Source organism: Pelagibius sp., from assembly GCF_965249265.1.
Taxonomy (GTDB): Bacteria; Pseudomonadota; Alphaproteobacteria; order Kiloniellales; family Kiloniellaceae; genus Pelagibius.
Genome location: NZ_OZ252224.1, coordinates 4,687,750 through 4,744,388 on the forward strand (window position 1 = coordinate 4,687,750; position 56,639 = coordinate 4,744,388).

The following is a 56,639-nucleotide window of genomic DNA, read 5'->3' on the forward strand; positions in this document are numbered from 1 at the left end:
TCCAAAAAACACGATTCATCCGAACCGGACTTGAGCTTCATCAAGGACCGCCGCCCAGCGCCAGGCCTAAGCTGACCCTGGGTAAATCCGACAGTGTCGATTGGCGAAGGTGATGATCATGACTGCATTCAAGGACGGCGAGCTGCCGAAGCTGGTAAAGACTCTCTTGCGTCCGGCGCCGAAGCTGCCCCTCGCGGTCTTGCTGACCCGGGCGGTGCGGCGCATTGCCGTTCGGCGCAGCGATCTGATCGAACGCCTCGGCCCCACCGCCCGGGTGCCGATTGCGGTCATGCCGAGCGACCTGCCGTTTTCGTTCCGCGTGAGCCTGGACGGTGCAAACGCCCGGGTCGACGTCGTGACGGCCGGGGAGGCGGAAAAGGCGGCGGCCAGGATACGGGCCCCCTTGTTGATCCTGCTGGGGCTGCTGGACGGAACCTATGACGGCGATGCCTTGTTCTTTTCCCGGGACCTGGTCATCGAAGGCGATACGGAACACGTCCTTGCACTGCGCAACACCCTTGAACAGGCGGATCTGACCCCGGCGGAATTCGCCGGTCTCGTCGGTCCTGCGGCGGATCTTGTCAACCGGGCCGCAGCGGAGCTTCTGTCGGGCGCGCGCCGGCTTGTACAGGCGCCGGCGCCGCAAAAACTGCCCGTCTAGCCCTTCAGCCCAGTCTCCCGAACCGATACCGCGATGGAATCCATGCCCGCCAGAAGAAAGCGCCTCGAACTCGTTTGCCCTGCTGGAACACCGGCCGCTCTGCGCACCGCCGTCGATGCCGGCGCCGACACGGTCTACTGCGGCCTCAACAACGAGACCAATGCCCGCAACTTTCCGGGTTTGAACTTTTCCGAAAACGAATTGGCAACAGCCGTCCGCTATGCCCACGGCAAGGGGGCGAAGCTGCTGCTCGCCGTCAATACCTTCGCCCGTGCCGGCGCGACCGCCATCTGGACCCGCGCGGTGGACGTGGCACAGGCCTGCGGCGCCGATGCCGTCATCGCCGCCGACCTGGCGGTTCTCGACTACGCCGCCAAACGCTATCCGGATCTGCGGCTGCACCTCTCGGTCCAGGCGGCGGCCAATACGCCGGAGGCGATCGGCTACTATCAGAAAACCTTCGGGGTCCGCCGGGTGGTGCTGCCGCGCGTTCTCTCGGTCGAAGAGATCGCCCGACTCAATCAGGAGGTGGCGGTTGAAACCGAGGCCTTCGTCTTCGGCGGGCTCTGCGTCATGACCGAAGGGCGCTGCGCCCTGTCTTCCTATGCAACGGGAAAATCGCCGAACCTGACCGGCGTGTGTTCGCCACCGGATCATGTCGTCTACGAAAAAGCCCCGGACCGGAGTCTCCTGGCGCGGCTGGGCGGGTTCACCATCGACCGTTTCGATGAAGGAGAGCCAGCGGGTTACCCGACGCTCTGCAAAGGTCAGTTCTGCGCCAAGGGAAAGGCCGGCTACCTGTTCGAGGACCCGGTCAGCCTCAATGCCGCGGCCCTTCTGCCCGGGCTCCAGGAAGCCGGGGTCACCGCCGTGAAGATCGAAGGACGGCAGCGCGGCAAGGCCTACATCGGCAGCGTGGTCAGGGCCTTTCGCAAGGCGGTCGAGGATCTGGCCGACGACGGCAAGGCGAACGACCTGTCCGAGGCGCTGACCGCCCTAACCGAGGGCGGCCGGCAAACCACCGGCGCCTACCGCAAAACCTGGCGTTAGAGACCCAGCACCAAAGGACACAACCGATGGCCAAGATCGAACTGGCGCTTGGACCCTGTTTCTTCAACTGGTCCGCCGAGAGGTTTACCGACTTCTATGCCCGCATTGCCGACGAGGCCGCCGTCGACCGCGTCTATCTCGGCGAAGTGGTTTGCGGCAAACGTATGCCGTTTTTGAACAAGGTCTGGCCCGAAGCCGTGGACCGGCTCACCAGGGCCGGCAAGACAGTGGTCCTCTCGACCCTCGCCCTGCCCGCGAAGGGGCCGGAAAGGCGGGCCGTCATGGAACTCGCCGAACAGGATCTGCCGATTGAAATCAACGATCTCTCGGCCCTGCCCGCGCGCGCCGGGCGGCCTTTTGTGGCCGGGCCCTTCCTGAACGTCTACAACGAATCAAGCCTCGCACATCTCGCCGAACAGGGCGCAACCGACTGGTGCCCACCCGTCGAACTGCCGCTCTCCTCGATCGAAGCAGCCGCAGCCGCCAACCCCGGCGTAACGGTCGAACTCTTCGCCTTCGGACGCCTGCCTCTGGCTCTTTCGGGGCGCTGCTACCACGCACGCGCGCACGGCCTGAGCAAGGACTCCTGTCAGTTCGTCTGTGACCGGGACCCCGACGGCATGGAGGTGGAAACGCTGGAGGGAGAGCGTTTCCTGGCCGTCAACGGCATCCAGACCCTGTCGAGCGGCTGCCAGTTGGCAAGCTTGACCGCCGCCGATCTTGCGCAATCGGGAATCGGCCGGCTGCGCCTCTCTCCTCACACGCTCGATATGGTCGAGGTTACCGGTCACTACCGGGCGCTGCTGGACGGGGAGTGCTCCGTTGAAGAGACCGCCGCCCGCTTGCACGCAATGCCGCTGCCGGGGGCAGCCTGCAACGGCTATCTGGCAGGGGACGCGGGATGGCGCGCGGTTGCGCAGTGACCCCGCCCAGAGCAGATCCGAGTTTGACGGAATCGCGTGAGCGATTCGTCAAACTCGGCGGGGTCTGCTCTGTTTTTTAGGTATAGAGCGGATCAGTCGGTGAGGCTGGAGAAGAAGTCCAGCTGCCACTCCATTTCCTCGGTCGTCAGCGGATAATCGCTGCCGTCGCGGGCGCGCAAGGCCTTGTTCGGTGGAATGCCGCCCAGGTTGGTCTGCAGTTGCAGCGCCAGGCGCATGCCACAGTCGCCACGCCAGGCGAGAGCGGTGATGCCCTTTGCCGAGTGACCGTTCAGAATTCGGTCGACAAAGTCGACGCCCACCTTGGCCCGCAGCGCCAGACCGTGACGCACGAAATCGCGCTTGCCGGCCAGGATTGCATCACCGAGCACCTCGTTGGTCAGCTCATTCGCCTTGAACAGGCGGGCCGCTTCCGCCTCCGGCGATTCGGATGGTTCTTCTTCCTCCGCCGTTTCGGCGACCCGGCGCTGAACTTCCTGGGCCACCGCCTCGGCGGTCTCCTTGTCCAGGTCTTCGCGGTTCTTCAGACGCTCCAGCAAGGCCGCGGCCACGAAGGACGCCAGCTTGCGCACCGCCTTGGCCGGTAAGATCGGACGATCGACCAGCGGCGGCTGCCAGGCCGTCTCCTGCACGGAGCCGTCGATCAGCGCATCCAGCGTTTCCTCGCGAATCTGCGCCGAGGGATTGGCAAGCAACTCGGCGATGGCTTTGCGGTCGTCGCGCTGCACGATGGCATCGGACACCACCTCGCCGAGCTGGTCGCGCCGCGAGATCGCACAGAGCCGGGCGCGGGCGCTGCTGCCCGCAATAATGTCGAGCAGGTCCTCGTCGGTCAGCAGCGGCGAGAATTCGAGTATCGGACAGGCGACAACGTCCTCGGCATCGCGGGCCAGTTGTCCGATCACCTGCGGCGGCGCGTTGGCCACCGACTTCAGCGTCTCGGCGAGGATCTGGCGCACCTTGACGGCCTGATCCTTCGCCAGAACCTCTAGGGTTTGCTCAACAAAGCGCTGGGCCTTTTCCTGCGTTCCTTTGTCTTCCTGCTTTGTCAGCTCCGCCACCTTCGACGCCAATTCGGCGCGCACCTTTTCGTCGGCATCATTGGCGAGCATGAGGTCGGCCTGGCGCGGCGTATGCTCATTGGCGGCAATGCGCCGACGCACCTCGGACGAGGAATCTTGCGAGAGGTAGTAGAGCAGTTCCGGACGCAGGTCGCTGCGCGAGGCCAGCTTGGCGCGGTCCCGGTCGGAACCGGTCTCCGCCAGTTCCTTGCTCTCGGTGTAGGACAGCTCCGCCGGCAGCTTTTTCTTGAGAAGGCCGAAGACCATCACTGCCCTGCCTTGCGGCGGTCGAACGCCGGTGCGAAGTTGAGACTGTGCTTGCCCGCCCGCTTGGCGCCGTACATCGCTTCGTCAGCGCGCCGCATCAGGGACTCCAGGCTTTCGCCTTTTTTCATTTCATGCAGGGCGATGCCCAGGGAAATGCCGAGCGGATGATCGGCATCGCCTGAATAGATCCGCAAACGTTCCGCCAGTTCCAGCAGCAGCTTCGCCTTGCGCTCCGCCGCGGCATGATCCATGTCCGCCAGGAAAAGTGCGAATTCGTCTCCGCCCAGGCGTGCGGCCAGGTCGCCCGCGCGCGTCTGCTCCTTCAGCAAGGCGGCAACGTCCAGCAGCGCCTCGTCGCCGCGCTGATGACCATGGCGGTCGTTCACCTGCTTGAAGTTGTCGAGATCGACATAGAAGAGCGCACCGGTATCGGAAGCGCGGGAGCCGCCCTCGGCGGCAAAGCGCTTCTCCAGCTTGGCGGTGAAGCTGCGGCGGTTGTCCAGACCGGTCAGCGGATCGGTCATGGAGAGAACCTCCATCTCCGTCTGCCGCGCCAACTGTTCGATCGCCATGCCGACCTGACCGGAGATGTTGTCCAGCAGCGAGCGGTCGCCGGCGCTCCAGCCCTGCACGCCGCCGTCGCGCCAGACGCAAAGCAGCCCGTTGGCCTTTTCGCGGAAGTAGGTTGCCCGCACCAGGATCGTCGCACCGCGGCGCTGCAACTCCGCCGTCGGCTTCTCGGAAGACAAAAGCTCGGCAAGGGCCGCCAGGTCGTTGCCATCGGCAGCCCGGCCGGAGAGCGCCAGGGCCGCACCGAGTTCGCCCTCGACGAAGCCGTGTATGGAGGTCCCGGTCAAGTCCAGCGCCGGCATCAACGCCTCAGCAGTGGCGCCGAGCATGCGCGCCGGCTCCAACTCGCGGCGAACCATGTTCACGATGTAAGAGAAGAGGCGCTCGCGGTTCTGCGACTCTGCAAGCTCGGCCTCGTGGCGGCGCAGTTGGGTGATGTCGCGGCAGACGCCTCGCGCGCCCATCCAGACGCCACCCTCGCCGGTCAACGGCTGGGCGGTCGACAGCAGGCAGAGACTCTCACCGCCGGCGCCGCGCACCCAAAGCTCGGCAGCCTCCACCGGTTCGCGCGCGGCAAAGGGGCTGCGCGCGCCGGAGTCTTTGTCGAGGACATCTTCGTCGAGCAGCAGCTCGGCAGCCGGACGCCCCACCAGCTCGCTGGCCGTATAGCCCAGCGCACCTTGCGGGGAGACAAAGGCGAACAGCCCTTCGCCATCGGTTTCCCAGGCAAAGTCGTTCGAAATCTCGACAAGGTCCTTGTAGCGCTGCCGCGATTCGATGAGTGCGGAACGCAGGCTGCGCTCCAGGGTGACGTCGCGCCCCAGCAGCAGGGCCGCCGCCCCTTCGCTCCAGGGCAGCACGGTAACGTCAAAGGCGCGTTCGATGGTCTTTTCCGCTTCGCGCGTCGTCACGACCAGCGGATTCACCTGGGCGGCGGTTCCCATGATGGCGGCACGAACCGCCTCGCGCAGTTCTTCGTGACCCGGCGACTTCATCAGATCGGCGATCGGCTGGGCCTGATCGTTGGCATGCAGAACAATGCCGTTGTGACCGCTCAGAAGAACCGCACCGGGATACTGTTCCAGCACGCCGCCGCTGGCCAACAGGGAGTGCGGCGAGTCCCCGTCGCCGAAGATCCCGCCGTCCTTGTTGTTCACTTCTTCATCGCTTGCCGGGCTCGGTGCCACGGGCGAGCGTGCCATGGGACCTCTCTTCAGGGACGGGTTGGACGTTTGTGCGGGCCCAAAATGCGCTCTCCGCCGTTAAGATGCGCTTAAATGCCAGAGGCCCCGGCCGTGTCAATTTGCAGGCATTGTCAGAGACTTAACCCCCCGCTAACCATGGCCGGGGAGGCATCCCCGCGGATCGGCGGGAATTGACACGGCCGCAAGCCTAACGCATGTTCCGGTCCGCGCGATGCATCCGTAACCGCCCCACTTTCGGGGTGCCAGATCAAGCTGCCAGAATCAGGCCCAGAATCACGCTAGGACTCCATGCAAACTGAAGACTTAAAGGGCATCATCGAGAATGCCTGGGAAGCCCGTGACACCGTCAACACCGGCACCACCGGCGAAATCCGCGATGCGGTGAAAGAGGCGCTCGACGGCCTCGATTCCGGAACCTACCGGGTTGCCGCAAAGACCGCCGAGGGCTGGCAGGTCAACCAGTGGCTGAAGAAGGCGGTCCTTCTCTCCTTCCGACTGAACGACATGGCGATGATTCCCGGCGGCGCCGGTCAGTCGACCCACTGGTGGGACAAGGTGCCCTCCAAGTTCGAAGGCTGGGGCGAGAACCGTTTTCGCGATGCCGGGTTCCGCGCGGTGCCGAATTGCACCGTGCGCCACTCCGCCTACATCGCCCCCGGGGTCGTGCTGATGCCGAGCTTCGTCAATCTCGGCGCCTACGTCGACAGCGGCACCATGGTCGACACCTGGGCCACCGTCGGCTCCTGCGCCCAGATCGGCAAGAACGTCCATCTTTCCGGCGGCGCCGGTATCGGCGGCGTGCTGGAGCCGCTGCAGGCCGGTCCGGTGATCATCGAAGACAACTGCTTCGTCGGCGCGCGCTCCGAAGTGGTCGAAGGTGTCGTCGTCGAAGAAGGCTCGGTGCTTTCCATGGGCGTCTATATCGGCGCCTCGACCAAGATCATCGACCGCCACAGCGGCGAGGTCTACATGGGCCGGGTGCCGGCCTATTCCGTGGTTGTGCCGGGAAGCCTGCCGGGCAAGCCTCTGCCCGACGGCAGCCCGGGCCCCAGCCTCTACTGCGCGGTGATCATCAAGCAGGTCGACGAGCGCACCCGCGCCAAGACCTCGATCAACGACCTGCTGCGCGACTGATTGTCCGTCATGGCACCGGCCAAGATCGACACCCTGGAACTGGCGCAAGCGCTGATCCGCTGCCCCAGCATCACGCCGGATGAAGCCGGCAGCCTGGATGTGCTGCAGGACGTCCTGAGCGATCTCGGTTTCCGCTGCCATCGCCTGCCCTTCGCAGAAGACGACAGCCCGCGGGTGGACAACCTCTATGCCCGGCTGGGCGACAGCGGCCCCAACCTCTGCTTTGCCGGCCACACCGACGTGGTCCCGGTCGGCAACCCAAAGGACTGGAGCGTCGACCCCTTTGCGGCGGAGGTGCGCGACGGCCGGCTCTACGGCCGCGGCGCCGTCGACATGAAGGGATCGATCGCCGCCTTCGTCGCGGCTATGGGCGGCTTCCTGGCCGAAGGCGGGAAGCCCAAGGGCTCTTTGTCATTGCTGATCACCTGCGATGAAGAGGGCGTCGCTATCAACGGTACCCGCAAGGTGCTGCGCTGGCTCGGCGAACAGGGCGAAGCCCTCGATGCCTGCGTGGTGGGGGAGCCGACCAGCAACGACCGCCTGGGCGACATGGTGAAGATCGGCCGCCGCGGCAGCCTGAACGCGGTGCTGACGGTCTCCGGCACCCAGGGCCATACCGCCTATCCGCAACTGGCCGACAACCCGGTCCATCACCTGTCGCGCATGCTGGCCGCTCTGGTCGCCGAACCTCTGGACCAGGGCAACGCGCACTTCCCGCCCTCCAGCCTGCAGATCACCACTGTCGACGTCGGCAATGCGACGACCAACGTGATCCCGGCCAAGGCCGAAGCCCGCTTCAACGTGCGCTTCAACGACCTCCACGATAGCGCCGGGGTGGAAGCCTGGCTGCGCCAGCGCCTCGACGGCGCCATCGACCGCTCCAGCGGCGCCGCCTACGACTTGGCGATCCGGGTTTCAGGCGAGTCCTTCCTCTGCCCGCCCGGCCCCTGGAGCGACCTGGTCTCCGCCGCCGTAAAGGACGTGACCGGCGAGGCGCCGGAACTCGGCACCACCGGCGGCACTTCCGACGCGCGCTTCATCAAGGACCACTGCACCATCGCCGAACTGGGCCTGCTGAACGCGACGGCCCACAAGGTGGATGAGCAGGTCAGTCTGGAAGACCTCGCCGCCCTCACCGCCATCTACCGCAGCCTGCTGGATCGCCACGCGGCTCCTTGATGTGCAGCGGAGAACCTCTCCGCCACCTCCCTTAGTAGGTCTGGAAGCCAGATTTAATATGCCATAGGTTGCAATTCCACTTGTTGCAGCTAACTCAAACCGCATGGGGGCACTATGGCTTTCTGGGCTACAGAAACTGGGCAAGAGATCATTGTCTTGGTTGTCGATAAGCTCTTTATTGGCGCAATCCTCTTCTTGTTCTGGCACCTCTACAAAAAGAAGACAGAATCTGAGCAAAGAGCTCAGCAAAGAAGGGACGCTTTGGAAGAAAAGATTGCCGACTTAAAAACGGAAAAGCATAAGACGGAAATCAACGAGAGAATTGTCTTCCTTGAGCAACAATTGGAGAGATTCTATTGGCCAATTTCGCTCTGCATGAAGAATGACGACGCCGTTTGGGACCGGGTTCCCTCGCTATACGACGGTGACAGTCTTCTGCCCACCAAAGCTGGACAAGTCGTTGAAGAACAATTCCTGATACCCAATCATGAAAAAGCCGTTGGCATAGTCGAGAGCAACTTTCATCTCATCAGTGAAAACGAAGAGCTAACACAAAAGCTGGTGGCCTATATTCGACATGTCGCCGTCTTCAAGTCTTTGAGGGTATCAGGCAGCGATCTGAATCCTATTGATGTGGACGAACCGTTCCCTGAGGGCATGGCTGAACTCATCGAACAGGAGATCAAGCGCAAGGCCGCAAAGCTGGAAGAACTCAGAACTGAGCGATGGGAACTCAGCGCCCCTCCGGAACCTGGCTGAAAGCTTCGTCGGGATAGCCGACCTCGGTCAGGTAGAGACCGGCGGCAGCGGCGGTCGGGCCCGCGGCCCGGCGATCGCGCGCCTCCAACGCTGCTTTCAGATCGTCTGCGGTCCATTTGCCTTCGCCCACCAGCTTCAGACTGCCGGCGAAGTTGCGAATCTGGTGGTGCAGGAAGGAGGGGGCCTCGGCGCGGATCTCGATCAGGGTACCGGAAGGTCCCCTGTCAAAGGCCTCGACCGTCAGCCGGTCGAGCGTCTTCACCGGCGACTTGGCCTGGCATTCACTGGCCCTGAAAGATGTGAAGTCGTGGTGTCCGACGAGCACCTGGGCCGCCTGGTGCATCACCGCCGCGTCCAGCGGCTGCGGCACGAACCAGGCGCGCCCGGCGTCCAACGCCGGCGCCGCGCGGCGGTTGACGATGCGATAAAGATAGGCGCGCCGGATCGCCGAGAAGCGCGCATGAAAGTCGTTGGGCACCGCCCGCGCCGCGACCACCACCACCGGCGCCGGCTTCAGATGGAAGTTCACCGCCGCCATTACGGTATCGGCGGTGGTGTCCTTCGCCAGGTCGAAATGCGCCGACTGCGCCAGGGCGTGAACCCCGGCATCGGTACGCCCGGCGCCTTCGACCAGCACCGTCTCGCCGCAGAAGCCGTAGACCGCCTCTTCCAGGGCCGCCTGTATCGAGGGGCCGTTGTCCTGACGCTGCCAGCCGACAAAGCCGCCGCCGTCGTATTCGATGATGATCTGGTAACGGGTCACGGGGTGCGGATCGCTCGCGATAACTCAGTGGGTCAGCGGCAGCCGGCTGCCGGTGGGAAGCGGGAACCCACGCAGAAAAGCCTCCGCGGTCATCCCTCCGCGCCCGGCGCGCTGCAGTTGCCAGAGCCGCAGGGAGCCGGCGCCGCAGGCAATCGTCGGCCCCTGGTCGAGAACCTCGCCCGGCGACCCGCCGTAAGGCAACGGCTCGGCCGCCAGCACCTTGATGCGTTCCTGCTTACCGCCCTTCACGGCCTCGAAGAAAGCGCCGGGCCAGGGAGTGAAGGCCCTGACACGACGGTCCAGCTCCGCAGCGGCCAAGGTCCAGTCCAGATGCCCCTCGGCCTTTTGCACCTTGTCGGCATAGGTGACGCCGAAATCGGGCTGTGCCTGGGGCAGAAGGCGGCTGTTGCCACAGTCTTCCAGGGCGTGGACGATCATTCGGCCGCCCAGCTCGGCCAGCGCATCGTGAAGCTGCTGCGCATTGGTTTCCGGATAGATCGGCAGGCTTTCCTGAAGCAGCATGGCGCCGGTGTCCAGGCCCGCATCCATCTGCATGATGGTGATGCCGGTCTCGCGGTCGCCGGCCAGGATGGCCCGCTGGATGGGTGCCGCCCCGCGCCAGCGCGGCAGCAGGGAGGCATGGATGTTCAAGCAGCCGAGGCGCGGCGCTTCCAAAATCTCGGGCGGCAGGATCAGTCCATAGGCCGCCACCACCGCCACATCCAGCTTCAGCGCCGCGAAGTCCTGCTGCGCCTCGGCGGTCTTCAGACTGGTCGGGGTCCGGACCGGCCAGCCCCGGGACTCGGCCAGCGCCTGGACCGGCGAGAGACGGTCTTTCTGGCCACGGCCGGCAGGCCGGGGCGGCTGGCTGTAGACGGCGACAATGTCATGGCCGGCATCCGCCAGCGCCTGCAGGGCAGGCACGGCAAAGTCCGGTGTCCCCATAAAGGCGAGACGCAGGGGATAGGCGGAGTTGTCGGTGGTCGAGGCGCCGTTGGAGGAGGCCATGGGCGCCAGGCTCACGCGGTCGCGTAGCTCGCGAGCGGCTTGTCGGCTTTTTTGGCTTTCAGCAGCTTGCGCAGGATCATATTGCGCTTCAGGGCGGTCATATGATCGACGAAGAGGATGCCGTCGAGGTGATCCATCTCGTGCTGGATGCAGGTGGCGAGCAGCCCGTCTGCATCCATCTCACGAATTTCATTCTCGCGGTCCAGATAGCGCAGCTTGATGGCCGCCGGGCGGACGACATCGCCATAGTGCTCCGGCAACGAGAGGCAGCCCTCTTCATAGGTCGCATCGTCGTCGGAAACCCAGATCAGTTCCGGATTGGCCATGCAGAGCGGCGCGCGGGGCTGATCCTCCGCCGCCACATCGACCACGATGACCCGCTTCAGAACCCCGACCTGCGGCGCCGCCAGGCCGATGCCGGGGGCGTTGTACATGGTTTCCAGCATGTCATCCATCAGGCGGCGGATATCGGCATCCACGGTCTCGACGGGCGTGCAAACCTTCTTTAGGCGCGGGTCGGGTGCGGTGATGATGGGAAGCAGAGCCATATCGGGGCCGTTGTTCACTTTTCTTGCAGTTGCCGGGCTTTGCAGCGCTGAGACAGAACCGGCGTCCGGCCCTTGTCGACACTCACCTGACAGTTGCGCACCGGACTGACGGTCTTCCGGAGCTTGCAGAACCGATTTCTATCAGAATACAGCGCCTGGGGCTAAGCAATACCCTATCAAGCACTAGGTATTGCCTGGACCGGCCGCCGTCAAGTCGCCCGTCACGGGACGACACTGCGGCAACCAAGGCGATAACCCCTGCCGAAAATCAAGCCACCCTGCCACGCAACCTGAGCGGCCTGTTCCACCCCTGTCCCCGCCGACCATAGGTCCCACCGGGGAATCATGATAGTTTGCGATTCGCGTTCTGTTCTTTCCCGGAGTCGCACCATGGATTCGCTGGTGATTCTCGTTGCCCTGGCCGTCGGCACCGCCGTTGCTGTTCTCGGCTTGTTCCTGATCATCAACCGGCGGCCGAGGGGCAACGGCGAGCTGGCGACCCTGACCGGCCGCCTGGCCCAGATGGCCGACAGCCAGACCGCCGTGCAGACCCAGATCGCCGAGCAGCTGCAGGCCCAGGAGCGGCTGCTGGCCAAGGCCATGGAAGACCGGCTGGAGGGCTTTTCCAAGCGGGTCGGGGACCGCCTGACCGAAACCGCGACCAAAAACCAGACGGCGCTCACCGACCTGCGGGAGCGGCTGGCGGTGATCGACAAGGCCCAGCAGAATCTGACCGAGCTTTCCGGGCAGATGGTGGGTCTGCAGGACATCCTGGCCAACAAGCAGGCCCGCGGCGCTTTCGGTGAGATCCAGTTGCGCGACCTGGTGGAGGCGGCGCTGCCGCCCTCGGCCTATGCCTTCCAGGCGACGCTGAAGAACGGGCGGCGGCCGGATTGTCTGCTGCAACTGCCCAATCCGCCCGGCCCGATCGCCATCGATGCCAAGTTTCCGCTGGAGAGCTACGAAGCCCTGCGCGCCGCCGGCAACGACGAAGGCCAGGCCGTCCCGGCCCGGCGCCGTTTCGCCCAGGACCTGCGCCGCCACGTCCAGGACATCGCGGCGCGCTACATCATCCCCGGCGAAACGGCGGAATCGGCCCTGTTGTTCCTGCCCAGCGAGGCGGTCTATGCCGAACTCCACGCCAACTTCCGCGCCGTGGTGGAGGAATCCTACAAGGCCCGGGTCTGGATCGTTTCCCCCACCACCCTGATGGCCACGCTGAATACCGTGCGGGCGGTGCTGAAGGACGTGCGGATGCGCGAGCAGGCCGGCATCATCCAGGCCGAGGTCGCCAAGATGATGCAGGACGTCGGGCGCCTGGATAAGCGGGTGAACAACCTGGAAGCCCACTTCGAGCACGCCCGCCGCGACATCCTGGAAATCCGCACCTCATCGGGCAAGATCCTGCGCCGCGGCGAAAAGATCGGCGAACTGGAGCTGGAGGAAGCGGAAGCCGAAGCGGCCCTCGAGTCCACGGCGACCGCCCCGGCCCAAATCACCACGCACTGACTTAATCTAAAATGAGTTAATCACGCAAATTGACCTCGATTAACTTGTTATAGATTAATTCGAGACTCTGACGCGGTAGCGAAGCTCGGTTTCGCCACCCGCCGGCACCTGCAGGCGCCAGACAATCCGATTCACCGTCTCCTCCTCGTGGGGCTGGGTTTCTTCCAGCATCGTCCAGCCCTGCGGCATGGAACCACCGACCAGAACCTCCACCGGCTGGTCCTTGGCATTCTTTACGGTGATGGCCTGGGCGGTCTCGTAGCTGCGGTTCGACAGCCGCTCGAACTCCGTGCTCCTTGCCCGGGCGGTGACATCGAAGGCGCTGCCCATACGCAGCCGGGCCTTCTCGCCCTCCGGCGTCTGGGCCAGGAAGTCTTCGCCCAGGAAAAGCGGCGCATTCCCCGGCCCCGGCCCGTAGATCCGCACCACGCCCGCCGGCAGCGGCGCCCCGAGGCCGAGGGCTTCGGCATTCTCGATCTCAAGCACCAGATCGGCGGAGACCGGCCCGATCTCCCCGGACCGGGCGTTGCCGTTGGCAAGGCCGTCAAAGCGGTACTCGCGTTTCACCGCCACGCCCTCGGCGCTCATCAGCGGAACCTGCTTGGTTTCGCCGCGCAGCAGCGTGACGGGCCGGTTCACCGGATAGACATAGCGGTCCGAGGCGGACTGCGGCGGCGCAATCGCATCGGCTGGGGCCGACATCGCCACCATTTCGTTCCTGAACTTCGGCTGGGAAAGCGGCACCGCGTTGGTCTGGTTCACATCCCCGGCCACCAGACGCAGAGCGGCATCGCGGTAGTCGCTGCGGGTTGCGTTGGTGAGAGTGACCAGGGCGGAGAGGTCCATGCGGTCCTCCGCCGCATTGAGGCGCGCCACATAGTCGGCCCGCCAGGAAAGCCCGGAGGTCAGGTAGTCGAGGCGCAGGCTCTTCTCGCCGGCCTCCGCCACCGCCAGGCGGGCCAGGAGGGCGGGTTCGCTGCGCAGACCCGCCGGAATCTCGGCAAAGGCGATGCGGCCCGGCGTCGTGGTTTCGATCCGCCCGTCGACGCGCAGCACCACACCACCGGCCAGCGACAGGACCTCCGCTTCCACCACCCGGTCCTCACCGGTCTGCGGATGGGTGCGGATCAGACTGACGGTCTTGCCCAACGCGGATTCCAGCAGGCGTTGCGGCGTCAGCAGATCGACGACGAAGCTTTGCTCCAGCAACGTCACACCCGCGCCGCCGAGCAGCACCGTCTCGGCCCGCAGCCGGTCGCTGACGTCCTCAATGGCCAGCAGCGCCTCACCGGCAGGCAGGCTTGCCCGGCGTTCCTCGCTGATCATCGCCAGATCGTTGCTGTAGACCGTCAGGGCCAGGGCCGAGCGATTCTCCGCCGTGAGCTTGGTCTCCGCCGCCCCGGCTGTAGCCGGCGCAGTCAATGCCAAGGCGAGCGCGCAAGCTGTGGCAAGGCTGAAAAACGCGGATCGCGGCCGGCGCCCGTGACATAAAAAACATGGGAGAGAAGCCATGGTCGGAATACCTCACTATAAAAATCTTGGACAGAGCTACGAACGCTGGCGGCAACCGCAAAGTTGCCGAAGAATTGCGGCGAGACTGTGATAGGACCAATCCGAAATCTGTCTCTGCTATACGAGAGACGGCGCCCGAAGCATCCCCAAAAAGAAGATGAATGTCAGGCTGGCCGCCGCGCCTTCATGGCCGCGTTCAAAGTGCCGTCATCGAGGTAATCCAGCTCGCCGCCCACCGGTACACCATGGGCGAGGCGCGAGAGCCTGACGCCGCTGTCGGCCATGCGCTCGGCGATGTAATGGGCTGTGGTCTGGCCGTCGACGGTGGCCGAAAGCGCCAGGACGACTTCCTCTATCCGGGCGGTCTCTGCGGTCCCGGCATCGTCCGAACCCGACGGCGTGGCGCCCTGGCCCTGCCTCACCCGCTCGATCAGCCGGGCGAGGTTCAATTGATCCGGGCCCCGTCCGTCAATGGCCGAGAGCGTGCCGCCCAGCACATGATAGCCGCCCTTGAAGGCGCCGCTGCGCTCCAGCGCCCAGAGGTCGGCCACCTCCTCCACCACACAGAGCAGCTTCGGGTCGCGTTTGGGGTCCCGGCAGATGCCGCAGGGATCGCTGGTGTCGAGGTTACCGCAGTTGGAGCAGATGGCGATGGAGTCGGCGGCCCGGGCCATGGCGTCGGCCAGCGGCAGCATCAGCGCCTCGCGCTTTTTCATCAGGTGCAGCACGGCACGCCGCGCCGAGCGCGGGCCGAGGCCCGGCAGGCGGGCAAGCAACTGGATCAATCGTTCGAGATCACCGGCGATCATAAGACGGCAGCCTTGGCAGGACGAAATCTGGACAAAGGCGTCGTGAATTCAAAGTCTTGGGTTCAAATCAGAACGGCAGTTTCATGCCCGGCGGCAGGGAAAGCCCGCCGGTCACCTTCTGCATCTCCTCGGCAACCCTCGCCTCGACCTTCACCTTGGCATCGTTGACCGCGGCGACGATCAGATCCTCAAGCACCTCGACGTCATTGGGGTCGACCAGCGAAGGATCGATCTTCAGGCCGCGCAGTTCCGACTTGCCGTTCAGCGTGGCCTTCACCATGCCGGCCCCGGCCTGGCCGGAAACCTCCAGCTCGGCCATCTTCTCCTGCATCTCGCTCATCTTGGCCTGCATCTCTTGGGCCTGCTTCATCATCTGGCCGAGGTTCTTCATGCGTCCTGCTCTCCTTCCCCGTTTTCATTCTCCGCCGGCGCCGCAGCCGATACCTCCTGAGGATCGCGGCGGGCCACCAGTTCGGCCTCCGGGAAAACCTCCAGCGCCGATTTCACCAGCGGATGCTGCATCACGGCGGCGCGCTTGCCGGCCTCTTCCTCGCGCTCCTGCTCCCGCAGGGTCGTCGCGCCGGGCTTCTGAGAGATGGAGATGATCCAGCGGCTGTCGCAGGCCTGCTCCAGCACCGCGGCAAAACGGCTGGCAAGGTTCGGCGGCGCGGCATTGCGTACACAGATTTCAATACGGCCGGGCTCGAAACGCACGAGATTCACGTCGTCCATCAGGTGGTTGGCGAGAATGGTCTCGCGCTGCGCCCGTACCAGGGCCACCGCTTCGGCAAAACTCTTCGGCTGTGGCTTCACGGAAACCGGCGGCGTTTGGTCCTGGAGCTGAGGTTCGGGATCTTCGTAGGGTGCAGGCTCGGCCAGAGGATGCGCCAAAGGCTGCGCAAGCGCCGCCTGGGGGGCGCCGTCGGAAACCGGCAGGCCGCGCTCCGCCGAAACCATCGGCGGCGGCGACATAGCCGTTGCCGGTGATGCCGGTTCGGCAGAAGCCGCAGGTTCGGAGGCCGCCGGCGAGCCGCTTGCTGCCGTACCCGCACCGGCGCCCGTCGCTGCACTGCCCGGCGCTGCACCTCCCGTGGCCGCGCCATTGAGGCGCTGCACCAGTTCCGCCGGGCTGGGCAGGTCGCTGGCATAGGCCAGACGGATCAGGGCCATCTCCGCGGCCTGCAGCGGGATCGGTGCGGTCTGCACTTCGCCCAGGCCCTTCAGCAGCATCTGCCATATCCGCGCCAGGCTGGCGAGGCTGAGGCTTTCAGAAAGCTCTCGGCCGCGCAGGCGCTCGGTCTCCGGCTGTCCCGGCGCCGCCAGAGTGGCGGGCACCAGCTTGGCCCGGGTCAGGAAGTGGGCCAGCTCCAGAAGGTCCTGCATGACCACCGCCGGGTCGGCACCGGCCGCATAGAGATCGCCCAGGATTTCGAGACTTTCCGGCACCTTGCCGCGCACCACCGCCGCGAAGAGGTCGAAGATGCGGGCCCGGTCGGCAAGGCCCAGCATGGCCTGGACCTGATCGGCCAGAACCTCCTTGCCGCCGCCCAGGGCGATCGCCTGGTCGAGCAGGGAGAGGCCGTCACGGGCCGAGCCGTCGGCGGCCCGGCCGATCATCGCCAGGGCCTCCTCCTCGACGGTGACGCTTTCCTTGGCGGCGATGCCGCTGAACAGCCCCTGCAGGTCGTCCTGGGTCAGGCGGCGCAGGTCGAAACGCTGGCAGCGCGACAGCACGGTGACCGGCACCTTGCGGATTTCGGTGGTCGCGAAGATGAAGACCACATGCTCGGGCGGTTCTTCCAGGGTCTTCAGCAGCGCGTTGAAGGCGCTGTTGGAGAGCATGTGCACTTCGTCGATGATGTAGATCTTGTAGCGCGCCTGCACCGGGCGATAGCGCACACCCTCGATCAACTCGCGGATATCGGCAACGCCGGTGCGGCTCGCCGCATCCATCTCGATGACGTCGACATGGCGGTCCTGGGCAATGGCGACGCACTGGTCGCAGACCCCGCAGGGCGCCGGTGTCGGCCCGCCCTCGCCGTCCGGCCCGACGCAGTTGAGCGCCCGGGCGATGATCCGCGCCGTGGTGGTCTTGCCGACCCCGCGCACGCCGGTGAGGATGAAGGCATGGGCCAGACGGCCGGTGTCGATGGCGTTGGTCAGGGTACGCACCAGCGCTTCCTGGCCGACCAGGTCTTCGAAGGTCGTGGGGCGGTATTTGCGCGCGAGCACCCGATAGAGGCTGTTTTCGTCTCTGTCGCTGCTGGCGTCGCTCATAAGGCTTCCGGGTGGAGGGCTTGCCGGGGGTCTATCCTGACAGCCGAAGGACCGCGCGGATTGGCCCGATCAAGGCTTTCAGGGTGGGAGGCTGGACAAACGACCCGCATCGGAAACTCGTTACGGCTGCTTCCTTCCGGACCTGACCGGGTTGGCGAGCGATACGTCCGCAGCCAACCTCCCACCGCTAATATCGGGTATCCCAGGCGTCAGGGCAAGGGGGTCGGAAGCCCCGGAAAAGGCTCCTGACAGACCCCGCGGCCGGCCGGCGGGCAGCCGGCTCTCCAAGGGCGGCTATGCCTTGATGGGGATCCAGATTTCGACCGCGCCGTTGCCTGTCTGTGGGTCGAATCGCTCGTCATAGCGCTCGAAATCAGGCGAATCGGCCACTTCATGGCCGGACTCGGAAAGCCATTTGTTCCAAATCGTGTTGACGGTCCGCCGTATCGTCGAGATATGGTCGTGATGGGTAAAGACCGCATAGCGCTGCGCCGGAATGCGCACGCGGCTGAATTCCTCGGGCAACTGCGAGAAATCGGTGACTTCAACACCGCAGATGTAATCGAAGCTGCCGGCTCCGTCGCTGTTGCAGCAGACCCCGTAGGTCATCTGGCCGACCTGGCCGGCCAGATTGTCGTAATAGGGAACAAAGCGCTGCCATTGAGCGGGGATGGCCTTGCTGGATTCCCAATCGTAGCGGGCGCCCAGGCCGGCAACGAGCAATGCTTTACTGTCTTCAAAGCGTGTCGGTTCCAAACCGTCTACAAAGTTCTCATCCATCTTGAGAGGCTCCACCAATGCGAGGGCGTCGAGATCGCCACGGGCCCGAACCTGCTCCGGGGTCAATCCGAAGAGGTCGCGAAACGCCCGGGTGAAGGCTTCGTGCGAGCCGTAGCCGGCATTGAGGGCGACCGCCAGAATATCCGGTGCCCCGCCGGCCAGCGAGCGGGCCGCCTCGGTCAGACGGCGGCCCCGCAGGTAGCGCACCAGCGACCAGCCGGTGGCCAGGCTGAAGGCGCGCGACATCTGGTAACGCGAGATTCCGACGTTTCCAGCGATGTCGTCGAGAGAGACGGCGTCGGCGAAACGCGTTTCAATAAACCAGATGGCTTTGCCCACCGGGTTCACCGCACTCACCAGCCTGTCTTCACAAGAAGCCATAGCCTCACTTATACGCCCTGCCGCTTCCGGGCGCTTGATCGCGGTTGCAGCGCCGGCCGCAGAGTCTGGCCTGCCCCGGGGGGGTCCCGATAGCCCTATTGCCGTTCCAGGGTGATCAGGGAGCCGTCGGGGGCGGGAAAGGTGACCTGGGCAATATCGCAGTCCGGGCCGTACCAGACATCGCGCTCGATCTCGCCGGTCAGGCGGAAATGGCGGGTCTGGACCGGCCGTCCGGCCACCGTCACGGCTTCCTCCCCCAAGTCCTCGGTCTTCACCACCTTGGTGCGCCCGTCGATGGTGCCGAAGAGCACCTGGGTCTGCGGAGTATCGCGGTGCCACAGGCTCGCCGGAATGACGAAACCGGAGACGTCGAAACCGACATCGTTCACCGTGCCGCGCAGGGCCCCTTCGCTGTAGGCCGACTTCACCCGCCAGAGCCGGCCATCGTCGTCCGTCGCCGAGATCAGGGACTGCAGCCGCCCGTCGCGCCAGACCTCCTCGGCCCGATGGGTGAAACGGAAAACCGTGATTCCCAGCAGCGTGACGGCAATATCGATGGTCACCTCAACGACGAGATCGCCGTTGCGGCGCGAGAAATCGAAGCGATGCTCGCCGATGACGTTGCCGTGGCGCAGTACCAGGAACCGCCAGGAATCCTCCTGGGGCACCAGTTCAATGGCCGCGGTCGGCTTGGCCCGCAACAGACCCGCTGCGGCGAAGGCGCCGCCCATGATTGCGAGAGCGCCGCGACGCCCGTATCCGATAGGAGAATCCATTGCACCGTAAACTGCGGCAAGGCCGGTGGCGGCGCAAGGCGCAGAACACTGACGGGACGGTTTCCGCCGTCAAAGACCCCTGGTGCAAGAGGGTGATTGCAAGCCGCCCAAGGCCTGTGCCACCTTCCGGCCATGTCCCCGAGGAAAAACCCGACCCCCAATTTCTATGCCGGGGTCCCGCTCGACCGTGTCGACCAGCGCCGGGCCGATGCGGCCTATATCGAAAGCCTGGTGAGCGATCCGGCCTGTGTGATCGTGCCGGTCTGGCGCGCCATGCATCTGGTCGCGGCGGAAGCCGAAGCGGTCTGGCTGCGCCGCGCCGAAGCCGGCCATCTGGTCGAGCTGGCGCGGGAAAGCGTTTTCCTGGGCCTCCGCGGCGAGACCGCCTATCTGGCCGTCGACCTCTCCCACCTGGAGGCACCGGAGCAGGACCCGGTTCTCGCCAGCCACGGCAGTTTCCAGGACCTGAGGGCGGTCGGCCCGGTTATGAACCGCCGCGACTCGGCGATCCTGGCCTACGCCCGGGGGCTCGCCCACTGGCACGCGCGGCACGGGTTCTGCGGCGTCTGCGGCAGCGCCACGATCAGTGAAAAGGCCGGCCACCAGCGGCGCTGCAGCAACCCGGACTGCGGCGCCGTGCACTTTCCGCGCACCGACCCGGCGGTGATCATGCTGGTGCACGACGGCGGCGACCGCTGTCTGCTGGGCCGCCAGCCGATCTGGCCGCCGGGCATGCATTCGACCCTGGCCGGTTTCGTCGAGCCGGGTGAGAGCCTGGAAGAAGCCGTGGCCCGCGAAATCTATGAAGAAGTCGCCTTGCCGGTGGCGGTGGAGGACGTGGTCTATCATTCCTCCCAGCCCTGGCCCTTTCCTTCCTCGATCATGCTGGGCTTCTACGCCCGCAGCGATTTTGCCGAACCGGTGCCGGCCGAGGACGAGATCGAGAGCGCGGCCTGGTTCACCCGCGCCGAGCTTCGGGCCTCGCCGGAAGACGAGACCTTCAAGCTGCCGCGGCGCGATTCCATCGCCCGCCGCCTAATCGAGGACTGGCTGGCGGAAGGCTAGATTTGTCTTTCGGCTTGTGCCGGAGCGGGCCGGTGCCGAACGAGCCAGCGATTAGCTGGAAACCGGCTTGCCGCGGAAATCGGCGCCGGGATAGACGCCCAGGATCTTGACCTCCCGGGAGAAGAAGCTGAGTTCCTCCAGCGCCAGGCGCACCAGGCGTTCGTCGGGGTGGCCTTCGATGTCGGCAAAGAACTGGGCCACGGTGAAACTGCCATCGATGATGTAGCTTTCCAGCTTGGTAATGTTCACGCCGTTGGTGGCAAAGCCCCCCAATGACTTGTAGAGCGCCGCCGGCACCGAGCGTACCCGGAACACGAAGGTGGTGATTACCAGGCCGTCGTCCGCCGGCGGATCGATCGGCTCCTGAGCCATCACAATGAATCGCGTGGTATTGTGCGGGATGTCCTGGATGTTGGGGTCCAGCACCTGCAGGCCGTAGATCTCCCCCGCCAGCGCCGAGGCCACCGCCGCCCGGGTCGGATCGCCCAGTTCGGCCACTTCCTTGGCCGCCCCCGCCGTATCGGCATGGGTGATCGGGGTCAGCCCTTCACGGCGGGTGTAGTGGCGGCACTGGGACAGTGCCTGCACGTGGCTGTGCACCGTCTGCACCTGGTCGCGGCTTGCGCCCTTCACCGCCAGCAGTTGATGTTCGACCTTCTGGAAATGCTCGCCGACGATATGCAGGCCGGATTCAGGCAGCAGATGGTGGATGTCGGCCACCCGGCCGGCGCTGGAGTTCTCGATCGGGATCATGGCGAAGTGCGCCTTGCCGTCGCGCACCGCGGCAAAGGTGTCCTCGAACGAGACGCAGGAAAGGGTGGCCATCTCCGGAAAAGCGGCCCGGCAGGCCATATCCGAATAGGCCCCGGGGACACCCTGAAAGGCAATAACGTTCTCCGGCGCCGCTGCGGGGGCCTCTGCCATGTCCAACCCTTCTCATCCGCTGATCCGGGCTGTCCGAAAGGGACGCCCGAAAGACTGAAAATGCTGCGAAATCAGGCCTGCTTTGACGCCAAGAGCGCCCGGGCCCGCTCCAAATCGGCGGGAGTATCGACGCCGAGCGGCAGGGTGTCAACGCGGGCCACATCCAGGCGCAGACCGGCTTCCAGGGCCCGAAGCTGCTCCAGACGCTCGCGCTTTTCCAGCGGCGAGGGTGGCAGGGAGACAAAGGTTTCCAGCGCCGCGCGGCGATAGCTGTAGATGCCGATGTGGTGGTAGAGCGGCTGGGGCGCTGCGGCATCGCCTTTGCCGGATGAAGCATCCCAGGGATCGTAGGGCACCGGGGCCCGGCTGAAGTAAAGCGCCCGGGCGATATCCGCCCCCTCGGGAAAACTGACCGCCGCCTTCACCACGTTGGGGTTGCAGCGTTCCGCCGGGTTGCTGATTTCAACCACCAGGCTGGCGATATCGACGGCGGGGTCGGCCAGCGGCCGCAGCACCGCCTGCACCGCCGCGATTTCCAGGGTCGGCAGATCGCCCTGAAGGTTCACCACCGCATTGTGCCGCCCCTCCGGGTCGACCGCCTGAAGGGCTTCGTAAATGCGGTCCGACCCGCTGGGATGATCGGCGCGGGTCAGCACCGCCTCGCCGCCCGCCGCCGTGATGGCCTCGGCGATTTCCGCTTCGGCACAGGCGACCACCACCGGGCCGACGCCGGCCTCCACCGCGCGCCGCCAGACATGGACGATCATCGCCTCGCCATGGATGTCCGCCAGGGGTTTGTCCGGCAGCCGGATCGAGGCCAGTCGCGCCGGAATCAGCACAATTGGATTCAAGCCGGCGGGGTTCAAGTCTGCCGATTTCATGGGCTTGGAGTCGGCGGATGGGGCGGAGGGCATGGGAAAGGCGAAGCTCTGATCTGGATTCTCGTAACGAATCGGGCCGCGAACCGCCCTCTCAGGACGGAGCGGGCGGCCGGAAACGGCGACCCTAGCGAGGCTGCAGGCGATGAAAAGGACTTTTTTCACCTCTCCGGGGGCAATATACCTAGGGAAACGTCCTGGGGCTATTGAATGCCCGGATTGGCAGGGCTATTGTCCCGCCGGATCACTAAGAAAAGCAAGGGTTTGCCCATGGCTTCGTCGTTGGAATCAAACAAGATCGCCGCCGCCGTCTTGACGGCCGGCGTCATTGCCATGATGTCCGGATTTGCCGCTGAACTTCTCTATCATCCCCAAGAGCTGGAAGAGAACGTCTACACGGTCGCCGTTGCCGAAGGCGGCGAGACCGCGGCAGCGGCGGTGGCCGAGGAGCCGGCGCTGGCCCCGATCGGCCCGCTTCTGGCCTCTGCCGACGCGGCCAATGGCGAAACAGTCGCCCGGAAATGCACCGCCTGCCACAGCTTTGACGAGGGCGGCCCGACCAAGGTCGGCCCCAACCTCTACGACATCGTCAATCGCCAGATCACCAACTACGACGGCTTTGCCTTTTCCGATGCATTGGTGGCGAAGGCCGATCAGGCCTGGGACTACGAGAACCTGAACGGCTTCCTGCACCGCCCGCGGGATTGGGCGCCGGGCACCAAGATGTCCTTCGCCGGCCTGCGCAAGGAAAGTGACCGCGCCGACCTGATCGCCTACCTGCGCAACCTCAGCGGCAGCCCGGCCCCCTTGCCGGAGTAATCGCAACCCCATAGTTTCGAACGGCCCGCGCGGAAGCCTTCCCGTGGGCCGTTTTCTTTTGTTCTTCACAGTGAGGCGCCTGAGATGAGCACCGCCGAGGAAACCTGCCCGCAGGAATTCGTCGATCTGGCCGGCCGGCTGGCAGAGGCGGCCCGGGCCATCGCCAGGCAGTATTTCCGCCAAGGCCTCGCCATCGAGGACAAGCCCGACGAAAGCCCGGTGACCCTTGCCGACCGCGAGGCGGAAGCGGCCATGCGCAAGCTGATCGGCGCGGCCTTTCCCGGCCATGGGATCTTCGGCGAGGAGTTCGGCGTCGAAAACCCGGAGGCCGAATTCGTCTGGGTCCTCGACCCCATCGACGGCACCAAGCGTTTCATCACCGGCAACCCCCTGTTCGGCAGCCTGATCGCCCTGCTCCACAAGCAAAAGCCGGTCCTCGGTGTGATCGACATGCCGATCCTGGAGGAACGGTGGCTGGGCGTCGCCGGTCGGCCCACGACCTTCACCGACCGCCAGGGCAGCCGCGAAGCGCGGGTCAGACCCTGCCCCGGATTGGATCAGGCGACGGTCCTCTCGACCGCGCCGGAGATGTTCCAGGGCGCCGACGGCCCGGCCTTTCAGCGCCTGCGCCAGAGCGCCAAGCTGACCCTCTACGGCGGCGACTGCTTCAACTACGGTCTGCTGGCCAGCGGTTTTGCTGACATTGTGATCGAAGCCGATCTGGCGCCCTATGACTATCTGGCCCACACGGCGATCATCACCGGCGCCGGCGGCATCGTGACCGACTGGCAGGGCGCGGCGCTGAACCTGAAGTCCGACGGGCGCGTGCTCTGCGCCGGCAACGCCGCCTGCCACGCCGACGCGATCAAGCTGCTCGCCGCCACCTGACACCCGGGCCCTGCCTGCCATTTTGTTGCTGCGAAGCAATGAATTCGTCGTAACAATAGGGCGAGCGGGCTTGTTTAGGGGGGATTCGCTGCCTAATTCGGTCTAGAATCGGTTGCGAACAGGGACAAAAGCGTAGGCCGGAGGCAGCCGGTTGGTCCAAAGCGCTCTCCATCGCTGGATAAGCGACGGAAAGTGCCGAAAAACGACCCGGTCACGCGGAAAGGGATTTGCGAATGATTGAACGCCCCCGTCTTCCATGGCGCAGCGCTACGGCAATGGTCGCTCTTTGCCTTGCCGCAATGCTCCCACTCAGCGTTACCGCAGAAGAAAAGGTCACGAAAAGCTGGGCCATCGCCGAATTCGGCGAACCGCTTTATGACGAGACCATGGAGCATTGGCCCTATGCCAATCCGGACGCACCGAAGGGCGGTCAGATCACGCTGGGCGCGTTCGGTTCTTTCGATACTTTCAATCCCTACATCCTGAAGGGCGAGTTTCCTTCCTCCATCGGTCTGATCTACGACTCGCTGATGGAGGGGTCAGCCGACGAACTGGTCAGCGCTTACGGCGTCATCGCCGAGAGCGTCGAGTATCCGGAAGACAAGAGCTGGGCGATCTTCAATATCCGCCCGGAGGCGCGCTTTCATGACGGCGTGCCGATTACCGCCGCCGACTTCAAGTTCACCTTCGACACCATTCGCGAGCATGGCCGGCCGTTCCTGAAATCCTTCTACGACGATGTCGAGAGCGCGGAGGTCCTGTCGGATCACCGCATCCGTTTCAACTTCCGCACCCGCGATTCGATGAAACCGATCACCATTGTCGCCGGCACCTCGCCCCAGCCGCGGCACTACTGGGAGACGCGCGACATCTCCAAAACGACCTTGGAGCCGCCGCTCGGATCCGGCCCCTACCGGATCAAGAGCATGGAGCCGGGCCGCAACATCGTCTACGAGCGGGTCGAGGACTATTGGGCCGCCGACCTGCCGGTCAACCGCGGGCGCTACAACTTCGACATCATCCGCTACGACTACTACCGCGACCAGACGGTGCAGTTCGAAGCCTTCAAGGCCGGCAAGATCGACTACCGCGGCGAAGGCGAAGTGAAGCGCTGGTTTACCGGCTATGACATCCCCCAGGTGGACAACGGCCAGATCGTCAAGGTCGCGCAAGCCAACAACAATCCGCGCGGCATCGGCGCCTTCTTCATCAATAACCGCCGCGAGAAGTTCAAGGACCGGCGGGTTCGCGAAGCCATCGTCCATCTCTATGACTTCGAGGCGATCCAGCGCACCCTGCTGTTCGACCAGTACCGGCGGATCAAGAGTTATTTCCCCAATTCCGACTTCGGCGTTTCCGGCCCGCCGACGCCGGAGGAAATCGCCGTCCTGGAACCCTACCGCGATCAACTGCCGCCGGAGGTCTTCAACGAAGCCTTCGAGCCGCCGAAGAGCGACGGCAGCGGTCGCAACCGGCAAAACCTGCGACAAGCGATTGCACTGTTCAAGGAAGCCGGTTGGGAACTGCGCGACGGCAAGATGGTGAATGCGCAAAGCGGCGAACAGTTCCAGTTGCAGATCATCACCGCCTCGCCGCCGACCCTGCGCATGGCCGAACCCTTTGTGCAATCCATGCGGCGGGCCGGACTCGATGCCTCGATCCGGCTGGTCGACCCCTCGCAGTGGCGGGTGATCGGGGATGAGTTTGATTTCGACATGAGCACCGGCCGGCTGAACTTCTTCCCGCCGCCGGGCACCGAACTGCGGTCCTACTTCGGCTCCGAAGCCGCCGACCTGCGCGGTTCGGCCAACTCCATGGGCATCAAGAACCCTGTGGCCGATGAACTGATCGAAAAAATCATCACCGCTGAAGATTTGGATACCTTGAAAGCGACGACCCGCGCCCTGGACCGGGTGTTGCTCTGGAACCACTATCTGGTGCCGGTGTACTACCCGAACGAAAGCTGGTTCGCCTACTGGGACAAGTTCGGCATCCCGGAGAAGACGGCCCGCTACGGCGCCGGATTCTCCAGTACATGGTGGTACGATGAAGCGCGCGCCGCCGCGCTCACCAACTGATCCACCGCCCGCTGTGCAGCCCGGCCGGAACCTGATGCGCCTATGCTAGCTTACATCGTCAGGCGGCTGTTTCTTATCATCCCGACCCTGCTCGGGATCATGATCATCAACTTCGTGATCGTGCAGCTTGCCCCCGGCGGGCCGGTGGAACAGATGATCGCCGAGTTGAGCGGTGAGGCCGTCGGTGCGACGGAACGGTTTTCGGGCGGTGGCGCCGATACCAATCAGCAGGTTCAGCAGAGCGGCGGCGGCGGCGAAAGAAGCCCCAACACCACCTATCGCGGTGCCCAAGGCCTCGACCCCGAGGTCATCGCCAAGATCGAGCGCATGTTCGGCTTCGACAAGCCGCTGCATGAACGTTTTCTGCTGATGATGGGCAACTATCTGCAGTTCGATTTCGGCGAGAGTTACTTTCGCGACCGCCGTGTTGTCGATCTCGTGCTGGAGAAGATGCCGGTCTCCATCTCCCTGGGGCTCTGGACGACGCTGCTGGTCTATCTGATTTCCATTCCCCTGGGCGTGGCCAAAGCGAAGCGCGACGGCAGCCGCTTCGACGTCTGGACCAGCGGCGTGGTGATCGTCGGCTACGCCGTACCCTCTTTCATCTTCGCCGTCCTCCTGATCGTGGTCTTCTCCGGCGGACGTTACCTGGACTGGTTCCCGCTGCGCGGCCTGGTGTCAGATGACTTCGATAGCCTGGGCCCGTTCCAGCAGGTCCTCGACTACCTCTGGCACATCACCCTGCCCATACTGGCTCTGGTGATCGGCGGCTTTGCCACCCTGACCATGCTGACCAAGAATTCCTTCCTCGATCAGGTCGGCCAGCAATACGTGCTGACCGCCCGCGCCAAGGGTCTGACCGAACCGCAGGTGCTTTACGGTCATGTCTTCCGCAACGCCATGCTGATCGTCATCGCCGGCTTTCCCGGCGCTTTCGTTTCGATCCTCTTCACCGGCGCCCTGTTGATCGAGGTGATCTTCTCCCTGGACGGCCTCGGCCTGCTGGGCTTCGAAGCAGCGCTCAACCGCGACTATCCGGTGATGTTCGCAACGCTGTACTTCTTCACCCTCCTGGGTCTGCTGATGCAGCTGGTCGGCGACATCACCTATACCATCGTCGATCCACGCATCGACTTCGAGAGCCGGGAGACCTGAGATGACGGCGGTCCCGGCAAACGGCGAGAAGAAACGCAGCCGCCTCCTCGGCTTCCGGCTGTCGCCAATGAACCAGCGGCGTCTCGGCAACTTCCGCGCCAACAAACGCGGTTATTGGGCAACCTTGATCCTGGTGCCGATTTTCGTGCTCTCCCTCTTCGCCGAATTCATCGCCAACGACCGGCCGCTGTTCATCTGGTTCGACGGCAAGCCCTATGCACCGGTTCTCTTCACCTACGCGGAAACAGTTTTTGGCGGCGAGTTCGAACTGGAGGCGGACTACAAGGACCCCTTCGTGATCGAACTGATCGAGGAGAAAGGATGGATTCTGCATCCGCCAATTCCCTTCTCCTACAACACCATTGATTTCGATCTCACCAGCCCGGCGCCGACGGCACCGGACAGCCGGCACTGGCTGGGGACCGACGACCAGGCCCGCGACGTCGTGGCGCGGGTGATCTATGGATTCCGGATCTCGATGCTCTTCGGCCTGGCGCTGACGATCATCTCCTCGGCCATCGGCGTCATGGCCGGCGCCGTGCAGGGTTACTTCGGCGGTTGGACCGATCTGCTGTTCCAGCGCTTTATCGAGATCTGGTCGGGGCTGCCGATCCTCTATCTTCTCATCATCATGGCCAGCGTCATCACGCCGGGATTCTTCCCGCTGCTGATCCTCATGCTGCTGTTTTCCTGGATGGGGCTGGTCGGCGTCGTGCGCGCCGAATTCCTGCGTGCCCGCAACTTCGACTATGTCCGCGCCGCCAGAGCGCTGGGCGCCTCCAACGCCGCCATCATGTATCGCCACGTTCTGCCCAACGCCATGGTCGCCACCATCACCTTCATGCCGTTTATCCTCTCCGGTTCCGTCACGACACTGACCGCGCTCGACTTCCTCGGGTTCGGGCTGCCGCCCGGCTCGCCGTCGCTCGGCGAACTTCTGGCCCAGGGGAAGGCAAACCTGCAGGCCCCCTGGCTGGCGCTCACGGGCTTCGTCGTGATCGCCATCATGCTGAGCCTGCTGGTCTTCATCGGCGAGGCGGTGCGCGACGCCTTCGATCCGCGCAAACTCTTTGCCGGCGCCCCGCCGCCCGAAGAAACCGGGGACGACACCACGGCAACCGCGATGCCCGCCACGGCCAGGGGGAACGGCTGATGGCGCCGCTTCTGCAGATCAGCAATCTCGGTGTGCGCTTCCAAATGCCCGGCGGCGCCAGCGATGCGGTGAAGAATGTCAGTTTCGATATCGCCAAGGGCGAGACCGTCGCGCTGGTCGGCGAAAGCGGATCGGGCAAATCGGTCACGGCCCTCTCGGTGCTGCAACTGCTGCCCTATCCCCTGGCGAAGCACCCGGCGGGCAGTTCGATCCGCTTCAATGGAGAGGAGTTGATCGGCGCCGACGAGAAAACCCTGCGCAAGGTGCGCGGCGATCAGATCTCGATGATCTTCCAGGAGCCGATGACCTCGCTCAATCCGCTCCACACGGTGGAGAAACAGATCAACGAGACCCTGTTCCTGCACAAGGGCATGAACCGGGATCAGGCGCGCCAGCGCACCCTGGAGCTTCTGAAGCTTGTCGGCATTCCCGATGCCGTAAAACGCCTCTCCGCCTATCCGCACGAACTTTCCGGCGGACAGCGCCAGCGCGTGATGATCGCCATGGCCCTTGCCAACGAGCCGGACCTGCTGATCGCCGACGAGCCGACCACGGCCCTGGATGTCACCATCCAGGCGCAGATTCTAAAGCTCTTGAAAGAACTGCAGCAGAAGCTGGGCATGTCGATGCTGATGATCACCCACGATCTGGGGATCGTCCGCAAGATGGCCGACAAGGTCTGCGTCATGACCCAGGGCGAGATCGTCGAGCAGGGCAACGAAGAAGAGATATTCGATCGTCCGCAGCATCCCTATACCCAACGCCTGCTGGCTGCCGAACCCAAGGGCAACCCCATCGGGGCCGCCGCCGAGGCGCCGGTGGTGATGCGGGGTGATCAGGTGAAGGTCTACTTCCCGATCAAAAAGGGGGTGCTGAAGCGCACGGTGGACTACGTGCGCGCCGTCGACGGCATTTCGGTCTCGGTGCGCGAAGGCCACACCGTCGGCGTGGTGGGGGAAAGTGGTTCCGGCAAGACCACCTTGGGCCTGGCGCTGTTGCGGCTGCTGTCCTCCGAGGGGGCCATAGAATTCGACGGCCGGACCATCCAGGGCCTCGGCTCCAAGGATCTGCGCCCGCTGCGCCGCTCCATGCAGATCGTCTTCCAGGACCCTTTCGGTTCCCTCAGCCCGCGCCTCTCGATCGGCCAGATCGTCGCCGAGGGTTTGAAGATCCACGGCATGGGCGGAAACGAGGACGAGCGCGAGGCGATGATCATCGCGGCGCTGGAGGAGGTCGGCCTGGACCCGGAAAGCCGCCACCGCTATCCGCACGAGTTTTCCGGCGGCCAGCGCCAGCGCATCGCCATCGCCCGGGCCATGGTGCTGAAACCGCGCTTCGTGGTGCTGGACGAACCGACCTCGGCGCTCGACATGTCGGTGCAGGCGCAGATCGTCGACCTGCTGCGCGACCTGCAGCAGCGCCATAACCTGGCCTATCTCTTCATCAGCCACGATCTGAAGGTGGTCCGCGCCCTGGCGGACGAGGTCATCGTCATGCGCAACGGCCAGGTTGTGGAACAGGGCAGCGCCGAACAGATCTTCGATGCGCCCGAGGCCGCCTATACCCAGGCGCTGATGAAAGCCGCTTTTGAACTGGAAGCGGTCGAAGGGGTTGTGGCAACCTAATCCGGTCGCTCCCGACCCCCTTTTCCCTTATCCAGGATTACTGTGGCCCTTCTTATCAAGACCGACATCGAGCGCGGCAATGCCTGGGCCGAAGCCCTGGCCTCTGCCTATCCCGAACTGAAAACCCATACCTGGCCCTACAAGGGCGACCCGGCGGCAATCGACTACGCCCTGGTCTGGATGCCGCCGGAGGGGGAGCTGAAAAGCTATCCCAATCTGAAGGCGATCTTTTCCATCGGTGCCGGCATCGACCACCTGGCCAGCGACCCGGACCTGCCGGAAGGCGTGCCGGTGGTGCGCATGGTGGAACCGGGCCTGACAGCCGGAATGTCCGAATATGTCGCGCTGGCAGCGCTGAACCATCACCGCTTCATCCAGGACTACGCCAATCAGCGCCAGGAAAAACGCTGGGAGGAAATCCCCCAGATCGCCGCTTCGGCACGCCAGATCGGCATGCTGGGGCTCGGCGTGCTCGGCCGCGCGGCCCTGGAGAGTCTCGGAACCTTCGGCTTCAAGCTGGCGGGCTGGAGCCGCACCCCCAAGAGCATTACCGGCATTTCCTGCTATCACGGCGAAGAGGGCCTGCGCGAGTTTCTGGCCGAAACCGACATCCTGGTCTGCCTGCTGCCGCTGACCCCGGAGACCGAGGGCATTCTCAACCGCGACGTCTTCGCGCAGCTGCCGCGGGGGGCGGCGGTGATCAACGTCGGCCGCGGCGGGCATCTGGTGGAGGAGGACCTGCTGGAGGCCCTCGACAGCGGCCAGCTCGGCGGCGCGACCCTGGACGTCTTCCATGAGGAACCGCTGCCCAAAGACCATCCCTTCTGGACCCATCCCAAGGTCTTCATGACCCCCCACATCGCCAGCATGACAATCCCCGAGACCGCCTGCCAGGCCGTGGTCGCCAACATCCACCGCCTGGAGGCCGGCGAACCGCTGCGCCACGTCGTCGACATGACGCGGGGGTACTAGAGGACCGGGGCTTTGTTGACCCTCGTCATGCTCGGGCTTGTCCCGAGCATCCATCGATCTGCCGTATCGAGAACCAAGATCACAGGAGTTCCGCCGGCCAGAGCGGGGGCGCAGTCCATCAGACAAAAGCGCTGCACAATGGACCCTCGGGACAAGCCCGAGGGTGACGGCTTAGAGATGTAAAGCCGCTACAGCGTCCTAACCGTCGTTCAACTTGCGGGCGGTCTCGGCAGCAAGATCGGCGAACTCGCGCAGGAATACCGAGCCTTTCACCGTGCGCTGCACAAGGATCGAGCGGCGGTCCGCTTCATCCGGCTTGCGGCGCAGAAAATCCAGCCCCTCGAGACGGTCCAGGGCACGGGTCACCGCCGGCTTGGACATGTTGAGGGTCGCCGCCAGGCCACGCACGGTGTGGGGTGGCGGCGCCTGGTAGATATGCAGGCAGAGCGCGAATTGGCGCGCCGTCAGATCCGGCAGTTCGCGGTTCAGCGAGGCGACCATGACGCTGTGCCAGAGAGCAAGCGCCTGTCCCGGCTTGAGCGGCGGCATGGCGGCCATGGGCAGCGCCCCGTTCCCTTACAGAGTCTCGTTACAGGTGCGAAACGAATTCTGCCGGAGCCCGGGAAGCGGCGCAAGGCCGGCCACGGATTTGTCCCAACACCCGATTTGCACCAGCGCTTCTTTTCTAGCGCCGGCTGCCGGATCCGCGCCGGATCAGTTCGGTGATGGCGCTGTAGACGGCGCGGAAGCCCATGACGTCGCCGCCCTCAGGACGGCCGGGACGGCTCGTCAGGTTCCAGGCCATGACGTCGAAGTGGGCCCAGCGGGTGGCCGGGCTGACGAACTGTTCCAGGAAGAGCGCCGCGACAATGGCCCCGCCGTAGGGATTGTTGGAAATGTTGTTGAGGTCGGCGACCTTGCTCTCCAGTCCCTGGCGATAGGGCTGATGCAGCGGCATACGCCAGACGGGGTCGTTCTCGGCGGCGGACTGGCGCAGCACTGCACCGGCCAGCTTGTCGTCGTTGCAGAAAAACGCCGGCAGATCGGTGCCCAGAGCCACCCGCGCCGCGCCGGTCAGGGTGGCAAAATCGATCAGCAGGTCCGGTGCCTCGCTGTCGGCCTCGGCGAGGGCGTCGCAGAGGATGAGACGCCCCTCGGCGTCGGTATTGCCGACCTCCACCGTCAGGCCCTTGCGGGTCTGCAGGACATCGAGCGGACGAAAGGCGTTGCCGGACACGGCGTTTTCCACCGCCGGCACCAGAACGCGCAGCCTGACCGGCAGCTTCTGCGCCATGATCAGAGAGGCCAGACCCAGCACATAGGCGGCACCGCCCATGTCCTTCTTCATCATCTTCATGCCCGAGGCCGGCTTCAGGTCCAGGCCGCCGGAATCGAAACAGACCCCCTTGCCGACAAGAGTGACCTTGGGGCCGCGCGCGCCCCAGCGCAGGTCGATGAGCCGCGGCTCGTCGTCGCTGGCACGGCCGACCGCATGGACCGCGGGATAGTTCTTGCGCAGCAGGGCATCGCCGACGATGACGCTGCATTTGGCGCGGTGACGCTTGGCCAGAACCTTGGCGGCATCGGCCAGCGCCGCCGGCCCGAGATCGTTGGCCGGGGTGTTGATGAGATCGCGTGCCAGGAAAATCGCCTCGGCCATATGGGCCACCAGGTTTTCATCCGCCCCCTTGGGCCAGACAAGCCGCGCGTAGTCCCGGCCATTGTCCTTGTAGCGGGTGAAGGCATAGGTGCCGAGCCACCAGCCGAGCGCCGCCCGGGTCGCCGCCGGCGCGCGCAGCGAGGAAGCCAAGCGATAGCTGCCCGGCGGCAAGCTGACGGGCAGGGCGGCGTAGGACCAGATCGGTTCCTCGGCATCGACAATCAGCAGCACCTCGGCCAGCGCCCCCGCATCATCCGGCAACAAGCAGAAGTTGCCGGGGGCGGCCTTGAAGCCGCTCTGGTCGATCCACTTGCGCCATACGGCATCCTGTTGCTTCAGCCAGGCATCGAAGGTGTCGCGGGTCTGTACGGTAATCGGCTTCGCGCCGGCGGCGTCGGAAACCAGGAATGTTTTTTCAGCCAAGAGAAAGAGCTCCGGAAGACTCTAGAGATCAGCACGCTCGGAAAGACGCGGCTTTGAGGACAAGGGGCCACGAACAGCTTGCGCGGCCGGCGCATCTTTGCGCTAAATCCCCGCTCTGTCGAGCCGGAGCTGTGCCCGAATGTCCACATACAAGCTGATCCTTGGCAACAAGACCTATTCCTCCTGGTCGCTGCGCGGCTGGTTGATCGTCAAGCTGGCGGGCATAGCCTTTGATGAAGAAATCATCTTTCTGCGCAAGCCGGATACGCGGGAAAAGATCCTGCGCCACAGCCCGGCGGGCAAGGTGCCGGCCCTGATCGAGGACGGCCGCGTCATCTGGGACAGCCTGGCCATCGGCGAGTATCTGGCGGAGTCCTTCCCCGATCGCGGGCTCTGGCCCGGTGATCCGGCGGCGCGCGCCAGGGCGCGCGCGGTGACCGCCGAAATGCATTCGGGATTTCCGGCGCTGCGCCAGGCCCTGCCCATGGATCTGAACAACCATTATCCCGGCCATATCCTCGCCGCCGAGGTGCGGGCGGACGTCACCCGTATTGAGGAGATCTGGGAAACCTGCCGCCGCGACTTCGGCAGCGGCGGGGCCTTCCTCTTCGGCGAGCCGGGGATCGCCGATGCCTTCTTCGCGCCGGTGGTCACCCGCTTCGCCACCTATGACGTGGCGCTCGGCCAGACCGCGGCCGACTACTGCCGCACGGTGACCGACTGGCCACTGATGCGGCAATGGCGCGAGGAGGCCGCCGAAGAGACCGGGGTTATCGTCTTTTCCTGAGCGCGCCCTATTCCAGTACACCGGCTTCGCGGTAATAGCGCTCGGCGCCGGGGTGCAGCGGCACGCCCAGCCCCTCCAAGGCATTCTCCAAGACGATCTGCGCACCCTTGGGATGCCCCTTGTCGAGGAGTTGCCGGGTGCTTGGATGCCAGAGCGAGCGGGTAATCTCGTAGACGATTTCCTCGGGAACGCTCTCGGCGACCAGCCACTGGGCGCCGACGGAGACCGTCTCGCGTTCGCCGATCCCCGGATAGGTCCCGCTCGCCAGCACCTGTCTGGCAAAGAAGGGGGAGCCGGCCAGCAGACCCTCGGTCGCGCCGCCGTCGATGGGCACCAGATCGATCAGGGCCTCCTCGGCCAGTTCCTGAACCGCGGCGGCGGGCGTGCCGGCGGTGAAGAAGAAGCCGTCGATTTCCGCTTCGCGCAGGGCATCGGCGGCGGAACCGGAGGCGAGCGCCACGCCCTCGACATCCGCTTCGGTCAGGCCGAAAGCCTGCAGCACCAGCAGCGCGTTGAGCCGGGTGCCGGAGCCCTTCCGGTCCAGGGAGATACGCTTGCCCTTGACGTCGGCCACCGTCTTGATGCCGGCATCGAAACGCACCACCAGATGAATCGTCTCTGGATAGAGATTCGCGATGGCCCTGAGATTGGCGATGGCGCCTTCCTGTTTGAAGATTTCCTGGCCGTTGAAGGCCCAGAAGGCGACATCCGATTGGCTGAAGCCGGATTCCAGGCTGCCGTCGCGCATCTGGCGCACGTTATCGACCGAGCCCCGGGTCGACTGGGCGACCGCCACCAGGCCCGGAACCCCGCAACTGCCGCCGCGCTCGCAGCTTCGGCTGCCCGGTGGAGAGGAGATGGCGCTGGCAATGATCCCGCCGACCGGGAAATAGGTTCCCGCCGTCGAACCGGTGCCCACCCGGAAGAACCGGATATCCTGGGCGGCGACGGCAGCCACCGTGCCGGCGAGCAACAGCCCTGCGAGAACGGAAAAACGAAAGACCCGAAGCCCCTTCAAGGGACCCAAAATGCGGCGAAGCATGAGCGCCTCTTCATCGAGGCCGGGCATGCCGCCCGGCAATTGCACCGCCTCAGGATATCAAGCCGGCGGGAAGGGCGCCAGGGGGCCACCCTCGCGGCCGCACCTGAATGCCCCGCCGGCCCGGCTCACCCCTGGCGGCGCCGGGCCTTGATGCGCTTGTAAACGACCGGCATCAGCGACAGCAGCGAAAGGCCCACCAGGCCGGCAACAACCTGCGGCGTCAGCACAGAACCGACGGTGAATTCGCCGCCCTGGTCGAAGACCGAACCGAGCCCGGCGCCGGCCAGAATAAAGACAAGGGTTCCCGGAATGATCCCGACGAAGGTGCCGAGCATATAGGTGCGCAGCGGCACGCCCAGGAAAGCGGGAACCAGGTTGACGACGAAAAAGGGGAACAGAGGGATCAAGCGCAGCACCAGCAGATAGCTGAGGGCGTTCTCCTTGAAGCCCGCCTCCATGCGCTGCAAAAACGGGCCGGCGCGGTCGCGCAGGGCGGACCCCAGGGCCGTGCGGGCGATCAGGAAAACGACCGTGGCTCCAAGGGTTGCGGCGAAGAGCACATAGATCGCGCCGAAGAGGGTGCCGAACAGGAAGCCGCCGGCGACGGTCAGAACGACACCGCCGGGCAGCGACAAGGCGGTTGAAGCCGTATAGATCGCGATAAAGGCCAAAGCGGCGAGAACGGTGTGATCGGCGACGATGCCATTCAGAAAGGCGCGGTGTTCGCGCAGGCTGTCGATGGAAAGGTGCTCGTGCAGACCCAGGGAAAAGGTTGCGCCGATCGCAGCCACCAGGACCGCCAGGGGCACAAGGCGTTTTACTACGGAGCTTTTGCGCTTCCCGCCCGACCCCTGCGCTGCGGAGGGAGTCGAGGTTACAGGGCTCGATCCAACAGAGCTGGGGCCAACAGAGCTGGGGCCAACAGAGGTCTGGACATGGTCGGTCATGATAAACTCCGGGCTTGCCGCGGGGGCGCCGTCGCCCCGGCAGTGGGATTGAGTGTCCTTGGTAAAATCGCTCGTCCGGCCGCCGCGCGGCCTCTGCCTGCGGCGTTAGAAGCGCTGCAGAAAGCGGACGATCTTGCGGGTTCGTTCGCTGAACAGGCTTGGGGTGTAGTAGCTGCCCGCCGCCCGCTTGTTCACTTCACCCAGGGTCGGATAGGGCGCGATGATGTTCGCCATGGCGCCGATCTTCAGGCCCTGGCTGATCGCCAAGACCCAGGGCTGGAGAAGCTCGCCAGCATGAAGGCCAGCGATGGAGGCGCCGAGGATCTTGCCCCGCGCACCGACCACCACCTTCACCAGGCCGTCGGTCGCCCGCTCGGCCTGCGCCCGGTCGTTCTCCTCAAAAGACCACTTCAGCGCGCGGACTTTATCGCCGAACTTCTCGCGCGCCTCGGCTTCGGTCATCCCGACATGGGCGATCTCCGGATCGGTATAGGTGACCCAGGGCACGGCTTTGTAGTCGACCTTGGCCGGCAGTTTGAAAAGCGCATTGCGGATCACGATGCCCGCGTGATAGCCGGCCATGTGGGTGAACTGGAAACCGCCGGCAACGTCGCCGATGGCGAAGATCTTCTTATTGCTGCTGCGCAGTCTTTCATCGACCTCGATCCCTTTGGGGGAATAGGTCACGCCGGCCGCTTCCAGGTTCAGGCCGTTGACGTTGGCACGGCGTCCGGCGGCCACCAGCAGATGAGAGCCGGCGATGCGTTGCGGTTTGCCATCGACCTCGATCTCAACGGCGATACCGTTGCCGTCCTGGCTGATCTGCTTGATGGCGATCCCCTCGTGGATTTCGACACCGTCCTCTACCAGCCGCTTGCGGGCGAAGGCGGTGACGTCGGGATCATCCTTGCCGAGAACGGTAAACATCTCCAACAGCGACACCCGCGCACCCAGACGGCGCTGCGCCTGAGCCAGTTCGGCGCCGATCGGGCCGCCGCCGATCACGATCAGATGCTCCGGCCGCTCGGCCAGATCAAAGACCGTCTCGTTGGTCATGAAGGGAACCTGGTCGAGGCCGGGGATCGGCGGCACCGCGGCGGAAGAACCGGTTGCGATGACGAAGCGCTTGGCCTTGACCCGGGTATCGCCGGCAACGATCTCGTCCGGCCCGGTGAAGCTGCCGGCGGCCTGGATAACCGTAACACCCAGATCCTCGAAGCGTTCGACCGAATCGTGCGGGGCGATGGCCGCGATCACACCGCGGACGTGATCACGCACGCCGAGGAAATCGACCTCGGGCTCGTGTCCGTTGACACCGAACTTGCCGGCGTTGCGAACCGTGTCGGCGGCATGGCCGGCGGCGATCAGCGCCTTGGACGGCACGCAACCATAGTTCAGGCAGTCGCCGCCCATCTTGCCCTTTTCGATCAGCACCACCTTGGCGCCCATTTGCGATGCGCCGGCTGCGACCGAGAGGCCGCCTGAGCCGCCGCCTATTACGCAGATATCCGCTTGGATGGTCTTGGCCATCTTGTTGTTCCTTGTTCTGGGGAAGGCCCGGGTCTTCTTGTCACCGGGCACGATCCCGAAGCTCAACCTTCAACGACGATCTTGTAATCCGGTGTCGGGTTCAGCGGGCAGCTGTAGATGTACTCGCCGGCTTCCAAGGTCACTTCGTAGTCCTTGGTCGTCCCCGTGCTGAGGCCGCCGCCGGAAACCGAGGTCTTGCTCAGCTTGTGCAGGGGATTGCGCCAGTCGTAGTCGTGCTCGCGCACCCAAAATCCGAGATCGTAGGGCACGTTCTTGTTGGTGACCCGGAAGATGTACTTGCCGGGCTTCAGGTTCAGCACCTTGGCGGAAGCCAGACGCTCGGCACCTGACTCGGCATTGATCGTGTCGCAGTCGGCCTTGCTGTTGGATGTGTAGCCGTGGTCGCCGCCGGCCTCGATCTCGACAAACTGGCAGGCGGTCTGGGTCAGCTCGATGACCTGGGCTTCTTCAGCCGAGACAGAGGCGACACCGAGAGCAAAGGCCCCGGCGGCGAGGGAAGCAGTGGTCAGCAGAACCTTTTTCATGATGCTTTCTCCGTATCGCTGTCGCGGGGTTGCCGAACGTCTCGATGGTCCCCCGACCTGATCTGGGCGCCTGGGTAAAACCCGTCTTCGGCGACCGCTTGGAGGTCAAATGGGGAGGCTAAATCCCGCCGAAAGGCCTCTCACAGGGTTGTGACTCTCCGTTACAGCCGCCTGGCCGCCCTCAACCCCGGACTTTCAGCACTATTGGGGGCCATAGGCGGCGGTTTATCAAGGAATCATGCCATGACATGGCCTTAAAGACCCTTAAACCGCTTTTCTAGACCGGCCAGGATTCGCGGCGATAGGCGCTGTCCCAGAACATCCATTCATAGCGCGACGACTGGACGAAGGCGGTCATCATCCGATCGCAGGTGACGGGACCGGCCGCGGCCGCGGCCCGGTCGCAGAGATCGATCACCGCTTTCGTCGCCTCTCCGAAAGCGGGATCGGAGTAGGTCGAAATCCAATCCGCGTAGGGATTGCCGGGCTGGGCCGCCGCGCTGATCTGGCAGCCGATCTCCCAATAAATCCAGAAACAGGGCAGGATCGCCGCCGCCAGAACCTCGAAGGAATCCTTCTGGGCGGCGGCAAGCAGGAAGTTTGTATATGCGAAGCAACTCGGCGAAGGTTCGGTCTGCATCGCCGCTTCGGGGCCGACGCCAAAGCGGGCCAGGACACCGGCATGCAAGGCCTGTTCGACCTCGATTGCCCCCTGGGCGGAGCGGGTGAAGATCGCCGCGGCCTCGGCATCCGGCGCCCTGGCCGCCGCCAGTGACAGCGCCCTTGCATAGCCTGCGAGGTAGAGCGAGTCCTGCAGAATGTAAAAGCGAAAACGCTCCGCCGAGAGGCTGCCTTCGGCCAGCTCGCGGTTGAACGGCAGCGCCGCAATCTTGCCGTAGAGGGGCGCAATGGTCTGCCAGGCGTCCTGCGAGAAGCTGTTCATGTCTTTACCTCCGCCGCCTTTTCCGACGGCACATCGGCCCACCGCGCTGCACGGCAGAGGTCGGCGGGCTGCAGGCTGTAAAGCGCATCCAGCAGGAGACTTGCCAGGCTGCCGGGGCCACGGGCCGCGGCCGCTGCCTGCTCGCCGGCGAGCCCCATCAGGGTGACCGCCGCTGCGGCTGCAGCAAAGGCGTCGTCCGCCACCGCTAGAAAGCCGGCGATCAGGGCCGTGGTGCTGCAGCCGAGCCCGGTGACCCGCGTCATCAAAGGGTCGCCGTTGGCGACGGCAAGAAGCCGGCCCTGACCGGCGATGTAATCCTGGGCACCGGTCATCGCCACCACGCAGCCCTGCGCCTGCGCCAAGGCAAGCGCGGCCCCGCCATCCTGCCCTGCGGATTCCGGCGCATCGACACCCGGAGCGGCCGCCGCTTCTCCGGCCAGGAAGGCAATCTCCGCAGCATTGCCGCGCACCACGGCAGGCGCTTCGCCGAGGAGCGCCGCAACAGCGCGGCGCCGCAGCCGCGATGCACCGACCCCGACGGGATCGAGCACCCAGGGGATACCCTCATCCCGCGCCACCGCCACGGCCTTCAACGCGGCATCGATGCGCGCCGGGCTCGGGGTGCCGTGGTTGACGACCAAGGCATCGGCACGCCGGACGACCTCTTCGACTTCGGCGCCATCGCGCGCCATCATCGGCGACGCCCCACAGGCCAAAAGGACATTGGCCATGACGGCCGGTGTCACGTCATTGGTGATACAGTGTACAAGCGGCCTTTTTTCGCGGAGTTCCGCAAACAGAGGCGCGACGCGATCAATCTGCACTCTTGGCTCCCTTCCTTTATCAGGGAGGCCGAGACCGCAAATGAGAGGCTGTATGCTTTGGTCATCTCGGTGACAACTCCCTTCGCTGGCATGACCCAGATCAGGTTCGATGGGACTCTCTCAGCCCGCGACAAAGCGGGCACCCCAGTTCACTAATCCCAAGAGCTTAGCCATCGCCCCGGCCGAAGGAAACCACAATCTGCAGGGCCGCAGACCAGGGGCGCGCGGCTTTGCGCTGGCGGCGTTCTGATCGGAATGTCACAATCTCTTGGGGCTTCAGCCTCTTGGGGCTTCAGCAAACCGCATCCTTTTCCAGACAGAATTGCAAAGGCACCAATGACCGAACAGCAGATGTTGATCTTCGCCATTCTGGCAGGCCTCTTCGGTCTGCTGGTTTGGGGTCGCTGGCGCTATGACGTCGTCGCCTTCGCCTGTCTGATGGCGACGGTCGTGACCGGCCTGGTACCGGCGGGCCAGGCCTTCAGCGGCTTCGGCCATCCCGCGACGATCACCGTGGCGGCGGTGCTGGTCCTCAGCCGTGTTCTCTCCGGCTCCGGCGCCATTGATCTGCTCACGCGCCTTATCCGCCCGGCATCCGGGTCGACCAGCAGCCACGTCGGCGTTCTCGCCGGTCTCGGCGCGGCGATGTCGACGATGATGAACAACGTCGGGGCCCTGGGTATTCTGCTGCCCATGGCCCTGCAGTCGGCACGCAAGGTCGCCCGCTCGCCGGCGAAACTGCTGATGCCGCTTTCCTTCGGATCGATTCTCGGCGGTCTCGTCACCCTGATCGGCACACCCCCGAACATCATCGTCGCCTCCTATCGCGGCGAACTGAGCGGCGAGCCCTTCGCCATGTTCGATTATGCGCCGGTCGGCCTGGTGGTCGCCTTCGCCGGCCTTGTCTTCATAGCCCTCATCGGCTGGCGCCTCGTCCCGCTGCGCGACAGCGGCCGCACGGCCGGCGGCGATCTCTTCGACATCGAAAACTACATCACAGAGGTAACCGTACCCGCCGAGAACCCGCACATCGGCAAGACCCTAAAGGAAATCGACGAACTGACCGAAGACATCGACGCCGTCATCATGGACCAGATCCGCAATGACCGCGTCTACCCGGCGACAACGCGCAAGCAGCTTCAGGCCGGCGACATCCTGAAGATCGAGGCCGGGCCCGACGAGATCGACAGGTTCGTCAGCAAGCTCGGCCTGGTGATCGGCGACCGCGACGAAACAGACCGCAAAAAGGTCAAGGCGCCGGAAGACGCAACCCTGATGGAGGCCGTGGTGGCGCCGGGCTCGCGCCTGGACGGGCGCCTGGTCGGTTCCCTGCGCCTGTTCTCCCGCCGCGGGATCACCATCCTGGCGGTGTCGCGCCAGGGCACGCCTTTCCGGGGACGTCTGCGGTCGTTTCGTATCCGCCCGGGCGACGTGCTGCTGCTGCACGGCGAAACCGAGCAACTGGCCGACCTGGTGCATGCCCTCGGCTGCCTGCCACTGGCAGAACGCGAACTTCATTTCGGCAAGCGCAAACAGGGGCCGGCGGTCATCGCCATCTTCGCCGCTGCCATTCTCGCCGCCAGCCTGGGTTTGGTGCCGATACAGATTGCCTTCGGCATCGCCGTCGCCCTTTTGGTGGTCTCCGGGCTGTTGCAGGTCAGGGAACTCTACGACGGCATCGACTGGCCGGTCATCGTGCTGCTGGCATCGCTGATTCCGGTCGGCGGGGCGCTGCAGACCACCGGCGCCACCACATTGATCGCCGACAGCCTGCTGGCGGTCACCGCCGGACTTTCGGCCGCCGTAGTGCTTGTCGTGGTCATGGTGGTCACCATGACCCTCTCCGATATCCTGAACAACGCGGCGACGGCCGTGGTCATGGCGCCGATCGCGGCCACCATCGCCGAACGTCTGGGGGTCAACGCCGACCCCTTTCTGATGGCGACGGCGGTGGCAGCATCCTGCGCCTTTCTGACGCCGATCGGACATCAGAACAACGCATTGATCCTCGGCCCGGGTGGATACCGCTTCGGCGACTACTGGCGCATGGGCCTGCCGCTGGAAGTCCTGGTGATTGCGGTGAGCGTACCGATGATTCTGCTGGTCTGGCCGCTCTAGCGCAGATGCGGATCAGGCCAAACGCTGCGAGGACGCACCGCCGCCGGCAGGACGCTTGACCACCCGTTTGGCCGGAAAGCGGACAATGATCTCCGTACCCTCGCCCTCCACGCTTTCCACAGTCATACTGCCACCGTGCATCTCTGCCAGGGACTTGGTGATCGGCAAGCCGAGCCCGGTGCCGTCGTGGCTGCGGGTATGGGCGCCTTCAACCTGCCCGAAAGGCTGCAGCACGATCTCGATGTCGTCCGCGGCCATGCCGATCCCGCTGTCGCGTACGGTCAGCGCGATCCGGCCACTTTCTTCCAAGGCCGCCTCCGCAACGACAGTGCCGCCGGCGGGCGTGAACTTGATGGCATTGGACAGGAGGTTCAGAAGGATCTGCCGTACCGAGCGCTTGTCGGCATGCAGCAAAGGCAAGGTCTCCGGCAAAGCGGAGGTGAGAACCAGGCCACCGTTGGCTGCGGACTCCTTCACGATCGTGAGGCAGGACTCGACCACCGAGGCAATGTCGATGGGTTCTTCGTGGAGTTCCATGCGGCCGGCTTCGATCTTCGACAGGTCGAGGATGTCGCTGATGATGGACAGCAGATGACTGGCCGAGCGCCTTATGTCTTCGGCGTACTCGCTGTAGTGCGGGTTGCCTAGAGGCCCGAAGAGGCCCTGCTCCATGATCTCCGAGAAACCGATGATGGCGTTCAGCGGCGTGCGCAGCTCGTGGCTCATGTTGGCCAGGAAGGTCGACTTCGCGCGGTTGGCCCGCTCGGCCTCGTCACGGGCTTCGCGAAGCTGCTGCTCCTTTTCCTTCATCTCGGTGATGTCGACCTGGATACCGCCGACACCGATCGCAGCGCCCTTTGAATCCAGCACCGGGAAGCGGGTGACCATCGCAAGAACCTTGCTGCCGTCACGGCGCGTCACCTCCGACTCGACCTCCATGGGAATGCCGGTTTTCAGGACCATACGATCCTGGGCATTGAAGACCTCCGCTTCGCTCTTGTTGAAACTGTCGAAGGCCGTCGCACCGACAAGGTCGCGGCCGTCCAGGCCGAAGAGGTCGCGGAACTGTTGATTGACCAGAAGGTAGCGGCCGTCCTGATCTTTCAGGGTCAGGCCGGCCGGCAGGTGGTCGATAACCGCGCGCAGACGGTCGCGTATCTCCTGCTCCGCGCGCTCGATGGTCTTGGTTTCAGTGATGTCGGTGGCGGTGAGGAACAATCCACCGTTCGCCGTTCGCTCCTCTCGAATGCGCAACCACTTTCCGTCCGACCGTTCGACCTCCACTTCCTCGGAAGGGTTGCGGTGGCGCTCCATGCGTTCGGCCAGCCACGCCTCCTCCCGCCCGAAGGCAGCCGGAATCATGCCGTTCTCGACCTGATTGCGGATCAATTCCTCAAAGGGCATGCCCGGGCCGATGGTCATCGCCGAGGAATGGTGGAACGCCAGATAACTTTCGTTGAACAGCAACAGGCAGTCGTCGGCGTCGAAGAGAGCGACTGCGTCAGAAAAGGATTCAACGGCTTGCAGAAGAAGGTCCTGCGCCTCGAAAGCCATGCGGCGGACGTTGTATTCCTCCGTCAGGTTGCGGCCGGTGCCCCGGTACCCCAGGAAAACGCCCTTCTCGTCAAAGAGCGGCACGCCGCTGATCGACCAGTATTGGCGCCCGCCATCAGCGGCAACATAGACATAGCGGAAATCACGAAAAGGACGGTGGGCGCGCAGGTCGGCCAAATGGGCTTCCCACTTATCGGCATCCGTATCGCCGGCGCCGAGTTCGAGCCGGGACTTCCCCAGAACCTCCGCCGGATTGACGCCGGTTACCTCACGCAGGCGTTCGGAGAGGTAACAGATCCGCAGCTCCGCATCCATTTCCCAGAACCAGTCCGAGGCGGCAGCCGCAAAGTCGCGCAGACGCTCTTCGCTTTCGCGCAAAGCATCTTCGGCCATGACTCGCTCAGCTTCGAGGCTCTCGACCTCTTCGACCCGCTGCCTGAGCCGTGCCAATTCCTCGGTTAACTCCGCCTTTGTGGGCAAAGACCGGCATCCCCCTTCAAACGCTTTAAAGACAGCGTTAAAGTTCATCAGAGAACGGTTAAGAGACGTTGAAGATCGGTTGGAATTCGCCACAAATCCAATCGATTCCGCTTACGCGCAATGAGGATAAAGGCTTCATCAAACTGAAGCGCGAGCGACATCGTCCGGCAACCGAGGAACGTTATCGAAGTCGTTAACCAAGATTCGATAACGCCCGGATTCCGGTCCAGCAGATTAGCGCCCTTCGCAACCGTTTCGCTGCGGCCAGCGGGCAAACCTAAGGAGAAGATCATGCCAGCAAAGCGCCCTGCCGCTCCGACTCCCCGTTTTTCGAGACGCCGTGTGCTGCAAGGTGCCGCCGCCGGCAGCGGATTGGCCGGCGCCGGACTGCTCGGTTTTCCCGCCATAGCGCAATCCAATCGCCCGGTCTTCACCCACGGCGTGCAAAGCGGCGATGTGACCACCAACAGCGGTATCATCTGGGCCCGCGCCGACCGCCCATCGCGCCTGCTGGTAGAAGTCGCGACCAGCGACAGCTTCGCCTCGGCACAGCGCCTGCGCGGCCCGGCCGCCATCGACGGCAACGATTTCACCGCCAAGATGGATCTGACCGGACTGCCCGCGGGTCAGGACATTTTCTATCGCCTGCAGTGGCAGGACCTGGCCGACGTCAATCTGACGAGCGAGCCGATCATCGGACGCTTTCGCACAGGGCCGGGCAGCAAGCGCGACATCAGCTTTGTCTGGACCGGCGACACCTGCGGTCAGGGCTGGGGCATCAATCTGGATTGGGGCGGCATGCGCTGCTACGAGACCATGCGCAACAACCGCCCGGACTTCTTCATCCACTCCGGCGATACCATTTACGCCGATAATCCCCTTGAAGCCGAGAAGACCCAACCCGACGGCACCATCTGGAAGAACGTCATGATCGAGGAAAAGGCTAAAGTCGCCGAGACGCTGGCCGAGTTCCGCGGCAACTACAAATACAATCTGATGGACGAGAACGTGAAGCGCTTCAATGCCGAGGTGCCGATGCTCGCCCAGTGGGACGACCACGAGGTGGTGAACAACTGGTATCCCGGAGAAATGCTGATCTCCGACGACCGCTACAAGGTGAAAAGTGCCTCGCTGCTGGCCAGCCGCGCCAATAAGGCCTTTCTGGAGTACATGCCGATCCGCCAGCATCCCAGCGACCGGGAGCGCATCTACCGCAAGATTCCCTACGGGCCGATGCTCGACATCTTCTTCCTGGACCTGCGCAGCTATCGCGGACCCAACAGCGCCAACAACCAGCCTGTGCGCAGCCGCGACACCGACTTTCTGGGACCGAATCAACTGCGCTGGCTGAAGCGCGAATTGCTCGCTTCCAAGGCAACCTGGAAAATCATCGCCAGCGACATGCCTTTGGGCCTTATCGTGAGGGACGGCGAAACTGCCTTCGAGAACGGCGCCAACGGCAACGGGCCGGTGCTGGGCCGCGAACACGACATCGCGGACCTGCTGCGCTTCATCAAGCACAATGACATCAAACAGACCGTCTTCTTCACCGCCGATGTGCATTACACCGCGGCGCACTACTACGATCCAAGCAAAGCCCAGTTCCGCGACTTCGACCCGTTCTGGGAGTTCGTCTCCGGGCCGGTGCATGCCGGCTCTTTCGGACCCGGCCAGATGGACGACACCTTCGGGCCTCAGGTCGTGTTTTCCAAAGACCCGGCGGGCGAGCGCAACCTGCCGCCCAGTTCGGAGCTACAGTTCTTCGGCCATGTGAAGATTGACGGCGAGACCGAGGCCATGACGGTCACCTTGAAAGACCTGAACGACAAGGCGCTCTATACGGTCACGCTCGAACCCGCCAGCGCATAACCCGGAACACCGCATTGCCAGGGGGCGCTCCACGAATGAGGGAGCGCCCCTTTCTCTTTGAAAGACGCCGTCAGGAAAAAGCACCGCCGGGCGGGTCAGCGGAAAATCACATCGAGCCCGCCATCGAGCAACAGCTTTACACCGGCCAGGATCATCAGAAGGTAGCTGACCCGGTAAAAGGCATCTTGAGGCACCCGGTGGTGCAGCCGAAGGCCCAACCAGATTCCCAGCGGCGCCAGAGGCGCCAGCAGCAGCGATGTCATCAGGTTGTCCCGGGAGAACTGGCCCAGCCAGGCATAGGGCAGAATCTTCGCCTGATTGATCAGGAAGAAAAAGACCACGTTGGTGCCGACGAAGACCGTTTTGTCGAGGTGCTGACGCAGCAGGAAGAACTTCGCCGGCGGGCCGCCGGCGTGGGCGATGAAGCTGGTGAACCCTGAAAGGGCGCCACAGGCGACCCCCGTCGCCGCCTTGCCTGCCCGTACCTCGCCGGCCTGACCAGCGGCAGCGAAGGCCTGCAGGCCGAAGCCCAGGGTGACCGCCCCCAACAGCAGCCGGATGACGGCGTCATCGACATAGCGGAACGTCAAGGCGCCGAGCGCAAGCCCAACGCAGGCACCGGGAAGCAGCAACAGCAGATTGCGGCGGTGCCAGCGCCGCCGATAGGCCCAGACGCTCAAGACATCCATCACGCAGAGGATCGGCAACATGATGGCGGCGGCGGTCAGCGGTGATACGAAAAGAGCCATCACCGGAACCGCCAGAACGCCGATGCCGCCCGAAAAACCGCTCTTGGAAATCCCGATGGCCAGCACCGCCACAGCGGCAACGGCGAGAAACAGGGGATCGTGGACAGGAAAACCGGCCATCATCTGACGCCCCTCGTTGCTGCCGCCGGGATTCACCGCGGCCCGTCGGCTGCCGGGCCGAAGTCATTGTGCTGTATGGGTTTTAGAGCGCCGTCGAGAGGCTGACAAAGGATCGTTGGTCATGCTATGCATGAGCAATCATTCATGCATGGAAAGCCCAACGATGCGGCTGCCGCCGACAACCGCCCTTCGCGCGCTGGATGCCGCCGCACGGCATCTGAGCTTCACCAAAGCTGCAGAAGAACTGCACGTCAGCCAGAGCGCCATCAGTCACCAGATTCGACATCTCGAAGAATTGTGGCAGGTAAAGCTCTTCACACGACTGACCCGCCGTCTTGAGTTGACCGAAGCGGGCAGGGCTTTGTCCCAACTTGCGCGCGGGTTCTTTCAGGATCTCGACACCACCCTGACGGCGGTCCGGGACAACAGCGCCGTCGCCCAGGTGCGGGTGCTGGTGCCGCCCTCCATCGCATTGAAATGGCTGGTACCCCGCCTGCCCGACTTTCGCGCGGCACATCCGGAGGTCGACGTCTGGATCAAGACCCAGGCCGACGCAAGGCTGCGTCCCGCCGACGACTTCGATGCCGCCCTCCAGTTCGGACCGGACAGCCGGGCCTCGCAACGGTCACTGCGGCTGATGCAGGAGTACGTGTTTCCCGTTGCCAGCCCAGAGTTCCTGAAGTCCTGCAGCAGCGCACCGGCGGCACCCCAGGACCTGTGCCGCCATCCGTTGTTGCTGCGCACCGAAAACAACAAAGGGGCGCCGGACTGGCAGAGCTGGTTCGAAGACGCCGTGGTGCCGGAAGACATCTTTGCCCCGGCTCTGCGGCGCGGCGTGCGCTTCCCGAACACGAACATGGCCCTGCAAGCGGCGATCGACGGCCAGGGGATCGCTCTGGCGCGCAGCGCACCGGCCTGGGATGACCTGAAGGCCGGCCGCCTGGTGCGGCTGCTCGCCCTGCGCCGTCCTTTCGCCCATCAGATCTATCTGGTCAGCCCGAAAAATCGCGAACGCAGGGCAGCGGTCGCCGCCTTCCGCACTTGGCTGCAGATGGTAACGGCTGAATCGCAGGCCGCCTTCGACGCCGGCGAGCCCATCTGAGCCGCTTACCTTGCGCAGACAGCGCAGGGACGGAGAACGGCAACCGGACGCGGCGCCAGACCGGCTGGCAGAACGCATCGAGGCAATCCACTTGCTTGTCGGCTTGGGCGTCCACGACACGACCACCGCTCCGGCCAACCAACTCCAACCGCCCGGCGGCCTATCGCCGGAACACCTTCAGGAATTGTCACCCTGGTGGTTGATCGCCTTCCGGTGCTTCAGCCCGGTTCGGCGCCCACGACTTTATTGTCGACCCTGATCTTGCGACGCTGAACTCAGCATTGCACCCATCGAAACGGTTGTCTGCAGTCCGGCAGCCCGAGAAACGAGTCCCTCACCCGCCGTTCAGGTAGACGTCCACCTCGGCGATGCGCGCGGCTTTGGTTTTGTCGTCCAGGAAAGACGCCTCGAAGGAGTTGCGGGCGATCTGGCCGAGTTCGGCATCACTGAGGCCAAGCGCCTGCTGGGTGGCCCGGTAATTCTCGTTCACATAGCCGCCGAAGTAGGCCGGGTCGTCCGAGTTCAGGGTGACGAAAAGGCCGTGATCGAGCATCGCCCGCAGCGGATGGCCCGAGAGATCTTTCACCCCGCCGAGGCAGAGGTTGGAAAGCGGACAGACCGTAAGCGGCATCCTGCGGGCCGCCAGTTCCGCCACCAGCGCCGGGTCTTCCAGCGCCCGGTTGCCGTGATCGATGCGGTCGACGGCCAGGGCGTTCAGCGCACCCCAGACGTAAGCCGGCGGCCCCTCCTCACCCGCGTGGGCAACGGCCAGGAAACCGGCGTCGCGCGCTTTCGCAAAGACCTCCGTAAAGAGTTCCGGCGGATGCCCGTTCTCGGAAGAATCAAGTCCGACGCCGACGATATGCTGGCGGTAGTCCATCGCCTCTTCCAAGGTCGCCATGGCGTCCGCCGCCGGTAGGTGACGCAGGAAACAGAGGATGATCTCCGAACTGACGCCCAGCTCGCGCTCGCCGTCGCGCAGGGCCCGGTGGATGCCGTTGAAGACCGTCGCAAAGGCAACGCCGCGCCCGGTATGGCCCTGGGGGTCGAAGAAGATCTCGGTGTGGCGCACGTTGTCTTTCGCTGCACGCCGCAGATAGGCCAGAGTCAGATCGTAGAAATCCTCTTCCGTCAGCAATACCGACATGCCCTGGTAATAGAGATCCAGGAACTCCTGAAGGTTGGCAAAGCGGTAGGCGGCCCGCAGCGCCTCGACGGAATCATAGGGCAGCTTGACCCCGTTGCGCCCGGCCAGGGCGAACATCATTTCCGGTTCCAGCGAGCCCTCGATATGGATATGCAACTCAGCCTTCGGCAGGGCGGTAATGAAATCACTCACAATCGGAGACATCCTTTCGGTCGCGCGGCTGGGTTGGGAAGGTTATAGCGAAATGGAGAAGCCGCCGTCGATCGGCAAGGCAGCGCCGGTGATGAAGTCGGAGGCCGGCCCGGCAAAGAACACAGCCAGCCCTTCGAAGTCTTCCGGCTTCCCCCAGCGATCCGCCGGGGTGCGCTGCAGGACATGGTCGTTCAGCCCCGCGACCTCGGCGCGGGCCAGGCGTGTCAGGTCGGTGTCGATCCAGCCCGGCAGCATACAGTTCACCTGGATGTTGTCAGCCGCCCAGGCCGCGGCCAGGGACTTGGTCAACTGCACCACAGCGCCCTTGCTGGCGCCGTAGGCCGGGCTCCAGGGCGCCCCGAAGATCGACAGCATGGAGCCGTTGTTGAGAATCTTGCCGCCACCAGCCGCCTTCATGTGGGGGTAACAGGCCTTGGCGCAGAGAAAGGTGCTGGTGAGGTTGGCGTCCATGACCTTGTGCCAGTCCGCCGCGCTCAAGTCTTCCGGGCGTTTGCGGATGTTGGTGCCGGCATTGTTCACGAGGATGTCGATACGCCCAAGCCCAGCCACCGCCTCAGCCGCCATGGCCGCAACCGCGGTCTCGTCGGAAACATCGCAGGTCAGCGCCAGGACCTTCGACCCAAAAGCCTTGAGTTCGTCCGCCGCCGCGGAGAGTTTCTCAGGATTGCGACCGACGATGGCGAGCGCCGCACCGGCCTTGGCGAGGCCGCGGGCAATCCCCAGACCGATGCCGCCGTTGCCGCCGGTCACCACGGCGGCCCTGCCGCTCAAATCGAATGCCTGCATGAACTTGATCCCAACATCACAAAAAGTCCCGCAGCTTAGCGGCGGGCTGTGAGAGCGCAAGACTACCTCTGTTGAGTGAAACCGCACCCCTTTTGCGCATATTTGCCACCGCTAATCGTCTTTGGGCTGTAATGACCCAGGGGTTAGACTGACCGGGCTTGTCCGGTCACAGCGGGGGTTGAGACCTTGGCGTTCAATCTGAAAGACCGTATCGAAATCTGTATGGGGCCCAGCACCATCGGCGCGCCGGATGACCTGGAGGCCGCCATCGTCGACTTTATCGACCGGGCGAAATTCACTTTGGAGGCCGCGGTGCAGGAGATCGAATCCCGCGCCATCACCGAGGCCTTCGTGCGCGCCAAGCAGCGCGGGGTCAGAGTGCGCATCGTGCTGGAGCAGGACTATCTGCGCGCCGGCAAGCCGCCGGCCGATCCCTTCGGCGGCGTCGGCGCCGAGGACGAGGAAAATCGCGCCCTCTTCGCCGCCATGCTGCGCGCCAACATCGATGCCCGGGCAGACTACAACCCCGACATCTTCCATCAGAAATTCATTGTCCGCGACAGCGGCAAGCCGCGCCGGGCGCTACTCACCGGCTCCACCAACTTCACGCCCACGGGGGTCGGACGGAACCTCAATCACGTCGTGATCCTGCACGATCAGCGGGTCTGCAACGAATACGACCTGGAGTTCGCGGAAATCTGGACCGGCACCTTCGGGCGCAAGCGCAACCGCCACGAACCCTCGCCGCGCAACAACCGGGTGGCCGGCATCCGCGTCCGCGCCCTCTTCGCGCCGGACCACGCACCGGAAATGGAGATCATGAAGCAGATCCTGAAGGCGCGCGAAAGGATCGACTTCGCGATCTTCACCTTCTCCAAATCCTCCGGCATCGATGACGCCCTGGTCGCCATGTCCCGCGGCGGTGTGGCCCAGGGCGGGGTCGCCGTGCGCGGCATCTTCGATTCCGGCCAGGGCAACCGCGACTGGGCAGCCACGCGGCTGGTCGCCAACGGCGGCGGCGAGGCCTTCCTCGCATCACGCAAGAACGGCCTGGGCAAGCTGCATCACAAACTGATGGTGATCGATTCCGCGCTGATCATCGCCGGCAGCTTCAACTACACAGACCCGGCCAACCGGCTGAACGACGAGAACATCCTGCTGATCGGGGAACTGGGAGAGGACGATCCCCAGGCGAAAGCGGATCAGGAAGCGCTTGCCGGTTTCGCCCTCGCCGAGATCGACCGCATGATCGCCGCCCACGGGGTCGCGGTCGCGCCGGACCCCTGATGCTCAACCCAACCAAAGCGAACCCCGCCCTTCGAGACGCGATCCTCCGAGATATGGTCCCGGGGACCGCCCCTCACGATGAGGCTTACATCTCAACCTCATGCTGAGGAGCCGCCGGAGGCGGCGTCTCGAAGCATATCGAGGCGCTCATTCGATCACCGGGCTGCTGCACCAGCGTCATATCCGGCCGCGGCGAGGCGCTGCCGGAAGCTTTCCTCGTCCAGCACCCCGGCGATTTCCAGCAGGAGTTTGCGGCGCACCGCAGTCGCGAAACTCTGCTCGCCATCGGCGGTGACGACGAAGGCCGCCGGGCCGGCAATGATCTCGCGCTCGAAAGCTTCTTCCAGATCATAGGCGACCGGGCGCCCTGATTCGCAGGCACGGCAGAGTATGGCCAGGCCGTTGATGGAAACATCGGCGGCCAGCGCCGCCTGGCGTGCGACCTCCACCGGAAGACCGCCCCAGTTGTTGGCGCTGTCGCCGGAGAAATCGATGATCTTGCGGTAACCGTCGATGGCATTGCCTTCGATGAGGGCCAGCCCGGCGGCAAGCGCCGAGCCGATGGCGTTACGCCCGAAGGCAAGGCGCGGCACCGCCATCAGCTTTTCCGCAAAGGCCTCGGCAGAGGCCTTACCGTCGATGATGCTCCAGGGCACCACCACCTCCTGCGATTCGGCGCTGCCCCATTCGACATAGGTGACGGCGATCCGCCCGTCCTGTCCCAGGGCGATGGCCGCCAGGATATCGGGATCAGTGATCGCCTCGGCATAACCCTGGCGCTGGAAGAAGATTTCGCCGTCGTCGATGGAGCCGGAGGCGTCGGCCAGTAGTACCAGCTCCAGATCGACGCGCAGTGACTGATCTTGGCCAGACTCCTGAGCCCGCAAGGCGTTTGCGTCCAGCACCAGTCCGGCCAGGACGCAGGTCAAGATGCCGAGGAGTCGTCCGATCTGCCGCATCACCGCCCCCTTTTTCCGCCTGTCCGTGTAACCCACGGAATGAGCTTACCCGCCTTGGCGGAGAGGGGATAGGATCACTTTGTGATCGCCGCACAGAGATTTGGAGGAAAACAGAGATGGCAAAGACGCGTGGGCACTGCCTCTGCGGCAAAATCTCGTTTGAGTACGAGGGAGCGGAAAACTGGCGCGGCCACTGCCACTGCGAGTCCTGCCGCCGCAACACATCCTCAGCCTTCACCAGTTTTCTCGGCGTCGCGAAAACGGCCTACCGCTACACCGGCGAGACCCCGGCGGTTTACGAGTCCTCGCCCGGCGTGCGGCGATTGTTCTGTGCGACCTGCGGCAGTCCGGTGGCCTATGAAAGCGACCGCTGGCCCGACGAGACCCACTTCTACGCCGCCAGTCTGGAAAAGCCGGAAGCCTATGTGCCGGACTTCCACGTCCACTGGGCGGAAAGGGTGCCCTGGGTCGACCTCAACGACGACCTGCCGAAGTACGACCACGGCGGCAGCTGATCCTTTAGATTGCCTCGCACACAATCGTCATGCTCGGACTTGCTCCGAGCATCCATGCTTTGATCAGTTGAGAGCCTTTGCGGCCAAAGCTCCAGCGAGCGACGCTATGGACCCTCTGGACAAGCCCGAGGGTGACGATTTGAGGAGCCCTACAAATCCGAGTACCGCAAAGGACCAAACGCTGACCGACCCAGTCAGTATCACACAGCAGCCTGAACTTCCCCAACTCCATCAACAGGCGTAGAAGGGGCAGATGCTTCCGCTTTCCTTCCTGCGTGCCCACGGCCGGCTGCTCGCCTTCGGGTTTTTCATGTGCTTCTGTTCCAGCCTGGGGCAAACCTTTTTCATCGCCCTGTTCGGTGGCGAGATCCGCAGGTCTTTCGGGCTCAGCGACGGCGACTTCGGCGCCATCTATTCCGCCGGAACCCTGATGAGCGCGGCGGTTCTTGTCTGGCTCGGCCGCCTGATCGACCGGCTGCCCCTGGCGGCTTTTGCCGCCGCCACCCTGGTCGGCCTGGCCGCCATGTGCCTGCTGATGGGTTTTGCCGGCTCCCTGGAAACAGCGCCGGGGCATATGGCCTGGGGAGCCGTCATCCTGCTGCCGGCGATTTTCGGCCTCCGCCTTTTCGGGCAAGGTCTGGCCAGCCATGCCGCCATCGTCGCCATGGGGCGTTACTTCGTGGCGGAGCGCGGCCGTGCCGTTTCGCTGGCCTCTCTCGGCCATACGCTCGGAGATGCCGTTCTGCCGGGCCTTGTGGTTGCCGCTCTCGCCTTCGCGGTCTGGCAGGACATCTGGACCGGCGCCGGCGTGGCGCTGCTGATCCTCACCCCCATCGTCTTTATCCTGCTGAAGGGCCAGCGCGAACGCGATGCGGCGCTGACGGCCGCCCGCGCGGAACGGCGCGACGAGACGCTGTTGGAAGACTGGCGCTTGAGCGCCGTCCTGCGCGATCCCGGTCTCTGGCTGCGGCTGCCCGCCCTGCTGGCGCCTTCCTTCATTTTCACCGGGCTGATCTTCCATCAGGTGCACCTGGCCGAAACCAAGGGCTGGGCCCTGTCGCTGCTGGCCGGCTCCTATGTGGTCTTCGCCCTGGCGGCCCTCGCCGCCCTGATGGTCGGCGGCCTGCTGGTCGATCGCTTTACCGCGCGCCGTCTCGTCGGCTTCTTTCTGGCACCGCTGGCCCTGGCCTGCCTGGTGTTGGCAGTCAGCAGTGCGCCTGCCGCGGCACCGCTTTTCCTCGGCTTTTTGGGCATCTCCGCGGGTCTGGCCGGGGTTGTCCTCGGCGCCCTCTGGGCCGAGCTTTACGGCGTCACGCACCTGGGCGCGATCCGCGCCTTCGGCCAGGCTGCCATGGTGTTTTCCTCAGGCCTCGCCCCGGCCTTTATGGGAATCCTGGTCGACCAGGGCATCGCCATGGAAAGCATCGCCGTCGGCTCCATCCTCTACTGCCTTGCCGCCACGGCCCTCGCCCGGCTCGCCGAAGCGCCGCGCCGTGCCATGGGCACCGGCTGAAAAACGATGCCGCCATTTCGGGGGAGTGTTGAACTATTCCCCCGGCGCCGCTGCCCTGGGTGCGCCGACAGTGCCGGCACCGGCTTTGCCGCCCGCCGCCGGCGCCGCTTCCGCGATCCAGTCGACGGCGGCCTGGATGCCACCCTTGCCCTGGGGAATGCCCAGCGCCGCCAGGGACGACTCCACGATGCCCAGGGTGCCCAGCATCATCGGCGCATTCACATGGCCCATGTGGGCGATGCGGAAAGCCTGGCCCGTCAGATCACCGATGCCGATGCCCAGCACCACGCCCAGTTCACGGTCGGCATAGCCGATCAGTTCGGCCGGGTCATGACCTTCCAGGCGAATGGTGGTCACCGAGTTGGCGCGGGCCGCCGGGTCCAGAACGTTGAAAGCCAGGGCGCCGCCCTCGGCCCAGACCGCGACCGCGCGGCGTGTTGCCTCGGCCAGGATGCGGTGGCGTTCGAAGACCGCCGGCAGGCCCTCCTCGAACAACAAATCCATGGCCTTGCGCAGGCCGAAGAGGAGGTGCTCCGGCGGGGTGCCGCAGTATTTGTTGTAATGGCGCGGCCCTTCCCGCTGGGTCCAGTCCCAATAGAAAGTACGCAGACCGGCCTTTTCATGGGCTTCCAGCGCGCGCTTGCCCGCCGCCACGAAACTCAGGCCCGGCGGTGTCATCAGGCCTTTCTGGGAGCCGGTGATGCCGACGTCGATACCCCAGCCATCCATTTCAAAGGGCATGGTGCCGAGCGAGGCGATGGCATCGACCATGAAAAGGGCTGAATGGCCGGCGGCATCGATGGCACGGCGGATCGCCGGGATATCGTTGACGATGCTGGAGGCGGTGTCGACCTGGACCACCAGCACCGCTTTGATCTCACCCGCGGTATCGGCGCGCAGGCGCTCCTCCACCGCCGCCGGGTCGACGGCATGACGATAGCCGAACGGCAGCTCTTCGACGACGATGCCCTGGGTCGCCGCCATCTCGCCCCAGGCCGGCGCGAAAAGGCCGGAACCCAGCACCAGCACCTTGTCGCCGCGCGACAGGGTGTTGCTGAGCGCCGCCTCCCAGGCGCCGTGGCCGTTGGCGGCATAGATATAGGTCCGCCCCTCGGTCTTGAAGATCCGCCGCAGGTCGTCCAGGCAGCTCATGGTGATGTCCAGAAGTGCGCCGGAATAGATCTCGATCGCCGGGCGGTGCATGGCCTGCAGCACCTCGTCAGGGACCGTGGTCGGCCCCGGAATGGCTAGGAATTCCCGCCCGTTACGCAGAGACATGTCGTATTTTCCAGTTCGTCGTTTTGCGGCGAAAGGAGAGCCTAAGCGGGCCTGCCAGCAGGGGCAAGCCTTGTGAAAAACGGCCCCGCCGGCCGCCGCGGCGCCGGATTACTTCAGGTCGATGGCGTACTTGGCGAAACCGCCCTCGGCATCGCCCAGCAAGGTGAAGCCCAGCTTTTCCGCAGCCTCCAGAGCAGCGGGGCTGGAGGTGAAGGTCACCTTCGCCTCGCCGCCAAGGGGCACGAAGGACCAATTGTTGTCCGCCGCCGGATTGATGGCCTTTTGATCGAAGATGTAGTTGGCCAGCACAGTGCGGTTTTCGTCCGGTGCTTCGATGATCACGCTGGAGCCGTCAAGGCCCGGGAAGTTGCCGCCGCCGCCGGCGCGGTAGTTGTTGGTGGCGACCAGGAAGACCATGTCCGCAGTCACCGGCTTCCCGTCGAAGACGAGATCGACGATGCGGTGTTCCGGCGACACCACTTCGCCGTCCTTGTTGTAGCGCGCCGGTTTGGTGACATCGATCTTGTAGCTGACGCCGTCGATGACATCGAAGTTGTAGGAAGGGAAACCGGTGTTGACCAATTCCTGCTCCCCGCCGGCCGTCGGGTCGATCTGATTGAACTGCCCGGCGGACATCTCCAGCCACTCCCGCACCTCGGCGCCGTTCAGCTTCACGACGCGCAGGGTGTTGGGATAGATGTAGAGGTCGGCAACATTCTTCAAGGCGATGTCGCCCGGGTCCAGAACGGTGTAGTAGTCGGCACCCTGGCGCCCGCCGGCCTTGAAAGGCGCACCGGCGGAAAGGATCGGAATGCCCTCGTATTCCGTCCCCCGGACGATCTTTTCGACATACCACTTCTGGGCGTTGGTCACGATCTGGATCGAGGGATCGTCGGCGACCAGGGCGAAGTAGGAGTTGATCGCCGCCATGGTCTCGCCGACGCCTTCGTTCATATAGTCGATGGTGGCGAGGTGTTCCTCGCGAACCGCGTCGACGATCTTCTGATCGGCTGGGACCAGGGGAACAAGCTGCCGGCCGTCGCGTTTGTAGATGGGGCGCAGGGAAGCCGCGCCGTCGACGACGCGCCAGCGCCCCTCCGTCACCTCCAGGTCGAGGTCGACGACCCCGAGGTGCGATCCCCAGAAGCCGGGCATCACGGCGGGCACGCCGTTGACGGTCCCTTTCTCAAGATCGGCACCCGGGAAACCCTCGTACTTGGCCGAAGGAAACTCCGAATGCCCATGGCCGAAGAGGATGGCGTCGATGCCCGCCACCTCGGTGAGGTGGTAGACGGCATTCTCCTCCATACCTGCGCGTGGGTTGGGAGAGATCGAAGAATGGGGAATCGCCACCACGATGTCCGCGCCGGCTTCGCGCATCTGCGGCAGGTACTTCTTGGCCGAGTCGACGATATCCTCGACCCGCAGCTTGCCTTCCAGATTGGTCTTGTCCCAGAGCATGATCTGCGGCGGGGTGAAGCCGATGACACCCACCTTGATC

General features: G+C 64.5%; 50 protein-coding genes, 1 other RNA gene and 1 riboswitch (1 of these 52 running past the window's edge). Of the genes, 22 read left to right on the forward strand and 29 right to left on the reverse strand.

Annotated elements, in window-relative coordinates:
- Positions 1-118: 118 nt before the first annotated feature.
- Genes ubiT through ubiV form a run of 3 tightly spaced genes read left to right on the forward strand, consistent with a single transcriptional unit; the run spans position 119 to position 2,634 of the window.
- Positions 119-661, forward strand: a complete 543-nt coding sequence (gene ubiT, locus ACP146_RS21890) for a ubiquinone anaerobic biosynthesis accessory factor UbiT (RefSeq protein WP_422368876.1) — start codon at positions 119-121, stop codon at positions 659-661.
- A gap of 42 nt (positions 662-703) precedes the next feature.
- Positions 704-1,711 carry a ubiquinone anaerobic biosynthesis protein UbiU gene (ubiU, locus tag ACP146_RS21895; protein WP_422368877.1) on the forward strand — a complete coding sequence of 336 codons (1,008 nt, stop codon included), beginning with the start codon at positions 704-706 and terminating at the stop codon, positions 1,709-1,711.
- A gap of 26 nt (positions 1,712-1,737) precedes the next feature.
- Positions 1,738-2,634: a ubiquinone anaerobic biosynthesis protein UbiV gene (ubiV, locus tag ACP146_RS21900; protein WP_422368878.1), complete on the forward strand. Its 897-nt coding sequence runs from the start codon at positions 1,738-1,740 to the stop codon at positions 2,632-2,634.
- Positions 2,635-2,726: 92 nt separating this feature from the next.
- Here ubiV and ACP146_RS21905 read toward each other — a convergent pair whose 3' ends face one another.
- Positions 2,727-3,980 carry a DUF2336 domain-containing protein gene (locus ACP146_RS21905; RefSeq protein ID WP_422368879.1) on the reverse strand — a complete coding sequence of 418 codons (1,254 nt, stop codon included), beginning with the start codon at positions 3,978-3,980 and terminating at the stop codon, positions 2,727-2,729.
- Positions 3,980-5,752 (reverse strand): sensor domain-containing diguanylate cyclase, encoded by a 1,773-nt coding sequence (locus tag ACP146_RS21910; RefSeq protein ID WP_422368880.1) that lies wholly within the window; start codon positions 5,750-5,752, stop codon positions 3,980-3,982. The genes ACP146_RS21905 and ACP146_RS21910 overlap by 1 nt, the downstream gene beginning before the upstream one ends.
- Positions 5,753-6,043: 291 nt before the next feature.
- Between ACP146_RS21910 and dapD the strand changes: the two genes are divergently transcribed.
- From dapD to ACP146_RS21925, 3 genes are all read left to right on the forward strand, one after another.
- Positions 6,044-6,889: a 2,3,4,5-tetrahydropyridine-2,6-dicarboxylate N-succinyltransferase gene (gene dapD / locus ACP146_RS21915; RefSeq protein ID WP_422368881.1), complete on the forward strand. Its 846-nt coding sequence runs from the start codon at positions 6,044-6,046 to the stop codon at positions 6,887-6,889.
- Between the two features lie 9 nt (positions 6,890-6,898).
- Complete coding sequence (gene dapE, locus ACP146_RS21920; protein WP_422368882.1) at positions 6,899-8,068, forward strand: succinyl-diaminopimelate desuccinylase; 1,170 nt, start codon at positions 6,899-6,901, stop codon at positions 8,066-8,068.
- A gap of 114 nt (positions 8,069-8,182) precedes the next feature.
- Positions 8,183-8,827 (forward strand): hypothetical protein, encoded by a 645-nt coding sequence (locus ACP146_RS21925; RefSeq protein ID WP_422368883.1) that lies wholly within the window; start codon positions 8,183-8,185, stop codon positions 8,825-8,827.
- On the opposite strand, the gene truA is transcribed toward ACP146_RS21925, so the two are convergent.
- The 3 genes from truA to def are packed head-to-tail and all read right to left on the reverse strand — an operon-like array spanning position 8,802 to position 11,146.
- On the reverse strand, positions 8,802-9,590 hold the full coding sequence (gene truA, locus ACP146_RS21930; protein WP_422368884.1) for a tRNA pseudouridine(38-40) synthase TruA: 789 nt from the start codon (positions 9,588-9,590) through the stop codon (positions 8,802-8,804). The two genes, ACP146_RS21925 and truA, sit on opposite strands and share 26 nt — an antisense overlap.
- A gap of 24 nt (positions 9,591-9,614) precedes the next feature.
- On the reverse strand, positions 9,615-10,598 hold the full coding sequence (gene fmt / locus ACP146_RS21935; RefSeq protein WP_422369684.1) for a methionyl-tRNA formyltransferase: 984 nt from the start codon (positions 10,596-10,598) through the stop codon (positions 9,615-9,617).
- Positions 10,599-10,609: 11 nt separating this feature from the next.
- Positions 10,610-11,146: a peptide deformylase gene (def, locus tag ACP146_RS21940; protein ID WP_422368885.1), complete on the reverse strand. Its 537-nt coding sequence runs from the start codon at positions 11,144-11,146 to the stop codon at positions 10,610-10,612.
- A gap of 390 nt (positions 11,147-11,536) precedes the next feature.
- On the opposite strand from def, the gene ACP146_RS21945 reads away from it, so the two are divergent.
- Positions 11,537-12,655, forward strand: coding sequence for a DNA recombination protein RmuC (locus ACP146_RS21945; protein ID WP_422368886.1), 1,119 nt, complete (start codon positions 11,537-11,539; stop codon positions 12,653-12,655).
- A gap of 54 nt (positions 12,656-12,709) precedes the next feature.
- On the opposite strand, the gene ACP146_RS21950 is transcribed toward ACP146_RS21945, so the two are convergent.
- From ACP146_RS21950 to ACP146_RS21980, 7 genes are all read right to left on the reverse strand, one after another.
- Positions 12,710-14,083 carry a DUF4139 domain-containing protein gene (locus ACP146_RS21950; RefSeq protein ID WP_422368887.1) on the reverse strand — a complete coding sequence of 458 codons (1,374 nt, stop codon included), beginning with the start codon at positions 14,081-14,083 and terminating at the stop codon, positions 12,710-12,712.
- Between the two features lie 248 nt (positions 14,084-14,331).
- Positions 14,332-14,976 carry a recombination mediator RecR gene (locus ACP146_RS21955; protein ID WP_422368888.1) on the reverse strand — a complete coding sequence of 215 codons (645 nt, stop codon included), beginning with the start codon at positions 14,974-14,976 and terminating at the stop codon, positions 14,332-14,334.
- 67 nt (positions 14,977-15,043) lie between these two features.
- Complete coding sequence (locus ACP146_RS21960; RefSeq protein WP_422368889.1) at positions 15,044-15,367, reverse strand: YbaB/EbfC family nucleoid-associated protein; 324 nt, start codon at positions 15,365-15,367, stop codon at positions 15,044-15,046.
- Positions 15,364-17,253: a DNA polymerase III subunit gamma/tau gene (locus ACP146_RS21965; protein ID WP_422368890.1), complete on the reverse strand. Its 1,890-nt coding sequence runs from the start codon at positions 17,251-17,253 to the stop codon at positions 15,364-15,366. The genes ACP146_RS21960 and ACP146_RS21965 overlap by 4 nt, the downstream gene beginning before the upstream one ends.
- Before the next feature lie 83 nt (positions 17,254-17,336).
- Positions 17,337-17,431: signal recognition particle sRNA small type (gene ffs, locus ACP146_RS21970), an RNA gene on the reverse strand.
- A 116-nt stretch (positions 17,432-17,547) separates the two neighbouring features.
- Positions 17,548-18,414: an AraC family transcriptional regulator gene (locus ACP146_RS21975; RefSeq protein ID WP_422368891.1), complete on the reverse strand. Its 867-nt coding sequence runs from the start codon at positions 18,412-18,414 to the stop codon at positions 17,548-17,550.
- 95 nt (positions 18,415-18,509) lie between these two features.
- Positions 18,510-19,190 (reverse strand): DUF6134 family protein, encoded by a 681-nt coding sequence (locus tag ACP146_RS21980; RefSeq protein ID WP_422368892.1) that lies wholly within the window; start codon positions 19,188-19,190, stop codon positions 18,510-18,512.
- Positions 19,191-19,322: 132 nt separating this feature from the next.
- Here ACP146_RS21980 and nudC point away from each other — a divergent pair, with 132 nt between their 5' ends.
- Complete coding sequence (gene nudC / locus ACP146_RS21985) at positions 19,323-20,255, forward strand: NAD(+) diphosphatase (RefSeq protein WP_422368893.1); 933 nt, start codon at positions 19,323-19,325, stop codon at positions 20,253-20,255.
- A gap of 51 nt (positions 20,256-20,306) precedes the next feature.
- Here nudC and ACP146_RS21990 read toward each other — a convergent pair whose 3' ends face one another.
- Both ACP146_RS21990 and ACP146_RS21995 read right to left on the reverse strand, forming a co-directional pair.
- On the reverse strand, positions 20,307-21,179 hold the full coding sequence (locus tag ACP146_RS21990) for a prephenate dehydratase (RefSeq protein ID WP_422368894.1): 873 nt from the start codon (positions 21,177-21,179) through the stop codon (positions 20,307-20,309).
- A gap of 71 nt (positions 21,180-21,250) precedes the next feature.
- Positions 21,251-22,060: a 3-deoxy-manno-octulosonate cytidylyltransferase gene (locus ACP146_RS21995; protein ID WP_422368895.1), complete on the reverse strand. Its 810-nt coding sequence runs from the start codon at positions 22,058-22,060 to the stop codon at positions 21,251-21,253.
- 267 nt (positions 22,061-22,327) lie between these two features.
- On the opposite strand from ACP146_RS21995, the gene ACP146_RS22000 reads away from it, so the two are divergent.
- The 7 genes from ACP146_RS22000 to ACP146_RS22030 all read left to right on the forward strand — a co-directional run bounded on the left by ACP146_RS22000 (position 22,328) and on the right by ACP146_RS22030 (position 30,747).
- Positions 22,328-22,876: a c-type cytochrome gene (locus ACP146_RS22000; protein WP_422368896.1), complete on the forward strand. Its 549-nt coding sequence runs from the start codon at positions 22,328-22,330 to the stop codon at positions 22,874-22,876.
- Positions 22,877-22,960: 84 nt separating this feature from the next.
- Positions 22,961-23,764, forward strand: coding sequence for a histidinol-phosphatase (hisN, locus tag ACP146_RS22005; protein WP_422368897.1), 804 nt, complete (start codon positions 22,961-22,963; stop codon positions 23,762-23,764).
- 233 nt (positions 23,765-23,997) lie between these two features.
- A complete protein-coding gene (locus ACP146_RS22010) occupies positions 23,998-25,842 on the forward strand; it encodes an extracellular solute-binding protein (RefSeq protein ID WP_422368898.1) in 1,845 nt (614 codons plus the stop codon).
- A gap of 42 nt (positions 25,843-25,884) precedes the next feature.
- Positions 25,885-26,997 carry a microcin C ABC transporter permease YejB gene (locus ACP146_RS22015; protein ID WP_422368899.1) on the forward strand — a complete coding sequence of 371 codons (1,113 nt, stop codon included), beginning with the start codon at positions 25,885-25,887 and terminating at the stop codon, positions 26,995-26,997.
- A gap of 1 nt (position 26,998) precedes the next feature.
- Positions 26,999-28,150 carry an ABC transporter permease gene (locus tag ACP146_RS22020; RefSeq protein WP_422368900.1) on the forward strand — a complete coding sequence of 384 codons (1,152 nt, stop codon included), beginning with the start codon at positions 26,999-27,001 and terminating at the stop codon, positions 28,148-28,150.
- Positions 28,150-29,775 carry an ABC transporter ATP-binding protein gene (locus ACP146_RS22025; protein ID WP_422368901.1) on the forward strand — a complete coding sequence of 542 codons (1,626 nt, stop codon included), beginning with the start codon at positions 28,150-28,152 and terminating at the stop codon, positions 29,773-29,775. The genes ACP146_RS22020 and ACP146_RS22025 overlap by 1 nt, the downstream gene beginning before the upstream one ends.
- Before the next feature lie 42 nt (positions 29,776-29,817).
- A complete protein-coding gene (locus ACP146_RS22030) occupies positions 29,818-30,747 on the forward strand; it encodes a 2-hydroxyacid dehydrogenase (RefSeq protein WP_422368902.1) in 930 nt (309 codons plus the stop codon).
- Positions 30,748-30,945: 198 nt separating this feature from the next.
- Here ACP146_RS22030 and ACP146_RS22035 read toward each other — a convergent pair whose 3' ends face one another.
- Positions 30,946-31,305: a MarR family winged helix-turn-helix transcriptional regulator gene (locus tag ACP146_RS22035; protein ID WP_422368903.1), complete on the reverse strand. Its 360-nt coding sequence runs from the start codon at positions 31,303-31,305 to the stop codon at positions 30,946-30,948.
- Positions 31,306-31,432: 127 nt separating this feature from the next.
- The gene (locus tag ACP146_RS22040; protein WP_422368904.1) at positions 31,433-32,830 is read right to left on the reverse strand and encodes a leucyl aminopeptidase family protein; all 1,398 of its coding nucleotides are present in this window, start codon (positions 32,828-32,830) and stop codon (positions 31,433-31,435) included.
- Positions 32,831-32,969: 139 nt separating this feature from the next.
- Here ACP146_RS22040 and ACP146_RS22045 point away from each other — a divergent pair, with 139 nt between their 5' ends.
- Positions 32,970-33,617, forward strand: a complete 648-nt coding sequence (locus ACP146_RS22045) for a glutathione S-transferase family protein (protein ID WP_422368905.1) — start codon at positions 32,970-32,972, stop codon at positions 33,615-33,617.
- Between the two features lie 7 nt (positions 33,618-33,624).
- On the opposite strand, the gene ACP146_RS22050 is transcribed toward ACP146_RS22045, so the two are convergent.
- From ACP146_RS22050 to thiM, 6 genes are all read right to left on the reverse strand, one after another.
- Positions 33,625-34,659 carry a TAXI family TRAP transporter solute-binding subunit gene (locus ACP146_RS22050; RefSeq protein WP_422368906.1) on the reverse strand — a complete coding sequence of 345 codons (1,035 nt, stop codon included), beginning with the start codon at positions 34,657-34,659 and terminating at the stop codon, positions 33,625-33,627.
- A 125-nt stretch (positions 34,660-34,784) separates the two neighbouring features.
- Positions 34,785-35,468 carry a TVP38/TMEM64 family protein gene (locus ACP146_RS22055; RefSeq protein ID WP_422368907.1) on the reverse strand — a complete coding sequence of 228 codons (684 nt, stop codon included), beginning with the start codon at positions 35,466-35,468 and terminating at the stop codon, positions 34,785-34,787.
- 243 nt (positions 35,469-35,711) lie between these two features.
- The gene (locus ACP146_RS22060) at positions 35,712-37,136 is read right to left on the reverse strand and encodes a dihydrolipoyl dehydrogenase family protein (protein WP_422368908.1); all 1,425 of its coding nucleotides are present in this window, start codon (positions 37,134-37,136) and stop codon (positions 35,712-35,714) included.
- Positions 37,137-37,198: 62 nt separating this feature from the next.
- Positions 37,199-37,681, reverse strand: coding sequence for a hypothetical protein (locus ACP146_RS22065; RefSeq protein ID WP_422368909.1), 483 nt, complete (start codon positions 37,679-37,681; stop codon positions 37,199-37,201).
- Positions 37,682-37,958: 277 nt separating this feature from the next.
- On the reverse strand, positions 37,959-38,624 hold the full coding sequence (gene tenA, locus ACP146_RS22070) for a thiaminase II (RefSeq protein WP_422368910.1): 666 nt from the start codon (positions 38,622-38,624) through the stop codon (positions 37,959-37,961).
- Positions 38,621-39,448, reverse strand: coding sequence for a hydroxyethylthiazole kinase (gene thiM / locus ACP146_RS22075; RefSeq protein WP_422368911.1), 828 nt, complete (start codon positions 39,446-39,448; stop codon positions 38,621-38,623). The genes tenA and thiM overlap by 4 nt, the downstream gene beginning before the upstream one ends.
- A 60-nt stretch (positions 39,449-39,508) precedes the next feature.
- Positions 39,509-39,605: riboswitch (TPP riboswitch) on the reverse strand.
- 179 nt (positions 39,606-39,784) lie between these two features.
- Here thiM and ACP146_RS22080 point away from each other — a divergent pair.
- Entirely contained in the window at positions 39,785-41,566 is a 1,782-nt protein-coding gene (locus ACP146_RS22080) for an SLC13 family permease (protein WP_422368912.1), read from the forward strand.
- A 12-nt stretch (positions 41,567-41,578) separates the two neighbouring features.
- On the opposite strand, the gene ACP146_RS22085 is transcribed toward ACP146_RS22080, so the two are convergent.
- Positions 41,579-43,600: a PAS domain-containing sensor histidine kinase gene (locus ACP146_RS22085; RefSeq protein WP_422368913.1), complete on the reverse strand. Its 2,022-nt coding sequence runs from the start codon at positions 43,598-43,600 to the stop codon at positions 41,579-41,581.
- Positions 43,601-43,942: 342 nt separating this feature from the next.
- On the opposite strand from ACP146_RS22085, the gene ACP146_RS22090 reads away from it, so the two are divergent.
- Entirely contained in the window at positions 43,943-45,469 is a 1,527-nt protein-coding gene (locus ACP146_RS22090; RefSeq protein ID WP_422368914.1) for an alkaline phosphatase D family protein, read from the forward strand.
- Positions 45,470-45,564: 95 nt separating this feature from the next.
- On the opposite strand, the gene ACP146_RS22095 is transcribed toward ACP146_RS22090, so the two are convergent.
- A complete protein-coding gene (locus ACP146_RS22095) occupies positions 45,565-46,341 on the reverse strand; it encodes a sulfite exporter TauE/SafE family protein (RefSeq protein WP_425032972.1) in 777 nt (258 codons plus the stop codon).
- Positions 46,342-46,486: 145 nt separating this feature from the next.
- Between ACP146_RS22095 and gcvA the strand changes: the two genes are divergently transcribed.
- A complete protein-coding gene (gene gcvA / locus ACP146_RS22100) occupies positions 46,487-47,440 on the forward strand; it encodes a transcriptional regulator GcvA (RefSeq protein WP_422368916.1) in 954 nt (317 codons plus the stop codon).
- Positions 47,441-47,774: 334 nt separating this feature from the next.
- On the opposite strand, the gene ACP146_RS22105 is transcribed toward gcvA, so the two are convergent.
- Together ACP146_RS22105 and ACP146_RS22110 are read right to left on the reverse strand one after the other, a co-directional pair.
- The gene (locus tag ACP146_RS22105; RefSeq protein WP_422368917.1) at positions 47,775-48,791 is read right to left on the reverse strand and encodes an adenosine deaminase; all 1,017 of its coding nucleotides are present in this window, start codon (positions 48,789-48,791) and stop codon (positions 47,775-47,777) included.
- A gap of 30 nt (positions 48,792-48,821) precedes the next feature.
- Positions 48,822-49,586 (reverse strand): SDR family NAD(P)-dependent oxidoreductase, encoded by a 765-nt coding sequence (locus ACP146_RS22110; protein ID WP_422368918.1) that lies wholly within the window; start codon positions 49,584-49,586, stop codon positions 48,822-48,824.
- 186 nt (positions 49,587-49,772) lie between these two features.
- On the opposite strand from ACP146_RS22110, the gene ACP146_RS22115 reads away from it, so the two are divergent.
- Positions 49,773-50,873 carry a phospholipase D-like domain-containing protein gene (locus ACP146_RS22115; protein WP_422368919.1) on the forward strand — a complete coding sequence of 367 codons (1,101 nt, stop codon included), beginning with the start codon at positions 49,773-49,775 and terminating at the stop codon, positions 50,871-50,873.
- Between the two features lie 155 nt (positions 50,874-51,028).
- Here ACP146_RS22115 and ACP146_RS22120 read toward each other — a convergent pair whose 3' ends face one another.
- Positions 51,029-51,832, reverse strand: a complete 804-nt coding sequence (locus tag ACP146_RS22120) for a DUF1194 domain-containing protein (protein WP_422368920.1) — start codon at positions 51,830-51,832, stop codon at positions 51,029-51,031.
- Between the two features lie 116 nt (positions 51,833-51,948).
- On the opposite strand from ACP146_RS22120, the gene ACP146_RS22125 reads away from it, so the two are divergent.
- Both ACP146_RS22125 and ACP146_RS22130 read left to right on the forward strand, forming a co-directional pair.
- Positions 51,949-52,347 (forward strand): GFA family protein, encoded by a 399-nt coding sequence (locus ACP146_RS22125; protein ID WP_422368921.1) that lies wholly within the window; start codon positions 51,949-51,951, stop codon positions 52,345-52,347.
- Between the two features lie 253 nt (positions 52,348-52,600).
- Positions 52,601-53,860, forward strand: a complete 1,260-nt coding sequence (locus ACP146_RS22130) for an MFS transporter (RefSeq protein WP_422368922.1) — start codon at positions 52,601-52,603, stop codon at positions 53,858-53,860.
- A gap of 33 nt (positions 53,861-53,893) precedes the next feature.
- Here the strand turns inward: ACP146_RS22130 and ACP146_RS22135 are convergent, their stop codons facing one another.
- Positions 53,894-55,138 carry a pyridoxal-phosphate-dependent aminotransferase family protein gene (locus tag ACP146_RS22135; RefSeq protein WP_422368923.1) on the reverse strand — a complete coding sequence of 415 codons (1,245 nt, stop codon included), beginning with the start codon at positions 55,136-55,138 and terminating at the stop codon, positions 53,894-53,896.
- Positions 55,139-55,246: 108 nt separating this feature from the next.
- Positions 55,247-56,639 carry the 3' portion of a bifunctional 2',3'-cyclic-nucleotide 2'-phosphodiesterase/3'-nucleotidase gene (locus ACP146_RS22140; RefSeq protein WP_422368924.1) on the reverse strand. Its footprint extends 551 nt past the window's final position, so 1,393 of the gene's 1,944 nt are visible here — the last part of the coding sequence; its start codon lies beyond the right edge, outside the window — the gene reads right to left on this strand; it ends in the stop codon at positions 55,247-55,249.

Coding starts and splice junctions, on each gene's coding strand:
- ACP146_RS21955 (WP_422368888.1), bottom strand. CDS start 14,976: ATGATCGCCGGTGATCTCGAACGATTGATCCAGTTGCTTGCCCGCCTG.
- ACP146_RS22125 (WP_422368921.1), top strand. CDS start 51,949: ATGGCAAAGACGCGTGGGCACTGCCTCTGCGGCAAAATCTCGTTTGAG.
- ACP146_RS22110 (WP_422368918.1), bottom strand. CDS start 49,586: ATGCAGGCATTCGATTTGAGCGGCAGGGCCGCCGTGGTGACCGGCGGC.
- ACP146_RS22095 (WP_425032972.1), bottom strand. CDS start 46,341: ATGATGGCCGGTTTTCCTGTCCACGATCCCCTGTTTCTCGCCGTTGCC.
- ACP146_RS22105 (WP_422368917.1), bottom strand. CDS start 48,791: ATGTCTCCGATTGTGAGTGATTTCATTACCGCCCTGCCGAAGGCTGAG.
- ACP146_RS21980 (WP_422368892.1), bottom strand. CDS start 19,190: ATGGATTCTCCTATCGGATACGGGCGTCGCGGCGCTCTCGCAATCATG.
- ubiT (WP_422368876.1), top strand. CDS start 119: ATGACTGCATTCAAGGACGGCGAGCTGCCGAAGCTGGTAAAGACTCTC.
- ACP146_RS22050 (WP_422368906.1), bottom strand. CDS start 34,659: ATGCTTCGCCGCATTTTGGGTCCCTTGAAGGGGCTTCGGGTCTTTCGT.
- ACP146_RS22020 (WP_422368900.1), top strand. CDS start 26,999: ATGACGGCGGTCCCGGCAAACGGCGAGAAGAAACGCAGCCGCCTCCTC.
- ACP146_RS22060 (WP_422368908.1), bottom strand. CDS start 37,136: ATGGCCAAGACCATCCAAGCGGATATCTGCGTAATAGGCGGCGGCTCA.
- ACP146_RS21975 (WP_422368891.1), bottom strand. CDS start 18,414: ATGGCTTCTTGTGAAGACAGGCTGGTGAGTGCGGTGAACCCGGTGGGC.
- ACP146_RS21995 (WP_422368895.1), bottom strand. CDS start 22,060: ATGAAATCGGCAGACTTGAACCCCGCCGGCTTGAATCCAATTGTGCTG.
- ACP146_RS22000 (WP_422368896.1), top strand. CDS start 22,328: ATGGCTTCGTCGTTGGAATCAAACAAGATCGCCGCCGCCGTCTTGACG.
- ACP146_RS22025 (WP_422368901.1), top strand. CDS start 28,150: ATGGCGCCGCTTCTGCAGATCAGCAATCTCGGTGTGCGCTTCCAAATG.
- ACP146_RS22120 (WP_422368920.1), bottom strand. CDS start 51,832: ATGCGGCAGATCGGACGACTCCTCGGCATCTTGACCTGCGTCCTGGCC.
- ACP146_RS21965 (WP_422368890.1), bottom strand. CDS start 17,253: ATGAGCGACGCCAGCAGCGACAGAGACGAAAACAGCCTCTATCGGGTG.
- ACP146_RS22015 (WP_422368899.1), top strand. CDS start 25,885: ATGCTAGCTTACATCGTCAGGCGGCTGTTTCTTATCATCCCGACCCTG.
- ACP146_RS21910 (WP_422368880.1), bottom strand. CDS start 5,752: ATGGCACGCTCGCCCGTGGCACCGAGCCCGGCAAGCGATGAAGAAGTG.
- dapE (WP_422368882.1), top strand. CDS start 6,899: ATGGCACCGGCCAAGATCGACACCCTGGAACTGGCGCAAGCGCTGATC.
- tenA (WP_422368910.1), bottom strand. CDS start 38,624: ATGAACAGCTTCTCGCAGGACGCCTGGCAGACCATTGCGCCCCTCTAC.
- ACP146_RS21945 (WP_422368886.1), top strand. CDS start 11,537: ATGGATTCGCTGGTGATTCTCGTTGCCCTGGCCGTCGGCACCGCCGTT.
- ACP146_RS22135 (WP_422368923.1), bottom strand. CDS start 55,138: ATGTCTCTGCGTAACGGGCGGGAATTCCTAGCCATTCCGGGGCCGACC.
- ACP146_RS22010 (WP_422368898.1), top strand. CDS start 23,998: ATGATTGAACGCCCCCGTCTTCCATGGCGCAGCGCTACGGCAATGGTC.
- ubiV (WP_422368878.1), top strand. CDS start 1,738: ATGGCCAAGATCGAACTGGCGCTTGGACCCTGTTTCTTCAACTGGTCC.
- ACP146_RS22080 (WP_422368912.1), top strand. CDS start 39,785: ATGACCGAACAGCAGATGTTGATCTTCGCCATTCTGGCAGGCCTCTTC.
- ACP146_RS22065 (WP_422368909.1), bottom strand. CDS start 37,681: ATGAAAAAGGTTCTGCTGACCACTGCTTCCCTCGCCGCCGGGGCCTTT.
- ACP146_RS21905 (WP_422368879.1), bottom strand. CDS start 3,980: ATGGTCTTCGGCCTTCTCAAGAAAAAGCTGCCGGCGGAGCTGTCCTAC.
- fmt (WP_422369684.1), bottom strand. CDS start 10,598: ATGGCCTCCTCCAACGGCGCCTCGACCACCGACAACTCCGCCTATCCC.
- ACP146_RS21990 (WP_422368894.1), bottom strand. CDS start 21,179: ATGGCAGAGGCCCCCGCAGCGGCGCCGGAGAACGTTATTGCCTTTCAG.
- nudC (WP_422368893.1), top strand. CDS start 19,323: ATGTCCCCGAGGAAAAACCCGACCCCCAATTTCTATGCCGGGGTCCCG.
- ACP146_RS22130 (WP_422368922.1), top strand. CDS start 52,601: ATGCTTCCGCTTTCCTTCCTGCGTGCCCACGGCCGGCTGCTCGCCTTC.
- hisN (WP_422368897.1), top strand. CDS start 22,961: ATGAGCACCGCCGAGGAAACCTGCCCGCAGGAATTCGTCGATCTGGCC.
- gcvA (WP_422368916.1), top strand. CDS start 46,487: ATGGAAAGCCCAACGATGCGGCTGCCGCCGACAACCGCCCTTCGCGCG.
- ubiU (WP_422368877.1), top strand. CDS start 704: ATGCCCGCCAGAAGAAAGCGCCTCGAACTCGTTTGCCCTGCTGGAACA.
- dapD (WP_422368881.1), top strand. CDS start 6,044: ATGCAAACTGAAGACTTAAAGGGCATCATCGAGAATGCCTGGGAAGCC.
- ACP146_RS22045 (WP_422368905.1), top strand. CDS start 32,970: ATGTCCACATACAAGCTGATCCTTGGCAACAAGACCTATTCCTCCTGG.
- def (WP_422368885.1), bottom strand. CDS start 11,146: ATGGCTCTGCTTCCCATCATCACCGCACCCGACCCGCGCCTAAAGAAG.
- ACP146_RS22035 (WP_422368903.1), bottom strand. CDS start 31,305: ATGGCCGCCATGCCGCCGCTCAAGCCGGGACAGGCGCTTGCTCTCTGG.
- ACP146_RS21925 (WP_422368883.1), top strand. CDS start 8,183: ATGGCTTTCTGGGCTACAGAAACTGGGCAAGAGATCATTGTCTTGGTT.
- ACP146_RS21960 (WP_422368889.1), bottom strand. CDS start 15,367: ATGAAGAACCTCGGCCAGATGATGAAGCAGGCCCAAGAGATGCAGGCC.